General features: G+C 68.9%; 45 protein-coding genes, 1 tRNA gene and 1 rRNA gene (2 of these 47 only partly in view). 26 read left to right on the top strand and 21 right to left on the bottom strand.

Annotated elements, in window-relative coordinates; all coding sequences use genetic code 11:
* Positions 1-1,826, top strand: a 23S ribosomal RNA gene (locus tag D3869_RS19195) (it extends 921 nt beyond the left edge of the window).
* Between the two features lie 136 nt (positions 1,827-1,962).
* Here D3869_RS19195 and D3869_RS19190 read toward each other — a convergent pair.
* The 11 genes from D3869_RS19190 to D3869_RS19135 all read right to left on the bottom strand — a co-directional run bounded on the left by D3869_RS19190 (position 1,963) and on the right by D3869_RS19135 (position 16,168).
* Positions 1,963-3,027, bottom strand: coding sequence for a GNAT family N-acetyltransferase (locus D3869_RS19190; RefSeq protein ID WP_247895786.1), 1,065 nt, complete (start codon positions 3,025-3,027; stop codon positions 1,963-1,965).
* Positions 3,028-3,065: 38 nt separating this feature from the next.
* Entirely contained in the window at positions 3,066-4,073 is a 1,008-nt protein-coding gene (gene nadE, locus D3869_RS19185; RefSeq protein WP_137141467.1) for an NAD(+) synthase, read from the bottom strand.
* Between the two features lie 93 nt (positions 4,074-4,166).
* Positions 4,167-6,185 (bottom strand): asparagine synthase (glutamine-hydrolyzing), encoded by a 2,019-nt coding sequence (gene asnB, locus D3869_RS19180; RefSeq protein WP_137141466.1) that lies wholly within the window; start codon positions 6,183-6,185, stop codon positions 4,167-4,169.
* Positions 6,186-6,239: 54 nt separating this feature from the next.
* On the bottom strand, positions 6,240-7,799 hold the full coding sequence (locus D3869_RS19175) for a class I adenylate-forming enzyme family protein (protein WP_137141465.1): 1,560 nt from the start codon (positions 7,797-7,799) through the stop codon (positions 6,240-6,242).
* A gap of 64 nt (positions 7,800-7,863) precedes the next feature.
* Positions 7,864-8,160 carry an acyl carrier protein gene (locus D3869_RS19170; RefSeq protein ID WP_094306874.1) on the bottom strand — a complete coding sequence of 99 codons (297 nt, stop codon included), beginning with the start codon at positions 8,158-8,160 and terminating at the stop codon, positions 7,864-7,866.
* Positions 8,161-8,655: 495 nt separating this feature from the next.
* Positions 8,656-9,567, bottom strand: coding sequence for a polysaccharide deacetylase family protein (locus D3869_RS19160; RefSeq protein WP_137141463.1), 912 nt, complete (start codon positions 9,565-9,567; stop codon positions 8,656-8,658).
* A 117-nt stretch (positions 9,568-9,684) separates the two neighbouring features.
* Positions 9,685-10,812: a glycosyltransferase family 4 protein gene (locus D3869_RS19155; protein WP_137141462.1), complete on the bottom strand. Its 1,128-nt coding sequence runs from the start codon at positions 10,810-10,812 to the stop codon at positions 9,685-9,687.
* A gap of 80 nt (positions 10,813-10,892) precedes the next feature.
* Complete coding sequence (locus D3869_RS19150; protein ID WP_137141461.1) at positions 10,893-12,101, bottom strand: glycosyltransferase family 4 protein; 1,209 nt, start codon at positions 12,099-12,101, stop codon at positions 10,893-10,895.
* A 7-nt stretch (positions 12,102-12,108) separates the two neighbouring features.
* On the bottom strand, positions 12,109-13,041 hold the full coding sequence (locus D3869_RS19145; RefSeq protein ID WP_137141460.1) for a glycosyltransferase family 2 protein: 933 nt from the start codon (positions 13,039-13,041) through the stop codon (positions 12,109-12,111).
* Between the two features lie 61 nt (positions 13,042-13,102).
* Positions 13,103-14,440 carry an O-antigen ligase family protein gene (locus D3869_RS19140; RefSeq protein WP_137141459.1) on the bottom strand — a complete coding sequence of 446 codons (1,338 nt, stop codon included), beginning with the start codon at positions 14,438-14,440 and terminating at the stop codon, positions 13,103-13,105.
* 282 nt (positions 14,441-14,722) lie between these two features.
* Positions 14,723-16,168: an exopolysaccharide biosynthesis polyprenyl glycosylphosphotransferase gene (locus D3869_RS19135; RefSeq protein WP_137141458.1), complete on the bottom strand. Its 1,446-nt coding sequence runs from the start codon at positions 16,166-16,168 to the stop codon at positions 14,723-14,725.
* A gap of 857 nt (positions 16,169-17,025) precedes the next feature.
* On the opposite strand from D3869_RS19135, the gene D3869_RS19125 reads away from it, so the two are divergent.
* Positions 17,026-18,507 (top strand): lipopolysaccharide biosynthesis protein, encoded by a 1,482-nt coding sequence (locus tag D3869_RS19125; RefSeq protein ID WP_137141457.1) that lies wholly within the window; start codon positions 17,026-17,028, stop codon positions 18,505-18,507.
* 76 nt (positions 18,508-18,583) lie between these two features.
* On the opposite strand, the gene D3869_RS19120 is transcribed toward D3869_RS19125, so the two are convergent.
* From D3869_RS19120 to D3869_RS19100, 5 genes are all read right to left on the bottom strand, one after another.
* Entirely contained in the window at positions 18,584-21,061 is a 2,478-nt protein-coding gene (locus D3869_RS19120) for a cellulase family glycosylhydrolase (protein WP_137141456.1), read from the bottom strand.
* A 229-nt stretch (positions 21,062-21,290) separates the two neighbouring features.
* Positions 21,291-22,217, bottom strand: coding sequence for a class I SAM-dependent methyltransferase (locus tag D3869_RS19115; protein WP_137141455.1), 927 nt, complete (start codon positions 22,215-22,217; stop codon positions 21,291-21,293).
* A gap of 146 nt (positions 22,218-22,363) precedes the next feature.
* On the bottom strand, positions 22,364-23,620 hold the full coding sequence (locus D3869_RS19110; protein WP_137141454.1) for an endo-1,4-beta-xylanase: 1,257 nt from the start codon (positions 23,618-23,620) through the stop codon (positions 22,364-22,366).
* A gap of 191 nt (positions 23,621-23,811) precedes the next feature.
* A complete protein-coding gene (locus D3869_RS19105; RefSeq protein ID WP_247895785.1) occupies positions 23,812-26,178 on the bottom strand; it encodes a GumC family protein in 2,367 nt (788 codons plus the stop codon).
* A 3-nt stretch (positions 26,179-26,181) separates the two neighbouring features.
* Positions 26,182-26,874 carry a WecB/TagA/CpsF family glycosyltransferase gene (locus D3869_RS19100; RefSeq protein ID WP_137141453.1) on the bottom strand — a complete coding sequence of 231 codons (693 nt, stop codon included), beginning with the start codon at positions 26,872-26,874 and terminating at the stop codon, positions 26,182-26,184.
* 676 nt (positions 26,875-27,550) lie between these two features.
* Here D3869_RS19100 and D3869_RS19090 point away from each other — a divergent pair.
* Positions 27,551-29,845 carry a helicase-related protein gene (locus D3869_RS19090; protein ID WP_247895784.1) on the top strand — a complete coding sequence of 765 codons (2,295 nt, stop codon included), beginning with the start codon at positions 27,551-27,553 and terminating at the stop codon, positions 29,843-29,845.
* Here the strand turns inward: D3869_RS19090 and gpmA are convergent.
* The gene (gene gpmA, locus D3869_RS19085) at positions 29,758-30,519 is read right to left on the bottom strand and encodes a 2,3-diphosphoglycerate-dependent phosphoglycerate mutase (RefSeq protein ID WP_137141451.1); all 762 of its coding nucleotides are present in this window, start codon (positions 30,517-30,519) and stop codon (positions 29,758-29,760) included. The two genes, D3869_RS19090 and gpmA, sit on opposite strands and share 88 nt — an antisense overlap.
* A gap of 224 nt (positions 30,520-30,743) precedes the next feature.
* On the opposite strand from gpmA, the gene D3869_RS19080 reads away from it, so the two are divergent.
* Positions 30,744-31,022, top strand: coding sequence for a helix-turn-helix domain-containing protein (locus D3869_RS19080; RefSeq protein WP_236778250.1), 279 nt, complete (start codon positions 30,744-30,746; stop codon positions 31,020-31,022).
* 12 nt (positions 31,023-31,034) lie between these two features.
* Complete coding sequence (locus D3869_RS19075) at positions 31,035-31,376, top strand: hypothetical protein (protein WP_040134552.1); 342 nt, start codon at positions 31,035-31,037, stop codon at positions 31,374-31,376.
* Positions 31,377-31,391: 15 nt separating this feature from the next.
* Here D3869_RS19075 and D3869_RS19070 read toward each other — a convergent pair whose 3' ends face one another.
* Together D3869_RS19070 and glgX are read right to left on the bottom strand one after the other, a co-directional pair.
* The gene (locus tag D3869_RS19070) at positions 31,392-31,589 is read right to left on the bottom strand and encodes a Nif11-like leader peptide family natural product precursor (RefSeq protein ID WP_137141450.1); all 198 of its coding nucleotides are present in this window, start codon (positions 31,587-31,589) and stop codon (positions 31,392-31,394) included.
* A 209-nt stretch (positions 31,590-31,798) separates the two neighbouring features.
* On the bottom strand, positions 31,799-34,084 hold the full coding sequence (glgX, locus tag D3869_RS19065) for a glycogen debranching protein GlgX (RefSeq protein WP_137141449.1): 2,286 nt from the start codon (positions 34,082-34,084) through the stop codon (positions 31,799-31,801).
* Positions 34,085-34,653: 569 nt separating this feature from the next.
* Here glgX and D3869_RS34490 point away from each other — a divergent pair.
* From D3869_RS34490 to D3869_RS19050, 3 genes are all read left to right on the top strand, one after another.
* Positions 34,654-36,792 carry a hybrid sensor histidine kinase/response regulator gene (locus D3869_RS34490; protein ID WP_137141448.1) on the top strand — a complete coding sequence of 713 codons (2,139 nt, stop codon included), beginning with the start codon at positions 34,654-34,656 and terminating at the stop codon, positions 36,790-36,792.
* Positions 36,793-36,905: 113 nt separating this feature from the next.
* Positions 36,906-38,198: a pentapeptide repeat-containing protein gene (locus tag D3869_RS19055; protein WP_137141447.1), complete on the top strand. Its 1,293-nt coding sequence runs from the start codon at positions 36,906-36,908 to the stop codon at positions 38,196-38,198.
* 40 nt (positions 38,199-38,238) lie between these two features.
* Positions 38,239-38,703 carry a hypothetical protein gene (locus tag D3869_RS19050; RefSeq protein ID WP_137141446.1) on the top strand — a complete coding sequence of 155 codons (465 nt, stop codon included), beginning with the start codon at positions 38,239-38,241 and terminating at the stop codon, positions 38,701-38,703.
* Positions 38,704-38,731: 28 nt separating this feature from the next.
* Here the strand turns inward: D3869_RS19050 and D3869_RS19045 are convergent, their stop codons facing one another.
* On the bottom strand, positions 38,732-39,001 hold the full coding sequence (locus D3869_RS19045; protein WP_137141445.1) for a hypothetical protein: 270 nt from the start codon (positions 38,999-39,001) through the stop codon (positions 38,732-38,734).
* Between the two features lie 125 nt (positions 39,002-39,126).
* Between D3869_RS19045 and hisG the strand changes: the two genes are divergently transcribed.
* The 16 genes from hisG (at position 39,127) to D3869_RS18965 (ending at position 54,838) form a co-directional block, all read left to right on the top strand.
* Positions 39,127-39,903, top strand: coding sequence for an ATP phosphoribosyltransferase (gene hisG, locus D3869_RS19040; protein ID WP_432613415.1), 777 nt, complete (start codon positions 39,127-39,129; stop codon positions 39,901-39,903).
* The gene (hisD, locus tag D3869_RS19035) at positions 39,887-41,206 is read left to right on the top strand and encodes a histidinol dehydrogenase (RefSeq protein ID WP_137141444.1); all 1,320 of its coding nucleotides are present in this window, start codon (positions 39,887-39,889) and stop codon (positions 41,204-41,206) included. Before hisG ends, hisD begins: the two co-directional genes overlap by 17 nt.
* Positions 41,203-41,685 carry a UPF0262 family protein gene (locus D3869_RS19030; protein WP_109070988.1) on the top strand — a complete coding sequence of 161 codons (483 nt, stop codon included), beginning with the start codon at positions 41,203-41,205 and terminating at the stop codon, positions 41,683-41,685. Before hisD ends, D3869_RS19030 begins: the two co-directional genes overlap by 4 nt.
* Before the next feature lie 16 nt (positions 41,686-41,701).
* Positions 41,702-42,163, top strand: coding sequence for a low molecular weight phosphatase family protein (locus D3869_RS19025; RefSeq protein WP_094306899.1), 462 nt, complete (start codon positions 41,702-41,704; stop codon positions 42,161-42,163).
* A 135-nt stretch (positions 42,164-42,298) separates the two neighbouring features.
* Positions 42,299-44,602 carry a hybrid sensor histidine kinase/response regulator gene (locus D3869_RS19020; RefSeq protein ID WP_137141443.1) on the top strand — a complete coding sequence of 768 codons (2,304 nt, stop codon included), beginning with the start codon at positions 42,299-42,301 and terminating at the stop codon, positions 44,600-44,602.
* Positions 44,603-44,711: 109 nt separating this feature from the next.
* Positions 44,712-45,803 (top strand): lytic transglycosylase domain-containing protein, encoded by a 1,092-nt coding sequence (locus D3869_RS19015; protein WP_137141442.1) that lies wholly within the window; start codon positions 44,712-44,714, stop codon positions 45,801-45,803.
* Between the two features lie 142 nt (positions 45,804-45,945).
* Positions 45,946-46,164, top strand: coding sequence for a translation initiation factor IF-1 (gene infA, locus D3869_RS19010; protein WP_014198195.1), 219 nt, complete (start codon positions 45,946-45,948; stop codon positions 46,162-46,164).
* A gap of 56 nt (positions 46,165-46,220) precedes the next feature.
* Complete coding sequence (locus tag D3869_RS19005) at positions 46,221-46,826, top strand: Maf family protein (RefSeq protein ID WP_137141441.1); 606 nt, start codon at positions 46,221-46,223, stop codon at positions 46,824-46,826.
* The gene (locus tag D3869_RS19000; protein WP_137141440.1) at positions 46,823-48,082 is read left to right on the top strand and encodes a ribonuclease E/G; all 1,260 of its coding nucleotides are present in this window, start codon (positions 46,823-46,825) and stop codon (positions 48,080-48,082) included. Before D3869_RS19005 ends, D3869_RS19000 begins: the two co-directional genes overlap by 4 nt.
* Before the next feature lie 3 nt (positions 48,083-48,085).
* Complete coding sequence (yacG, locus tag D3869_RS18995) at positions 48,086-48,286, top strand: DNA gyrase inhibitor YacG (protein WP_137141439.1); 201 nt, start codon at positions 48,086-48,088, stop codon at positions 48,284-48,286.
* 98 nt (positions 48,287-48,384) lie between these two features.
* Positions 48,385-48,460, top strand: a tRNA-Phe gene (locus D3869_RS18990).
* A 166-nt stretch (positions 48,461-48,626) separates the two neighbouring features.
* Positions 48,627-49,604, top strand: a complete 978-nt coding sequence (locus D3869_RS18985; RefSeq protein WP_137141438.1) for a glycosyltransferase family 10 domain-containing protein — start codon at positions 48,627-48,629, stop codon at positions 49,602-49,604.
* A 22-nt stretch (positions 49,605-49,626) separates the two neighbouring features.
* Positions 49,627-50,349, top strand: a complete 723-nt coding sequence (locus D3869_RS18980) for a hypothetical protein (RefSeq protein WP_137141437.1) — start codon at positions 49,627-49,629, stop codon at positions 50,347-50,349.
* A gap of 9 nt (positions 50,350-50,358) precedes the next feature.
* Positions 50,359-52,845, top strand: coding sequence for a tetratricopeptide repeat protein (locus D3869_RS18975; protein WP_137141436.1), 2,487 nt, complete (start codon positions 50,359-50,361; stop codon positions 52,843-52,845).
* Entirely contained in the window at positions 52,842-53,627 is a 786-nt protein-coding gene (locus tag D3869_RS18970) for a galactosyltransferase-related protein (RefSeq protein ID WP_137141435.1), read from the top strand. The genes D3869_RS18975 and D3869_RS18970 overlap by 4 nt, the downstream gene beginning before the upstream one ends.
* Before the next feature lie 131 nt (positions 53,628-53,758).
* Entirely contained in the window at positions 53,759-54,838 is a 1,080-nt protein-coding gene (locus tag D3869_RS18965) for a ParA family protein (protein ID WP_236778249.1), read from the top strand.
* 205 nt (positions 54,839-55,043) lie between these two features.
* On the opposite strand, the gene D3869_RS18960 is transcribed toward D3869_RS18965, so the two are convergent.
* Positions 55,044-55,472 carry an Lrp/AsnC family transcriptional regulator gene (locus tag D3869_RS18960; protein ID WP_014198205.1) on the bottom strand — a complete coding sequence of 143 codons (429 nt, stop codon included), beginning with the start codon at positions 55,470-55,472 and terminating at the stop codon, positions 55,044-55,046.
* A 130-nt stretch (positions 55,473-55,602) separates the two neighbouring features.
* On the opposite strand from D3869_RS18960, the gene rocF reads away from it, so the two are divergent.
* Both rocF and rocD read left to right on the top strand, forming a co-directional pair.
* Complete coding sequence (gene rocF / locus D3869_RS18955) at positions 55,603-56,568, top strand: arginase (protein ID WP_137141434.1); 966 nt, start codon at positions 55,603-55,605, stop codon at positions 56,566-56,568.
* Between the two features lie 35 nt (positions 56,569-56,603).
* Positions 56,604-56,940, top strand: partial view of an ornithine--oxo-acid transaminase gene (gene rocD / locus D3869_RS18950; RefSeq protein ID WP_137141433.1) — the 5' end (the start) only. It continues 881 nt past the right edge of the window; 337 of the gene's 1,218 nt are visible here — the first part of the coding sequence; its start codon is at positions 56,604-56,606; its stop codon lies off the right edge, out of view.

Genomic DNA, 56,940 nt, shown 5'->3' with positions numbered 1-56,940 from the left:
GCAGACAGACGGTGGGTGCTAAGGTCCATCGTCGAGAGGGAAACAGCCCAGACCGCCAGCTAAGGTCCCCAAATCACGGCTAAGTGGGAAAGGATGTGGGAAGGCCATGACAACCAGGAGGTTGGCTTAGAAGCAGCCATCCTTTAAAGAAAGCGTAATAGCTCACTGGTCTAGTTAAGCCGGCCTGCGCCGAAAATGTATCGGGGCTCAAGCCGTGTACCGAAGCTGCGGATGTGATCTCTGATCACGTGGTAGCGGAGCGTTCCGTAAGCCTGCGAAGGGTCCCCGCGAGGGTGCCTGGAGGTATCGGAAGTGAGAATGCTGACATGAGTAGCGACAAACAGTGTGAGAAACACTGTCGCCGAAAGTCCAAGGGTTCCTGCGCAAGGTTAATCCACGCAGGGTGAGCCGGCCCCTAAGGCGAGGCCGAAAGGCGTAGTCGATGGGAACCACGTTAATATTCGTGGGCCAGCGGGTGTGTGACGAATGGGAAAGCGTGTCGGGCCTTATCGGATTGGCCCGGCTGGGGACCCGTTCCAGGAAACAGCCCCCGCATCAGACCGTACCCCAAACCGACACAGGTGGACTGGTAGAGTATACCCAGGCGCTTGAGAGAATGGTGTTGAAGGAACTCGGCAAATTGCCCTCGTAACTTCGGAAGAAGAGGGCCCCGTTGTGGCGCAAGCCATGGCGGGGGGCACAGACCAGGGGGTGGCGACTGTTTACTAAAAACACAGGGCTCTGCGAAGCCGTACAAGGCGACGTATAGGGTCTGACGCCTGCCCGGTGCCGGAAGGTTAAGAGGAGGGGTTCACGCTCCGAATTGAAGCCCCGGTAAACGGCGGCCGTAACTATAACGGTCCTAAGGTAGCGAAATTCCTTGTCGGGTAAGTTCCGACCTGCACGAATGGCGTAACGACTTCCCCGCTGTCTCCAACACCAACTCAGCGAAATTGAACTCTCCGTGAAGATGCGGAGTACCCGCGGTCAGACGGAAAGACCCCGTGCACCTTTACTACAGCTTTGCAGTGGTGCTAGGGATCTCATGTGTAGGATAGGTGGGAGGCTAGGAAGCCCGGGCGCCAGCTCGGGTGGAGCCATCCTTGAAATACCACCCTTGAGGTCTCTGGCATCTAACCGCGCTCCGTCGATCCGGAGCCGGGACCCTGCATGGCGGGTAGTTTGACTGGGGCGGTCGCCTCCCAAAGTGTAACGGAGGCGCGCGATGGTGGGCTCAGAGCGGTCGGAAATCGCTCGTCGAGTGCAATGGCATAAGCCCGCCTGACTGCAAGACAGACAAGTCGAGCAGAGACGAAAGTCGGCCATAGTGATCCGGTGGTTCCATGTGGACGGGCCATCGCTCAACGGATAAAAGGTACGCCGGGGATAACAGGCTGATGACTCCCAAGAGTCCATATCGACGGAGTCGTTTGGCACCTCGATGTCGGCTCATCACATCCTGGGGCTGGAGCAGGTCCCAAGGGTTCGGCTGTTCGCCGATTAAAGTGGTACGTGAGCTGGGTTTAGAACGTCGTGAGACAGTTCGGTCCCTATCTGCCGTGGGTGTCGGAGTTTTGCGAGGATCTGTCCCTAGTACGAGAGGACCGGGATGGACATACCTCTGGTGCACCGGTTGTCACGCCAGTGGCATGGCCGGGTAGCTAAGTATGGACGGGATAACCGCTGAAAGCATCTAAGCGGGAAACCCACCTCTAAACCAGAACTCCCTTGAGAGCCGTGACAGACCATCACGTCGATAGGAGGCATGTGGACGGGCGGCAACGCCTGAAGCTGAGCCTTACTAATCGCTCGATCGGCTTGATCCTTCATGAACGTCGCGTGCAGCGGCAAACCGCTCATGCGCTCAGAAGATGCATCCTCATAGTCTCGACTTTATGCACGACCCGTACGAAAAGGGCGCCCGCAACGATGCGGGCGCCCTTTTCGTTTTTGGAAAACGGCCTATTCGCCGAGATCCTTGAAGCCCATGTCGCTGTCGGCGGCGGTAACGAACCAGTTCTTCGGGTCGCCGATCAGCGGGGTCAGCTCCGGACGGTCGGCCGCGGGGCGGGCCATCATCCGGGTCGGCTGGCGCAGACCGTTCTTCAGGCACAGGAAACCCATCATCGACAGGGGACGGGCGGCCTGGGCGTTCAGCGTGCGGCAGACCAGGGCGGCCAGCCGGTCCCGCCGGGCGCGCTCGACCAGCAGGGCGAAGGCGGGCATCAGCCAGCCCGGACGGGCCAGATAATCGCAGACCACCCCGACGCTCTCGCCGCGCCAGCGGTCCACCCGCAGCACCACATAGGCCACCACCGTCTCGCCGCGCATGACGAGGAAGCGACGGTGCCGCGCCGCGTTCGGGATCTTGTCGAAGCGCCACTGGAGATAGGCGTGGTCGCGCCGGGCGGCGCACAGATGCTGCGGCGCCGCGGCTTCCCACAGCTCGTCCATCCGCTCGTCGAAGCGGTCGACCTCGACCAGCCGGGCGCCAAAGGTCCGGGCGGCCGCGTGGCCGACCAGCGACGCGGCGCTCATCGCCGGCTTGCCCAGCCGCGCCATCAGGCGGGCCAAGCCGCCGCCATAGGGGCTGACGCGCAGGCAGCGCGGCGGATCGATCACGCGCAGATAGGTCGGGATGTTTCCGAGATCGAGCCAGCCCGCCCGCTTGTAGGATTTGTAGGCGGCGTCGGTCATCGACAGCGAGACGCTCACCTCGCTGGCGGCGGCGTGGGTCTCCGACAGGCCCGGCCCGACGCCGCGCAGACGCCATTCCGGGGCGACCATCAGGTCGATTGCCCAGGAGGCGCGGCGCACCCGCTGCCCCACCTTCAACGCGAAGGGAATGCCCGCCTGCTGGCCGACGATCCCCCCGTTCCGCTTGCAGACCCAGAGCTGCATCCCCTCCGGATCGGGAGTGGGCGGCTCCTCGAACAGCCAATTGAAATGGGTGTCGTCCAGCAGCGGGGAGTCCGCGCCGAAGTGGTCGCGCTGGAAGGACTCCAGCGCGACGCGATCCTCGGACATGAACCGTTCCACACCCCGCTGAAGCCAGGGCATTGCGGTCATGCGTCGCTCCCATCCACCTCGACCGGCTGCACCAGCGCGGCGTTGCGCAGGATGCGGCCCGACGTGCGACGCTTCAGGACGATGTCCTTGTAGACGCGGCGGACCTGCTCGACCGACAGGTTGAGGGCGCGGGCCGCCTCGTCCTCCGGCACGCCACGGCCGTAGGCGCAGAGCGCCAGGTCCAGCTTGTCGTAGGGGATGGCGTAGTAGAACTCCTCCTGCGACTGCGGCAGGGTGTAGGTGTCGGTGCTCGGCGACTGGCTCTGGATGTCGTCGGGCAGGCCGAGATAGGCGGCCATCTGGTAGACCTGGGTCTTGAACAGGTGGGCGATCGGCTTCAGGTCGGCCAGACCGTCGCCGCCGCGCACGAAGAAGCCCAGCTCATACTCCAGCCGGTTCGGGGTGCCGAGGACCGCGTAGTTCAGCCGGTCGGCGTGGGTGTATTCCATGGTCTTGCGGACGCGCTGCTTCAGGTTGGTGGCGGCAACCACCGACAGATAGACGTCCACCGGCATGCGGCTGGTCTGGCGGTCGCCCTCCGGCGACTCCACCGTCATGGTGAAGTAGTTGACGCGGTCGGCGTCGAGCAGGCCGGCGGCCAGACCGATCTTCTGCTTCCAGCCCGGCCCGTATTCCGGGAAGAGGCGGCGGATGGCGCTGTCGCGGCGGTCGTAGCAGCCGAGCGCGGTCAGCGGAGCGGTAAGGTTCTCCATGATCGGCTCGATGCCCAGGCTCTCACAGAGCAACCGGCCGCGGCGGGTGCTGTCCGGCGAGGATTCCTTCTCCGGCATCAGGATGGCCAGGACGCGCTCCGGCCCGAGCGCGCGAACGGCCAACGCCGCGCAGACCGAGCTGTCGATGCCGCCGGACACGCCGAGCACGATGCCCTGGCGCTTCAGGTCGTGGGCGACGGTGCGCTGGATGAACTGTTCGATCTCCCGGGCAGCCGCCGCGCAGTCGAGCGAGAGGGCGTTGGCGTCGAAGGGATGCAGGGCGTTCAGCATGGTGTCGGTTTTCCCGGTTGGCGTTGTTGCATCGACTGTGAGAAGGGGACTGTGAGAAGGACTGTGCCTTGGGGACCGCGCCGGTCCGCCGGATCAGGCGGCGGCGGCGCTGTCCAAATGCTCTTCGAGAATGTGGATGGGTGCGGCGTCCAAGCGGGCGCGGAGCGTCGAGGCCCGGCCCGGAAGCTCGTCCAGCACGTTCCGGGCGAGCATCTGGAGGGTGAGCACGCCGACCAGGGCCATCTCCTCACGCTCGCCGGCCATGCGGCCGTCGGTGCGGTGGGCCTTGGCGGCGAGTGCGGCGACGCCGGCGGCGTCGACCAGCCCGTAGCGGTTCAGCGACTCCTCCGACAGCAGGTCCTGGACATAGGCCGGGGCCTGGGCGCCGAAGAGGGCGGTGGTCATCGGGGCGCGGTAAGGGCGCTTCGGGCGGTGGAAGATCTCCGCCGGCAACAGGCGCGAGGCGACGCGGCGCAGCGCCAGCTTGTCGCGCAGCCCCAGCATCTTGACCCGGTCGGGCAGGGCGGCGCAGAGGTCGTCCACCTCCGGGTCGAGGAAGGGATAGCGGACCTCGATGCTGTTGGCCATCGCCACCCGGTCGCCCTGGCTGGTCAGCAGGTAGGGCGACATGAAGGCGGCGATCTCCGTCCACTGGGTGCGGGCGAGCGGGCTCCAGCGCGACCAGCCGGCGGGCAGATGGGCGGCGACGACCTCGTCGAAGGCCTGCGCGTTGGCGGCCGAGCGCACGTCCGGCGCCAGCAGGCGCTGGGTCCAGGCGGTGTTCTGCCAGCGGATGCGGTGGGCGTAGAAGGGATCGTCCGTCTCCGTCATGCCGCGCTTCCAGAAGGCCTGCCAGAGCGGGCTGTCCTTCTGGCCGCTGGTGGCGGCGTAGGGATGGATGCGGCTGAGCAGCTTCGGGCGCGCCGTGGAGTGCGGCTGCCGCGCCCAGAAGCGGCGGACCTTGTCCTCCTTGAAGATGTCGTAGCCGGCCAGCCATTCGTCGGCGCCCTCGCCGGACAGCACGACGCGGATGCCGCTGTCGCGGACGAGGCGGGAGAGCAGAAAGAGCGGCGCCGGGGCGGTGCGGACCAGCGGCGATTCGCCGTGCCAGATCACGTCGGGCAGGGCCGCCTGGATGTCCTCCGCCGTGCAGAGGATGTCGTGATGCTCCGTCCCGACATGGCCGGCGACCAGCCGCTGCTGCGGCGTCTCGTCGAAGGCGTTGTCGGCGAAGCGCACGCCGAAGCTGTGCATCTGCGTGGTGTCGAGCTTGCGGGCCAGCGCCGCGATGACCGAGCTGTCCAGCCCGCCGCTGATGTAGACACCCACCGGCACGTCGGCGCGCAGCCGCAGGCGGATGGCGTCGAGCAGCTTCTCCTCCAGCCGGTCCGCCGCCTCGTCCAGCGTGATGCCGGACAGGGCGGGATCGCCGGCCATGTCCGGCTCCCAATAGCGGGCCTCGTGCAGGCGCAGGTCGGCGTCGATGCGGATGGCGGTGGCCGGCGGCACGCTCTGCACCCCGGCGAAGACGCTGCCCTGGGGGGCGACGCTCCAGTGGGTGAAGACCTGGGCGAGGCGGGCGGCGTCGAAGCGCGGCTCGATCCGGCCGCCGCCGAACAGGGCCTTGGCCTCCGACGCGAAGGCGAGATGGTCGCCGCTGCGGGCGTAGAACAGCGGCAGGATGCCCAGCCGGTCGCGGACCAGCCACAGCTCGCGCTTCACCGCGTCCCACAGGCCGATGGCGAACTGGCCGTTCAGCTTGGCCCAGGCGGCGGGGCCGTACTCCTCGAAGGCGTGGACGATCACCTCGGTGTCGGTGCGGGTGTAGAAGCGGTGCCCGCGCGCCTCCAGGTCACGCCGCAGCTCGACGTGGTTGAAGATCTCGCCGTTGAAGGTGATCCACAGAGTCCGTTCCTCGTTGTGGATCGGCTGGAAGCCGCCGGCCAGACCGACGATGCTGAGGCGCGCGTGGGCAAGCCCGATCCGCCCGTCGCGGTAGAAGCCGTAGCCGTCCGGGCCACGGTGCCCGATCATGGCGATCATGCGCTTCAGTTCGTCGAGTCCGGCGGGCTCGGCACGCGGCCCGGCGAGAACTCCGGCGACACCACACATCGCACGTTCTCCTGTGTGTTGAAGGCCAGCGGGAGGAAGTCAGGCGGAAAAGGGTCAGGCGGTTTCGGCGAGCGTCGCGCGCCTGATCTTGCCGGACTCGGTCTTCGGCAACTCGTCGCGGATCTCGATGAATTTGGGCACCAGATGGCTTTCCAGGCGGCCCCGGCAGTGCTGGCGGATCGCCATCTCGGTCAGGGTGGCGCCGGGGCGGACGACCAGATAGGCCTTCACCGCCATGCCGTCGGCGGGATCGGGCACGCCGAGCACGGCGGCCTCGACCACGGCTTCCAGCTCGTAGAGGGCGTTCTCGACCTCCTTGGGGCTGACCTTCTCGCCGCGGCACTTGAACACGTCGTCCTTGCGGCTGACGAAGTAGAGGCAGCCGTCGGCGTCCATGGTGAAGAGGTCGCCGGTGTAGAGGAGAGTCTCGCCCTGCGGCCCGCTGCGCAGGCGCTTGGCGGTGTCCTCCGGGCGGTTCCAGTAGCCGCGCATCACGTTGGCGCCGCGGACCACCAACTCGCCAACCTCGCCGGGGGCGGCGCGGTTGCCCAACTCGTCCACCACGTAGGCTTCGCAGTTGGGGATGGCCCGGCCCACCGAGGCGGTCTTGGTGCCGAGGTCGCGCGGGTCGAGGTAGCAGATGCGGGTGCAGCATTCCGTCATGCCGTACATCGAATAGAAGGCAGCATCCGGGAAGCGCTCGCGCAGGCGGTCGATGTGGGCGGTCGGCAGCGGGGCCGCCGCGTTGGTCAGGTAGCGCAGGGAGGACAGGTCGGCGGTCTTCAGCGCCTCCATCCCCAGCAGCGTGGAGAAGAAGGTCGGCACGCCGGGCAAGCCGGTGATGCGGTGCTTCACCATGCGCGCCAGCGTTTCCGCCGGGAAGGCGAAGGAGCGTTCCAGGACCACCGTGAAGCCGACGCGCGCGCCCGTCAGGATCTGCGACAGGCCGTACCCGAAGGTCAGCGGCAGGACGCACATCACGACGTCGTCGGGCGTGTTCTCCAGATAGGTGGAGATCGACCAGGTGGTGTTCACCAGCGCGGCGTGGCTGAGCATCACGCCCTTGGGCCGCCCGGTGGTTCCCGAGGTGTAGAGGATGGCGGCCAGATCCTGGTCGATCAGGCCGCGGTTCTGCGGCTTGGAGCCTCCGGACTGAGGGTCCGGGTGGGTGGCCACGATGTCTGTGAAGGAGAGCCCGCCGGCCCCGGCCGGCACGGCGGGCCCGACCCACAGCGTGGTGGCGAGGTGGGATGCCTCACCAGCCGCCGGCACAACTTGCCGGGCGAGCGCGGAGGGCGCGATGAGCGCCCGCACGCCGGCGTCGGTCAGGATGTAGGCCAGCTTGTCCGCCTTGGTGGACGGGTTGACGGGGACATAGACGGCCCCGGCCTTGAGCGCGCCGAACAGGCCCGCGACATACTCGATCGAGTTCTCCAGCATGACCGCCACACGGTCGCCGCGCACCACCCCGGCGGACTGGAGCGCGCAGGCGACGGCGTCGCTCTGGCGGTCCAGTTCGGCGAAGGTGACGGCGTTCTCCCCCGCGATCAGCGCGGTGTGGTGCGGCCGCCTTGCGGCGGTTTCGCTGAGGAACTGATGAAGCAGGTGCGCCATGACGCTGTTCCCTTGCCTGGCTTCGGTGACTGTTCCGATGACCCGTTCCGTCCTGGCGGAAGGATCAGGCCGCGTCCTTCAGGGCCCGCTTGCGCTCGACATAGGCGGCGATGCGGCTGACCGATTCGAGGTTGTCGGCCACCATGTCCTCGTCCTCGACGATGATGCCGAAGTGCTCCTCGAGGAAGGCCACGACGTGCATGATGCCGGTGGAGTCGATGATGCCGGTTTCCAGCAGGGATTCGGCGTTGTCGAAGCCGGAGTCGCTGCCGAGCAGGAAGTTCTCCACGATGAAGGCGCGGATTTCCTGGGTGGCGGGTGCGCTCAGGGTCGTCGTCTCGGTGGTGATGGCGGTCCGCATGTCGCTGGCAACTCCTGTGGGTTTGGTCGTCGATCCTTGGCCGGCAGTTCGGGACGGTGGTCAGCCTCGTTGGGAGTTACTCCAAAGGGGCTGGTCCGTTCCTTTCGGTGTTACCGCCTCGTTGCGTGGGATTGGGAAAGGCATTTCCCGTTCTTTGCAGTGAGGTTCCGGCAACGCCGCCGAGTACGTCATTCTTTATTGCATTCGAATGCGGTGTTTTCGAGAGTGCAAAGGATGACCGGGCGGTGAAGACAGTGGCTAACCACTCAGGGTCATTGCAATTGAGCAGGGAATACCTTCTCGTACTCTTGGGGAACCCTCTCTGACTTGCGGCGTAGGAGGGCCTATCGCTCTCGTCATGGTTGCTGAGGGGCGGGCGTACGAGCCCCCACCCCGACCCTCCCCCGCTCCGCAGGGGAGGGAGAATCACGTCCCCTCCCCTGCGGAGCGGGGGAGGGTTCGGGAGGGGGCAAGGAGGAACGCGCGTCGCTGGGATCACGCCGCCGGCAGCGGATCGCCGTGCGTCGGGGTCGGGGCCGGCGCGACGCCGCCGTTCTTGCGCTTGCGCAGCCAGGCCGGAATGCCGGTCACCTGCACCGACAGCCAGTCGACCGAGGCGTCGTCGGAAATCGGCACGGCGTGCAGCCGCAGCGGGTCGGCCTTCGGGCCGTTCCAGCCCGGATCGATGGTGCGGGCGGTGCGGTAGCCGGCCTGCCGGATGATCGCCACCTCGCGGTCGCTGAAATCGCCGTTGGGGAAAGCGAAATGACGGCAGGGCAGGCCGGTGGCCTCCTCCAGCTCGGTCTTGCACAGCGCGATCTCGTCGGCGCAGCGCTGGTCGTCGCACTGCAGGAGGATCGGGTGGGTGCGGGTGTGGGCGCCGTAATCGGTGACGGCGGCCAGATGCCGGACCTCGTCCCAGGTCAGCGACTGGCGGTCGGCGCCGTCCCGGTCGGGGTCGTCACCGGCCTCGGCGAGCCGGCGGCGGCGTTCCGGGTCGGGCAGGCGTTTCAGCGTCTCGGCGCCGATTCGTCCGGCGGCGGCGGTCTTCCACCAGTAGGGGCGGGCGGTGCCGACCACGCGGCTGCACAGGTAGATGGTCGGGCGCACCCCGAACTCCTTGAACAGGGGTTCCAGGCGGGCGTTGTTGCGGTGGCCGTCGTCGAAGGTGACGACAAGCGGATAGGGCGGCAGGTCACCCCACCGCCCGCTTTCCAGCGCATCGGCCACCGCGTCCAGCGTGGTGAAGCTGTAGCGTTCGGCGTACCAGGCGAGATGCGCGCGCATCACCTCCGGGTCCGGATCGTGATACACGACGATGGTCACGTTCCGGCGCGCGAACAGATTTCGGAACAGGGCACCGACTCCCGTCCAGCGCACGATTCCAGCCGCGATGGCTTGCTTCATGGGGATTGGACCTCTGCTGTGGTTCCGGTCCTTTGTTCAAGGCTGGCGAGGCGGTTGCGGACCGGTTGAAAGGCAGGACGGGCCCGGTTCGGAACCGGGCCCGGATCGGCGGGATCGTCAGCCGGAGCGCGCCCGGCGCGGCCCGATGGAGGCCGTTGGCGCCGGCTCGGACATCCAGCCACGGGCGTTGCGGCGGTAGATCTCCACGATGCGCTCCCGGTAGACGGCGATGTCGAACTGGCGTTCGAAGCGGCGGCGGGCACCCTGGCCCAGCCGGCGGCGCAGCTCCGCGTCGTCGATCACGCGGGCCAGCGCGTCGGCCAGGGCCGCCCGGTCGCCCGGCGGCACCAGCAGGCCGGTCTCCTCGTCGGCGATGGCGTCGCCCACGCTGCCGACCGGGGTGGCGACGATGGTCAGGCCGTTGGCCATGGCCTCCAGCACCGACATCGGCAGCCCCTCGAACATCGAAGGCTGGACCAGCACATGGGCCTGCACCAGCTCCTTGCGGCAGCCGGTCTGGTCGAGCCAGCCGGTGAAGCGCACGCGCTCCTCCAGCCCCAGCGCCCTGGCCTGGGCGCGGTAGGTCTCCAGGTCGCCGTCGCCGGCGATGGTCAGCTGCCAGGAGCGACCGCGGCAGGCCTCCGACGCCAACGCGTCGAGCAGCACGTCGATGCCCTTCAGCTTGATCAGGCGGCCGAGGAACAGCAGGCGCACCGGCCCGTCCTCCGCGCGCTCCGGGATCGTCTCCGGCCCCGGCACGGCGTTGTGCAGCAGGGTCGTGCGGCGCACCGCCGGGAAGGTGGTGACCACCCAGTTGCGCCAGTATTCACCCAGCACCACCACCTCGCTGGTCATCTCCATCATGTGGCGGATGGCCCAGCGGGACAGCGGCTTGGCGTCCTCGTAATGCTTCGGGAAGCGGCCGCCGTGCAGATGCAGGACGACCGGCACCCGGAACAGCGAGGCCATGGCGACGATCAGCCCCTTGCGCAGCACGCTGCCGTACTCGGCCATGTGGATGTGCACGAGCTGGGCCTTGCCGGTGACGAAGCAGCCGAACAGGCGCAGCAGCGCGGCGGCGAAGTAGAAGGGCATCAGGTGGAATTTCGCGTTCGGTCCGTAACTGTCGATCACCTCGAACTTCACGTCGGGGCGGTTCTCCCGCAGGTCCGTCGTGAAGTTGTCGACGATTCGCCCCATGCCGCCCTTTTCGAGCGTGCCGCCGGGTGAAACGATGTAGATCATATCCGCTCCTGACTGTCGCGCTCCCCTCGCGAAGCTTCAGGGAGGAAGGAATTAAAGGACCCCGCGGAGAAAATGGGTTCTTACTGTCGGCCCGCGCGGGTCAGCGATGGCTTGGCCGCCGCGGCGTCGGGCAGCGCCCCCAGAGAGGGGCGCCGAACGGCGTCGGGACGGTTCAGCTCCGCATAGATGTCCTGAAGGCTGCGGCCATAGGACTCGATGACGAATTTCTCCAGGAACAGCCGCCGCCCCTCCGCCGACAGACGCGCGTAGAGCGCCGGCCGGGCGGAGAGGTCGCGGACCGCGTGGGCCAGCGCCTCCGGGTCGTTGACCGGGACGATGCGCGCCGTCTCTCCGTCGGTCAGCACCTCCGGGATCGAGCCGACCGGGGTGGTGACGACCGGCATGCCGGTGGACAGCGCCTCCAGGATCACCATGGGCAACCCCTCGTGGGTCGAGGGCAGCAGCAGCATGTCGTGGTCGCGCAGATGGGCGTGCGCCTGCTCGCGGGAGATCCAGCCCTCGAACCGGCATTCGCCGTCCACGCCCAGCTCCGCCGCCATGCGGCGGTAGCCCTCGACGTCGCCGCCGCCGCCGATGGTCACGCGGAAGCGGAACCCTCGGTCCTTCAGCAGCCGGCAGGAACGCAGCAGCGTGCCGATGCCCTTGCGCTCCGACAGGTTGGCGAGCACCAGGAGCGACACGATGGCCCCCTCCGGCGGCGCCGCGCGGACCGGCAGGTCGGCGCCGATGTCCGGCACGGCGTTGTAGAGCACGCGCACCTTGTGCGGGTCCGTCCCGACCGACTGCACCAGGAAGTTCCGCCAGCTCTCGCCCAGCACCAGCGCGACGCCGCAGCGGTCGAACAGCCAGCGGCTGATCGCGCGGGACACCGGCCCCTTGTCGAAATACTCCATGAAGGACGCGCCGTGCAGATGCACCACCGTGGGGCAGGAGAACAGCCCGGCGAAGAGCTGGACCACCGCCTTGCGCCAGACGCTGGCGTTCTCCGACACGTTGATGTGCACGATCGTCGGGCGGCGGCGCAGCATCAGGGCGCCCAGCCGCGCCAGCGTGCCGGCCAGATAGACCGGCGACAGCAGGGCGCTGCCGCTGCCACGGGTGTCGAGCACCACGGTGTCCGGGCCGGAGGGGCTGTTCCGGAAGGCGTCGACGATGTAGCCCGTCATCCGTCCGATCCCCCCGCCGCCGTCCAGGGCGCCGGGGGTGGCGAAGACAATGCAGGCGCGGGACGCCTTCCTGCGCCGGAAACCCCTGTCGATCAAACCCATTCTGACCTCACGCCGCGCCGGGAGCCGAGAAGATGGCCTGACGCAGCCGGCGCCGCAGCCCGACCGGCATCAGCGAGTGCATCAGGAAGGTGGTCAGCGCCATCGGGGTCGGCGCGCCGTCCCGCAGCGCCGATTTCAGGATGCGCTTGCGCACCGCCGGGGTTCGTGCCGCCTGCTCGCCGCCGGTGGCCTGGAGCAGCAGGCTGGCGTAGGCGCGGGGCGACAGCTTCGGCCGCACCGACTCCGCCCAGTTCAGGGCCATGTCGATGTTGTGGCAGGTGGACAGGGTGATGCGGTCCGATTCCGTGTAGTGGATCGCCAGCACCTCCGGCACCGTCACCAGGGCGCAGCTTTCGATCTGCCCGCAGGAGATCAGCCACTCCCAGTCGTCGAAGGCCGACTTGGGGATCGGCTGGCGCTGGAGCAGCGCCTTCGGCGCCAGCAGGGTGGTGGTGGGGGCGAAGGTCTCGCCCTTGAACAGCCCGTGCCGGACGAACAGGTAGTCGCCGATCCGGTCCCGCGGGGTGCACAGGCGCCGCGGCCATTCGAAGTCGCCGCGGGCGGTGACCACCTTGCAGCGGCAGCTCATGATCGGGTAGCGCACGCCGGGCGGGCGGGCGGCCATCTGCAGGGCGATCTTGCCCGGCATCCATTCGTCGTCGTCGTCGAGGAAGGCGATCCAGGCGCCCTTCGCGCGCTCCACGCCCAGATTGCGGGCGCCGGCGGCGCCGCGGTTCTGTTCCAGCGCGATCACGGTCAGCCGCGGATCGCCGAACGCCCTCAGACGCTCCTCGGTGGCGGGGTCGGGGCCGTCGATGACGACGACGACTTCGAGCGGGGCGTAGGTCTGGGCCAGGGCGCTTTCCACCGCCCGCGCGACCATGTCCGGCCGGTTGCGGGTGGGGATGACGACGGTGACCATCTCTTGCGGGGGCGTCATGACACTACCTTCTGTCGCGACGGAGATTTCGGGGGATGGAACATGCGGGGGCCTCCGTCCGTCAGCCGGGCCGGGCCGGACCGCTCCAGCCGGCGGCCGGCGGCCCGCCGTAGGAGGTTCCGTAGGGGGAGGAGCTGGCGAAGCCGGCGTTGTACGCCTGCTGCTGGTCCTGCATGCGGGCCTGCATCTTCGCCCAGCGGCGGCGCTGCACGAGGCGGGTCACCGCGATCACCAGCACGATCCAGTTCAGGGAATGGCGTTCCAGGAACACGCTCTCCGACACCGAGATCAGCAGCAGGGCGCAGCCGACGGTGAAGATCCAGGCGGGCTCGGCGCGGTTCTCGCTGTAGCGGATGGCGCCGAAGCCCTGGATCAGCAGGCGGCCCATCAGCATCGCCGTCAGGATCACGCCGGGCAGGCCGAGGTCGAGCCACGCCTCCATCCACCCGTTGTGGGCGGAGTTGATGCCCCAGCCCTGGGTGAAGGTGCTGCCCGGACCGTAGGCCCCGTACCAGTAGGCGCCGTAGCCCCAGCCGAGCAGGAAGCGGTCCTGGATCGACATCAGCGTGTGTTCCCACAGCACCGTGCGCCCGGTCAGCGTCGGATCGCGGCCCAGCATGTAGAGGATGTCGTGCCAGAAGGTCGTGCCGCTGGTGATGCCGACCACCGCGACCAGCAGGACGAAGGCCATGGCCGGCGCGAAGCTGCGGATGCCGCCGCGCACGAAGCCGCTGACCAGCAGCAGGCCGGCGACCAGGATCGAGGTCACCAGGCCGGTGCCCGACCGGCTCATCACGATCAGCAGCAGGGCCATCAGCAGCAGCGGGCGGACCACCCAGCGCTTGCCCTCGCGCGTCCAGTCGAGCCAGAGCAGGCAGAGCACCAGCCAGACCATCATGCGGCCCGTCACGTTCTTCTGCCAGAAGATGCCCTTCCAGGCGCCGACATGCTGCTCGTGGTCGAGCCCGACCGCCGGCATGGCGAAGACCGAGGCGTAGGACAGCACCATCAGGATCGACAGGCCCGTCGCCAGCATCCGGACGATCTCCGGAAAGGTGTAGCGCAGGGCGAGATAGACGGCGAAGGCGGTGGTGAACAGGAAGGCCACCGCGCGGCGCAGCGTCACGTCCGGGTAGATCGACCACAGGGCCGACAGGAAGGCCAGCGCCACGATCAGCGACACCGCCGGGCTTCCCGTCGGGATGCGGAAGGCCAGGCTGGGCCGCAGCGCGATCAGGCCCAGGATCATGACGTAGACGGCCATGAAGTAGATCACCGCGCCCGGCGCGTCCGGATCGGTCGCGCCGCCTCCGGTCAGCAGCGCCGGAAGCACCGACCCGCCGAACGAGACGATGCAGAAGACGGTGATGCTCTTTTCCAGAACTTCGAGGACTTTCATGGGGCCGCTGTTCCGGTGAAAAGGGCTGCTATGGCAGTGAACGCCCATGACGGGCGCACCGCATCGTTTTCTGAAGATGCCAACCCGATGCCCGGACCTGTAGCCGGGCGGAGGCATTAGGCCTAAGGAGGCCGTCGCCGTCGGGGCTACCTCCGGTTGGGCCACCCACCCCGATCTTGCGGGTCCCGCAGGGCATATGCGGCCCGGGTCCGGACGGAACCCCAGAAAAGGGAAGGCCCCTCTCCCGGGTGGGAAGAGGGGCCTGGATGGGGCGCCGCAGGGTCACGACCCGTCGCCTTTGAGGACGATCACCGCGGTCTTGCACAGGATGTAGAAGTCGAACAGCAGGCCGCAGTTGCGGACGTAGAAGACGTCCATGGCGACGCGTTCCTGGAAGGTGGTGCGGTGGCGCCCCGACACCTGCCAGTAGCCGGTCAGGCCCGGACGGACGGAGCCGATGACGTCCGCGGAGGCGCCGACCTCCGGCAGTTCCTTCGGCATGTAGGCGCGCGGGCCGATCAGGCTCATGTCGCCCATCAGGATGTTCACCAGCTGCGGCAGCTCGTCGAGCGAGGTCTTGCGCAGGAAGCGGCCGACCGGGGTGATGCGCGGGTCGTAGGTCAGCTTGTGGTAGGTCATGTACTCTTCGCGCATCTTCGGATCGTTCTCCAGCAGGCGCTGGAGATGCTCCTCCGCGTTGATGTGCATCGAGCGGAACTTCAGCACGTCGAAGGTCTTGTCGCCGCCGGCCCAGCGCTTCTGGCGGAACATGACCGGGCCGGGGCTGTCCAGCCGGATCGCCGCGGCGATGCCCAGCATCAGCGGCGCCACCGCCACCAGCAGGATGCCCGACAGCAGGATGTCCAGCGCGCGGCGGATGCGCAGGTAGCTGGTCGGCGGCCGCACCGAGACGCGCAGGGCCAGCGAGCCGTGCAGGTTGTGGTAGGTGGCGTCCACCGCGCTGACGTTGCCCTCGCCCAGCAGGCAGTAGACCTGCTTGAAGGGCAGCCGTTCGACCAGGGTCGTCAGCTCGTTCTTGTGGCGCCCGATGTCGGCGACGATGGCGGCCTGGGCCTGCTGGGCGTAGGCCGGGGACTTGGCGAGCAGGTCGGTCGAGCCGACCACCGGCAGGTTGGCGACGCGGGTCTGCCACAGCGTGTCGTCGTCGTCGAAGAAGCAGACCGGGCGCATCCCCAGCCAGGGCAGGCGCTGCAGCTTCTCGGCAATGGCCGCACCCTGCGGGCCGGCGCCGACGATGACCACCGGGGTGCGCCAGTTCAGCGCGCTGGCCATCAGGCCGTGCACCAGCAGCAGGTCGGCGGCGTAGGTGATCGCGAAGCCGATGAGAGCGACCGACAGCGCCTCGACGAAGAAGGAGCGGAAGCCGTCCATCACGATGAAGGGCACGGCCAGAACGGCGACCGAGAGCAGGGCGGCCTGGAAGGTGCGGCGGGTGCGCTCCAGATAGTCGAAGCGGCCCAGCGAATAAATGCCGAAGACCGATTTCACCAGCGGCACCAGCATCAGGCCGGTGACCAGGGCGCGCTGCGACAGGTCCGCCTCGGCGGACAGGGTGTCGCTCCCGAACAGTTGGATGAGCGTCCAGCCGAGCAGGGCGAGCATGAAGCCGTCGGACAGCGCCAACAGCAGCCCGGGTCCCACCGTCGGCATGGCCGTCTTCTTAACCGGGGCCAGGTTGATGACCGCTTCTGGGTCGAGTTTGCTCATCGCAGGTCCCATTTATGTGTGAAACGGAATGTCATCCGTCTCGCGCCTGACCTAACGCGCCGCAGCGTAAGACGGTCTCTCATCAGCTTTTTCTTTGAGTCTTTCTGTGTTCAGAAAGACACACAAATATCAGCGCATGCCTCGCCTCTGTGCAGACAGATCAGAAGGTTGCGCTGTTCTCCACGAATTAGGATAAAGGCTGCCGTCAATCAACAAATCACAAGAGGCCTCCTCGGCCAGCGGCGATACCCCTTACATCCAGAGTGGATTCCCCTGGGTGAGTTTGAAGAGATTAAGGAAAGCGGGTGACTTCGTCCGGATCATCCGGATCGGTGGCGGCGCTGCCACCGCCGCTCCCCGGCTACTCCTTTCCTCCCCGCAAATTGGGGGTATTCGGGGGATGTTCCCGGTCCCCTATGGTTGGGTGCGGCGCCGGCTGGCGGTGGATTTCCCCGGGTTGGTCTGCCCGTCCCGCCGAGGCGGAGGCGCGGACGTATCCCATAAGAAACCGTCGGGCGATTCCGGATGAGACGGTGTCTCGAACGCCCCGTTGATCGCTGTGGAGCACCCTCGCAGGCTGGGTCGGTTGTCTGCCGGGTGGTTCGGCCGATTGCCCCCTCCCTGACCCTCCCCCGCTTTCGCAGGGGAGGGGACCGCCGCCGCTCCGCGATCATCTCCCTCCCCTGCGCAGCGGGGGAGGGCCGGGGTGGGGGCACAGGTTGCCATCGGGATAAGTCCGAAGAGGACGACGACGGCACCAACGCGAAATTGAAACGTCCCGGTCCGGTTCCAATCATCGGAATTGCGTTCGCGGGTGCGGCAGAGCCGCCCCACCGGAGTTCTAGGCGGAGTTCCTGATGGCGTCCGAAGCAGCGACGATCTTGAAACACGGTTGGCTGTTCATGCTGGCCAACGTGGTGAACCGGGCTGCCGGGCTTCTGCTCCTGCCGCTCTACACCCGGCTTCTCAGCCCTTCCGAGTTCGGCGTCTACGCGCTGGTGGTGGTGGTCGCCGACCTGCTGGCGGTCATGCTGATGATCGGCATGAACAACGCCTTCACCGCCGTCTATTTCGAACACACGGAGGAGGGCGACCGGCGCCGCGTCGCCAGCACCTGCCTGCTGGCGGTGGTCGGCACGTCGGTGGCGATGGTCGGGCTGGCCTGGCCGCTGGGCATGGCGGGAAGCTGGGCGATGTTCGGCGACACCGGCCACGCGGCGGTGATGGCGATCGCGCTCGCCGGCGTCGCCCTGACCACCCTGTTCGAGCTGGCGCTGGCCTATTACCGGGCGCGCAAGCGGTCGGGCCTGTGCCTGCTGGTGTCGCTGGCCAAGGTGGTCGCCCTGCTCGCCTTCAACCTGCTGTTCCTGTGGGCGCTCGGCCTCGGGGTGGAGGGCATCTTCCTGGCGAACGGCGCGTCCTTCCTGGCGCTCGGCCTCCTGCTGGTGGTGGCGATCCTGAAGGACACCGGCTTCTCCTTCTCCCTGCCGATCCTGAAGCGGGTGGCGGCGCTGGGGCTGCCCTACGCGCCGCAGTCGCTGCTCGACATCGCCAACAACTTCGTCTCGCGCTGGCTGCTGAACATCCTGCTGTCCACGGCGGCGGTGGGGCTGTTCGCCTTCGGGATGCGGCTGTCGCAGATCCTTTTCATGTTCCTGACCGCCTCCTTCCTGCAGATCTGGTCGGTCAGCCGGCTGGAGTCCCAGCATGGCGCCGCGGACCACGCCCAGGCGGATTTCGTCTTCCACCTGTTCGTCGTCCTGCTGACCGGGGCCGGGTTGGGGTTGGCGCTGACCGCGCCGGAAATCCTCTGGCTGATCGCGTCCGCCGACTACACGCCGGTGCTGACCAGCATGCCCTTCCTGGTGCTGGCCTATGTGCTGCACGGGGTGCGGATGAACCCGGAGGTGGCGATCCTGAAGGCCAAGCGCGTCGGCGTGCTGCCCTGGATCTCCGCGGCCAGCCTCGCGGTGGGCTCGGCCCTGGCCCTGGCGTTGGTCTGGCAGTGGGGCCTGCTCGGCGCCGCTCTGGCCAACCTCGGGCGCGAGGTCTTCCAGATCGTCCTGACCGAGACGGTGCGCCGCCGCATCTGCCGCGACGAGGTCCCGCTGAACGCCGTGCGCATCGGCTGGATCCTGGTGCCGGCGGCCTTCGCCTACGCGGCGGGATGGTACCTGTTCGGCATCGCGGTCGACCCGGCCTTCACCGCCGAGAAGGTGCTGCTGGTGCTGATGTTCCTGGCGGCGGCGGTGTTCGGTCCGGGCATGGGATCGGCGGGCCGGGCGATGCTGGGCAAGCTGCTGCTGGGCCGCGTCCGCCGCCTGCAATCGGCGTCCTGAAGGCGCATCCCCCGAAAACGGAAAGGGCCGGCGGATCGCTCCGCCGGCCCTTCCTCATGGTCCGCTTCGGCGATCGTTACGCGGCCTGATGCTCAAGCATCAGGTTCACGGCGTCCACCGTCATCATGTGCGAGAAGTCGACCGAGGACAGGTCGAGCGCGGACTGCACGCCCACCGACTGCACCGTCGCCGTGTCCTGGGCCAGGCTGTGGGCCAGCAGGTCCGCCGACAGGGCCTGGGCGGTGCCCGGCGGGTTGATGGTGCCCACGCCGGTTCCGTCGGCGATGGTCGCCTGCGTCGGGTTGGAGAGCTTCAGGGAGAAGTTCTCGATCCCCTCGGTCACGTCGTCGCTCAGCACCTTGACGGCGACCGTCTTGGTGGTCTCGCCGGCGGCGAAGGTCAGCTTGCCGCTGGTCGCCAGATAGTCCGACCCGGCCTTGGCCGTGCCGTCCGCCGTGGCGTAGTCCACCGTCACCGTCTGGCTGTAGGCCTGGGACAGCTTCACCGTGAACACCGCGTCGGTGGTGACCGGGCTGGCGGCGGTGCTGCTGTACAGGCCGGACTTGATGGCGTTGTACTTGTTGTAGTCCACCTGCCAGCTGTCGTTCATGATGCCGCCGGTGTCGCCCGAACCGGGGCTCCAGGCCCAGTAGGTCCAGCTCGCCCCCTGGTCGCCCGCGGCGAGGTCGATCTTGCCGTCGCCGTTCCAGTCGCCGTTCATGTACTGGATCAGCTTGGGCATCCAGGCCTTGTCGATGGCGGTCTCCATGCGGCTGCCGAACTCGCCGACCAGGATCGGGGTCTCGTCGTTCTGGATGAAGTGGCCCCACATCTGGTTCCACTTCGCCGGCATGTTGTTCGGGAAGTTGGCGTCCTTGAACCAGTCCATCATGTAGAGCGACGGGCCGTAATCGTGGACCGAATAGACCAGCTTGTCCGGCGTGTTGAACTTGACCTCGTAGTTCTTCTCGCCCAGCAGGTTGCCGCCCCACCAGTACCACTGGTTCTGATAGGTCTCGATGCCTTCGACGATCAGCAGCCAGTCCTTGTTGACCGACTGGATGGCGTTGCCGATGCGCTCCGCGGCGCGGGCCCAGTCGTTGGGACCGCCGTCGCCCCAAGTCGCCGGGTTGTGCGGCTCGTTGTGCAGGTCGGCGCCGATGACGGCGTCGTTGCCCTTGTAACGGGTCGCCAGCATCTTCCAGTTTTCGATCATCTTCGATTCCGGGTACTGGCTGGTGTACCAGAGCCCGTTCTCGTTGGCCGACGCGCCATCGCCGGAGCGGTGGTGGTCGAGGATGATCTTCATGCCGATCTTGTCGGCGTAGTCGATGATCTTGTCGAAGACCTCCAGCGAGGTCTTGCCGCGCAGGTCGGGGTTCTTCGAATAGTCGATGCCGGTCGGCATACGGCCGTTGTCGAGCATCGCGTCGGAGTAGGGCAGGCGGATGGTGTTGAAGCCCAGATCCTTCATCTGGTTCATGTGGCTCTGGTAGCTGTCCATCCACAGCCCCTGCGGCGCGAAGGCGTAGCCCTCGGCCCCGAACCAGTTCACGCCGGTCAGCTTCACGGCCTTGCCGCTGCTGTCCATGATCTGGCCGCCTTCGGTGTGAAGGAAGCCCGGCGCGATGCCGGTGGTCTTGCCGGTCGGCTCGGTCACCGAGACGTCGCTGACCGACAGGGTCGGCTTCGTCGGGGTGGGGGCCGGCGGGTTGGTCGGCGTGGTGGGGTTGGAGGAGCCGGGGAAGAAGCTCTTGTCCGCGTCCACCACCAGCGTGCCGTTCCACCACATGCCGGACTGGCCCTTGACCACGTCCTTGCCGTCCAAGGCCCCCTTGTCATAGGTGACGTTGCTGTCGGTGGGCATGACCGACTTGCCGTTGATGGTGATCTTGTTGACCAGCAGGTTGCGGTCCTGGCCGTTCACCGTGGCGTCGTTGTCGTACTGGATCTGGACCTTGTGCGCCTGATCCGCCGTGGCGTTGATCGAGAAGGCGTAGTCCTTGGCCGAGGTGCCGGCCACGCCCTCGCCGACCTTCTTGCCGTCGATCAGCAGGTTGAAATGCGCGTTGACTCCGCCCGCCGCGTTGCCCTGCAGGTTCAGGATGACCTGGGTGTTGCCGGCGGGGGCCGGCGGCGTCGGAACCGGGAAATAGTCCTTGGTCAGCGCGAAATCGAGCGAACCGTCCCACCACATGCCTTCCTGGCCGGGGATCACGTCCTTGCCGTCGGAGGCGCCGCGGTCGTAGCTGACCAGCGAGCTGGTGGAGGCGACGGACTTGCCGTTCACTTCCAGCGACTTGACGAGCAGGTTGCGGTCCTGCCCGTTCACATAGCCGTCGTTGAAGTAGACGATCTGCAGCTTGTGAGCCTGGTCCGGAGCGACCTGGGCCTTGAAGGTGTAACGGCCGTCGCTGGTCGAGCTGACCGTCGCCTGGCCAAGGTTGACACCATCCAGGAGCAGCCGGAACTGCGGCCAGATCCCGCCGGCAGCCTGCCCCGAGGCGTTGACGACGAAGGTCGTGTCGACGAGACCCGTGGTGGTCGTTGCCATTGGAAGTAACCTCTCTCCATTTTCGGTGGAGCAAAGGTGAGGCCCAATTGGTTAACGAGGTATTTCGGATTTTAGGGAAATGCGACTCAAAAGCCACGATAGGCTGTGAAAAGAATGAGGCGCGAAAAACCGCCTTTGCTGCGGTTTCCGCGCCACAGTGGGGCCTTGCGGCCACGGGGAGGGGAAAGTGTAAAGTCTTGTTACAGAAAGGTTTCCGGAGTCGGTGGCATCAACCCTCGTGACTTTTGTGAGCCACCATGAAGACCTCCGGCCGGAACAGGTAGAGCTGGCCGAGCTTGCCGAGCTTGCGCCGCAGGGTTAACGGCATAGCCCCCATGAAGGATTCCACGGCTTTCACATAGGCGAGGTACCCGCGCCCGGACCCATGGATGTGCATGCGCCGACGCACGGCCATCGGGGCGATGTAGACGGCCTCCATCCGGGTGAAGCCGGCCTCGCGCAGCGCGCGCTCGGTCTCGCTCCAGGTGTATTCGCGCAGGTGCATGCAGATCGGCTCGTCCAGCCCGAAGACCTCCGACAGATCCATCGGCCCGGCGTGCTTGTGCGGCATGCTGAGCACGTAGCGCCCGCCCGGCTTGAGGATGGCGTGCACGTTGGACAGGTGCACGGACACGTCCTCCGGGTGGAGATGCTCGATGACGTGGGTGGAGACGACGGCGTCGTAATGGGCGCGCGGCTCGAACTCGGCGAGATTGACGCCGTCGCAGCAGCGCCACGTCACGTTGGAGCGCTCGTCGGTCCAGCGTTCTCCGCGCTCGCGGGTGATCTCGGTGGCGACGCAGCGGTGGCCGTGGCGGGCCAGATAGCTGAGCAGCCGGCCCTTGCCCGACCCGACCTCGTAGACGTCCCGCGCGCCCTTGAGCAGCGTCAGGAAGTGGCGGAAGTCCAGTTCGTCGTTCTGCGCCGCGGTGTCCACCGCGTCGTTCAGCCAGGGGCACTCGCTGTAGAGGGTGGTGTAGTTGCGTTCGAACACCGTCCAGCGCTCTTCGCGGCGGGAGTCCAGCAGCTCGCGGGCGAGCTGGCGTTCCAGGTCCCAATGCTGGCGGACCATGGTTTCGCTGAGGGGGTAGTTCGGGGCCAGACCGAACTTCCGCTTGTAGCGGGCGACCAGCTCATCCGACGTCAACGTGTCCACAGATCACCTCGTTGGGAGAAACGCCGCTGTTCCGATAATCTAAGGGCGCTGTCGGAAATCCTTACAGGCGCGGACGGCGGACCGGACCGCGCGATCGGGCGGGGTAGCGGGGACGGAAGGGGTAACGCTCCGCGTCCCGGCCGGAGTCACCCCGACCGGTTGCGCCCGCGCAGAGCCTGCACCGACGCCTCGTACAGCGGCAGCGGGCGCGACGCCGCGTCGTAGGGCGAGGGGTGGGGCTTCAGCTCCGGCATCTCCCGTGCGATGTAGTTGAGGTCCGAGCGCAGGTGCCACCAGCACAGCTCGGCCAGCCGGGCGTTGCCGGCGATGTCGCCCAGATACTGCCCGGCCAGGAAGGCCATGGCGCGGTCCTTCTCCGCCCGCGACCAGGAGCGCGGCAGGTGCTTCTCGTTCACGTCGAATTCGGTGACGTGGATGGGCAGGCCCAGCCGGTCCATGGCGCGCAGGAAGCCCTTCATGCCCTCGCGGTCGTAGGGCTTGCCGGCCATCAGGTGGCTTTGCAGCCCCACCCCGTCGATCGGCACGCCGCGCTTGACCGCGTCGGTCAGCCAGGTCTGGAAATAGGCGCGCTTGCGCTGCTGCCAGCCCTCGTCGATCTCGATGCCGAACTCGTTGATGACCAGCTTGGCGGAGGGGAATTCCTTGCGGATGTGGTGGAAGAAGGGGTCGAGCCACTCCGGTCCCTTGGCGCCGCCGGCCACCACCCACCACATGCCCTTGCGGAAGCCGTAGCGGTCCTGCTCCTGGGGGTGGCTGCGCTCGGTCTCCCAGAAGAAGGCCTCGTTCATCACGTCGATGCGGTAGAAGCTGTCGCCGTAGCGCCGCTTGACCGCCGCGACCATGGCGGTGAAGCGCGGCCAGTAATTGTCCTCGGACAGCGTGCCGTCGGCCGAGAAATAGGCGCTCTCGCCGATGCCCAGCGCGCGCTGGCGGCTGGCCGGCAGCGTCATGTAGTCGGGCATGCCCATGTGCTGCCACAGCGCGCAGTGCCAGTTGGGCTTGGCGCCGATGCGGCGGGCCAACTCCACCCCGGCGTCGAAGCGGCCCCAGTCGAAATTGCCCTCCTGCGGCTGGAAGACGGCCCATTTGCCGCCGTTCTCGGGCGTCACCACGTCGCATTCCCGCGCCATCAGCGTGTCGAGCATGGGGTCTTCCGGCTCGATCAGATGGTCGCGGGCGGCGCCGTGGAGGATGCCGGCGGCCCGGCAGGCGTCGCGCAGGGTGGGGTTGGGCACCGCCGCGGACGCTGCCTCGGCGACGGCGGGACCGGCGGCGGCCTTGCAACTCGCCAGCACCGCGGCCGCGGCGGCGGCGCGCAGCGCATCCCGGCGCGTGAAGGAGATGAGTTTCGGCGAGGTGGTTTTTGGCGAGGTCTGGGCCATGGGCGTCGGGCCTCGTGTGGTTTGATGGGAAATGAAAATTCCCTCTCCCGTCCCGGGAGAGGGAAGGGGCCCGCGCGATGCGCGGGAAGGGTGAGGGTACCACGAGGATAAGGCTGTGATCCTCGCGGTACCCTCACCCGCCCGCTTCGCGGGCCCCCTCTCCCGGGACGGGAGAGGGAAGGAGGCGTCGCTTACGGCGCGGCGCGCAGGGTCTGGTCGCCGTAGTACTTCCGCGTGGCGACGTAGCTGTTGTACGGACCCTGGTAGCCCTTGCTGGCGGCCTTCTTCAGGTTCACGTCGGTCATCACGCAGACGAACTTGCTGTGGTCGATCGGACCCAGGTCGGCCACCGCGTCGAGGTCGCTCGCTGTGGTGTGACCCCAGCGGGTGACGAACAGAACCTTCGAGGCGGCACCGCAGACGATGCGGGCATCCGACACGGCCAGCGCCGGGGCGGTGTCGAACACCACCAGATCGAAGCTGGGCGACAGGCCGGCCATCAGCTGCACCAGGCTGTCGACGTTGAAGCGGTCCAGCGTCATCGGGTTCAGCTTGCCCGCCGGAACCATGGCGAAGGGCACGTCGTCGGAGGTGTGGACGATCTCGTCGAGCGTGGCGTCACCGGCGATCCAGTCCGACAGGCCCTTCTTGGTGGACAGGTCGAACAGCCCTTCCATGCGGGACCGGCGGAAGTCGGTGTCCACCACCACCACGCGGCGGCCGGCCTGGCTGGCGACCTGGGCGACGGCGAGCGTCAGAGAGGTCTTGCCGTCCTGCGGGCGGGCCGAGGTCACCGCCAGCGCGCCGACCGGGCCGAGATCCGACAGATGGTTGCGGAACAGGGCGCGCAGGGATTCGCTGAACAGCGAGAAGGGGTGGCGCTGGAAGATCTTGTAGAGCCGACCCTTGGCCCCGCGGTCGCTGTGGTGCGGCACGATGTGGACGGTGCCGACGCCCAGGATGCGGCGCACGGCGTCCGGGGTGTGGATGCGGCGCTGGAGAAGCTCCAGACCGAAGACGCTGAAGACGGCCAGCGCGAGGGCGGCGACGAAGCCGGCCAGCAGCAGGAGGACGCGGAAGGGACCCGACGGCTCGTGCGGCACCTGCGGCGCGGAGACCAGCTTGACGGCGGCCGGGAAGGCGCGGCTGTCCTTCTGGGCTTCGACCTCTTCCAGACGGCCCAGCAAGCTGTCGAGAAGCTGGCGCTTGGCGGTCGCCTCCGATTCCAGGGTGCGCAGCGGGATGGCCTGCTCCTGCATGGTGGCGTAGCTGCCCTCCATGCGGGTGATCATGGAGCGGAGCGCGGTCTCCTGCTCCACCGCGACCTGGGCGGCCTCGCGGACGCCGTTGATCTCGCGGCGGATTTCCTGCTGGAGCGAGGAATTGGCCTCGTTCAGGCGGCCCTGGAGCTCGACGATGCGCGGGTGCTTCGGCCCGTACTGGCGGGAGAGCTGGGCCATTTCCGTGGAGATGGCGGCGACCGTGGCGCGGAGCTGGGCGACGACCGGGGAGGCGATGCTGCCGCCGATGGCGTTCCAGTTGCCGGCCTTCAGGTTGCGCTCCAGCGTGTCGGCCTGGGCGACCGAGCGGGCGCGGATGGCCGAGGCCTCGCTCAGGCGCAGACGGGTCTGCTCAAGCTCGTTCTGGGCCATCAGGCCGGTGCCGCCCTTCAGCAGGCCGCCCTTGACGCGCGCCTCCTCGACCTTGGCGTCGGCCTCGGCCACCTCCTTGCGCAGCAGGACGATGCGGTCCTGCAGCCAGGAGATCGCGCTGGTCGACAGGTCGCGGTCCATCTGCTGGCGGGTTTCCATGTAGCGGCGGACGATGCCGTCCACCACGTCGCGGCTCAGCTGCGGCTCCTTGGAGGTGAAGCGCACCTGGATCACGCGCGACCGGCCGACGATGGCGACGTCCAGCTTGCGGTGGATGCGCGCGATGATCTGGTCGTTGCCCAGCGCCGCGTGCGCCTCGCGCGCCCGGATGTCCTGCGCCACCTCGTCACCATGGCTCAGCAGCCAGGCGACCGGGGCCGGCGGGGCGCCGTCCCAGAAGCGCGAGGCGAGGTCGCGGCCGTAGGCCACCGCGCGCTCGACGAGCGGGAGCGTCTCGTCCTCCTGCGCCGGCGGGTTGAATTCCGGATGCTGGGCGAGCTGGAGATCGTTCACCACCTGGTTCAGCACCTGCGGCGACTTCAGGATCTCGATCTCGCTCAGGATCGCCGCGTCCTCGGTGGGGATCGCGCCCACCACCTGCTCGACCTCGCGGACGACGCGGACCTGCCGGTTGTCGACCAGCAGAAGGGCTTCGGAGGTGTACTGGTCCTTGAGCGTGGAGACGCCCAGGGCCGACAGGCCGGTCAGCACCACCACGATGGCCATGATCAGCCACTTGTGGCTGCCCAGCACGCGCAGGATGAAGCGGAAGTCGGGACCCATGGACGGGGTCTGGGATTCGAACTCGCTGCGCCGGGACGGGCCGGGGGCGGCGGGCCATGCCGGAACCGGAGCCGGCGGACCGCCGTGATGGCCGCCATGATTGACTTGGGGCAGGTTTTCCACGTCTCAAAGCTCCTTATGCATGGGCGCTGGTGCTGGGGCGCTGGACGAACGCATGGCGGCACGGCGCATAAGCATGACGGTGTGGGCGAAGCCGAAAGCGCCGACGCAATAGCGGCGAAACAGGCGGCGGGGCTCCTGGACCAGCCGGAACGCCCATTCCAGCCCGATGCGCTGGACGGCGGCGGGGGCCCGGGTGAAGCGCCCGGCGAGGAAATCGATGATGGCGCCGCCGTTGATGATCAGCACCTTATGGTCCAGCGCGCGCTTGAGCTGGGCCGCGACCTCTTCCTGGCGGGGCATGCCCATGGCCAGGATGATGACGTCGGGCTCAATCTCCCGCGCACGGGCGATGTAATGCTCCACGGAATGGAACCCGTGCTGGGCATCGACATAATCGTGCGGGGTCCGCTCCTTCAGCCGCTCGATCCCCTCGTCCAGCCAAGGCGCCGCGGTGCCGTAGACGGCGACCCGACGGGGCGACAGCTGGCGGAGGAGGAGCGGGATGAAGTCGGTCCCGTTCATGTTCAGCCCGACCGGCTGGTCGAGCCACGGCAGGGCCGTCTCCAGCGCCACCCCGTCCCGCAGCAGGACGTCGGAGGCGCGGAAGGCCGACCACGCGGCGGAGGACCCCGCGCAGAGGTTCACGCCGTGAGCGTTGAGGAACGACAGGATGGTCGGTCGCTCGACGGCTGACAATGTCTTTATCAATGCATGGCGCTCGTCCTCGCAAGAAATACACCGTATTCTCTCGATCAGTGCCAGGACGTCACGAGGGGTCGGCATGCACATCTCCTAACCAAATCTGCGAAGCGACGACGGTTACGTTGTCTGTGCAACGATGATGCCCGACGGTTTGCGGTGCAGTAAGACGATATTGCTTGCTAACACTTTCGATTGGTGGCATCCGGCAAGACCGTTACCGGGTACCCCTTTCGACGCGACCGCCGGACAACAGGGAATGATGTGGCCGGCACCGCCCCTTTTTCGCAGCGGTGGGATGGGAGAGGGGCAAGTTCAGGCGAATTAGCCCGGCCACGCCGGGAGAACCCCTGAATCGGCTTGCCCTATCCTATGGCTCCGACCATATAGGTACGCCCGTGGGGCGCCGGTGTGCAGAATAGGGGGTGGGCGTCCGCCCCGCGGCGCGTCACTGTTCGAGACCCGGCGAAGCCCCCTCAAGACCGCCAGACCCCGACCAGCCCCGACCAGTCCCTTGAATTCTTAGGCCGATCTCTCCGGGGCCGGCGATGGAAGAAGACCAGTTCATGAGCAACGACGAGACCACCCCCGCCAAGCCGGCACCGCCGACGAGTTCGACCGCCGCGACGCGCTGCGCGCCATCGCCGCGGTGGTGCGCGGCGACGGGATTGAAGTGGACGCCGACAGCACCCCGGCTCGCTGGTCGGTCGCCGTCGTCCACGAGGTGGTCGTTCCCGGAACCGACCGGAAGCTGAAGCTACGGTTCCGCGTGGCGCTCGGCCCGCTGCCCGACATCGAGGCGGAGCTGTGGGGCCTGATGACCGCGGAGGAGGGCTTCGGCCGTCCCCAGGCGAAGGCGCTGGGCAAGCGGGTCAAGGCGGCCTGCCTGTCCTCCGCCGCCATCGAGAAGGCGCGCGGGCGGGTGGACGGCTGGTTCGCCTCCATGGCGCAGCGGGCCAACGGCTTCGGCGAGGCGTGGCGGCCCAAGGGCTTCGCCGACGAGCTGGGCCGGGTGATCGGCTTCGGCGGGCGCATCCCGCGCCTGCAGACCCTGCTGGACGCGCTGGAGGAGGCCTTCTCCACCGCCGCCGCCCGCGCCGGCCTGAAGGTCCGGCGGGAGCGGCTGGAGAACGCCTCCGGCCTCGGCGTCTATCTCGACAGCTTCGCCACGGCCCGCGCCATGGTGCGCAAGCTGCGGCTGTTCGTCGGCCCGACCAACTCCGGCAAGACCCACGCCGCCATGGACCGGCTGGCCGAGGCGCAGAGCGGCTGCTACCTCGCCCCGCTGCGCCTGCTGGCGCTGGAGGGGCAGGAGGCGCTGGAGACGCGCGGGCGGGCCTGCAGCCTCGTCACCGGCGAGGAGCGCGACGTCCGGCCCGGCGCGTCCTTCACCTCTTCGACCATCGAGATGGTCAACACGTCCAAGGTCTGGGGCGCCTGCGTCATCGACGAGATCCAGATGATCGGCGATCCCGACCGCGGCTGGGCCTGGACCCAGGCGGTGGCCGGCGTGGCCGCTCCGGAAATCCTGATGACCGGCTCCGCCGACGCCATCCCCTACGTGCAGCGCCTCGCCACCGCGCTGGGGGAGGAGCTGGAGGTCGTGGAGTTCACCCGCAAGTCGCCGCTGCGCGTGCAGGAGGAGCGGGTGCCGCTGGAGAATGTCCGCCGCGGCGACGCGGTGATCGCCTTCTCGCGCAAGGACGTGATGGGGCTGCGGCGCGAGCTGCTGGCCCGCGACCACACGGTGGCGGTCATCTACGGCGCCCTGTCGCCGGAGGTGCGGCGGGCCGAGGCGCGGCGCTTCCGCGACGGCACGGCGGACGTGCTGGTGGCGACCGACGCCATCGGCATGGGGCTGAACCTGCCGGTCGCCCGCGTCGTCCTGTCGACCACCCGCAAGTATGACGGGCGGGAGGAGCGTGACCTGAATTCCTCCGAAATCCGCCAGATCGGCGGGCGGGCCGGGCGCTTCGGCATGCACGAGGAAGGCCGCGTTGCGGTGCTGGAGGGTGAGAACATCAACCCGGTGCGCCGGGCGCTGACCACCCCGCCGGTGCCGCCGGAGGACCCGCGGGCCTGGATCAGCCCCAACCTGACCCACGTCGAGGCCATCGCGCGCGAGCTGGACACCGACAGCCTCGCCAAGGTGCTGCGCACGGCGGGGCAGGAGCTGCTGCGCGCCAACCAGACCTTCCGCATGACCGACCTGGAGCAGCGCATCCAGGCCGCCGCCGCGGTCGATCGGGCGAAGTTGCCGCTGGCGGTGCGCGACATGCTGGCGCGCTGCCCCATCGACGTGCGCGACCAGAACAATTTGCGCCTGCTGGCGCTGTGGGCGACCAACCAGGGCAAGGGAATCCGCAACTCCGCCCCCGACGCCGCCGAACGCTTCCACCACCGCGTCGGCACCGACGTGGAGTTGGAGAAGGCCGAGCGCGCGGTGAAGGAGCTGACCGCCTACGCGTGGCTGGCCTACCGCTTCCCCGACGCCTATCCGGACATGGACCTGTGCCAGGAGCGCCGGGCCATGCTGAACGCCTTCATCGAGCGCACCCTGGCCGAACGCTCGCTGGCCCGCGCCTGCCCGGTCTGCGGCACGCGTCTGAAGGCGAACCACCGTTTCCGGGTCTGCGACAGCTGTTACGCCGGGCGGGTCGAGGAGCGCCAGGGCGAGCGGCAGGGTGAGCGGCGCGGGCGCCGTCCGGACGGGGCGCGCGGTCCGGACAGGGGGGCGGCCCCGGCGGAGGGCGGCCACCCGCAGTTCCACCACCCGCTGCCCGGCCGCAAGCGCGGCAAGGGCGGGGCGGGGCACCGCGGCCGACGGCCCGCGGGGGGTGAGTTCGTTCCCTCTCCCGGGGCGGGAGAGGGATTGTTCAGTCACGCTGCCGCGACGCCGCTCGGACCGGCGTCGTCCCGGCGGGGCCAGGTGATTTCCTCGGTGCCGCCGCCCTCGGTCAGGAAATAGCGGCGCAGCGGCACCAGATCGGCGCCCAGCTCATAGACCAGCGGGCGGCTGGTCGGGATCTCGAACAGCGGAATGTCCTGGTCGGGCACCTTGTCGAGATGCTTGACGAGGCCGCGCAGGCTGTTGCCGTGGGCCGACACCAGCACCCGCGCGCCCAGCCGCAGGGCCGGGCAGATGCCCTCCTCCCAGAAGGGGATCACCCGCTCCGTGGTGTCCTTCAGGCTTTCGCCGCGCGGCAGGTTCGCCCGGCCGAGCCCGGCGTAGCGCCGGTCCGACACCGCGGAGCAGGGGTCTTCGGGCTCGACCGGCGGGGGCGGGACGTCCCAGCTCCGCCGCCACAGGAAGACCTGATCGGCGCCGTGGCGGGCCGCCGTCTCCGTCTTGTTCAATCCCTGGAGCGCGCCGTAATGGCGCTCGTTCAGGCGCCAGTGCTTGTGCACCGGCAGCCACATGCGGTCCATCTCCTCCAGCACGATGTCGAGCGTCTTGATCGCCCGCTTCAGGACGGAGGTGAAGGCCACATCGAAATCGAATCCGGCCTGCTTCAGCAGTCCGGCGGCGTGGCGGGTTTCGTCAATCCCCTGTTCGGTCAGATCGACGTCGGTCCAGCCGGTGAACAGGTCCGAGCGGTTCCAGACGCTCTGACCGTGCCGCAGCAGCACGAGCCGATGCATGGGTCCCCTCCTCACGTGACGGTTGCTCCTTCCGGGAACGAGGGGGCGGGGGCGGGGGTTCCGGCCGGGGCGTCACAAATGGCGCGGCTTTGTGTCAATTTCGAAACGCGCGAGACACATTCGGACAACAAATGCGGGGTAATCTGCGGAGCAGGCGAAATTATCCGCCCGGCGCGTGCGCAGCCGCACTGCGACGCCGAGCCAACTTGCGTTCCGAGGCCGCCATGCAGCATCATGACCTCCTCTCCAGGACCGTTTCGACCGATCGGGACATCACCCTGGAAGCGCTTCGTGTGTTCACCTACCTGAGCCGGCGGCTCCATTTCGACCGTCCCGTGCCGGTGCTCCAGTCCGAACTGGCTGACGCGCTCGGCATGCAGCGGCCCAACGTCAACCGGGCCATCAAGCTGCTGGAAACCAAGCAGATCCTTCTGCGGGATTCCAAACTGGGGCGTGCGATCACGTTCCGGTTGAACCCGGAACTGGAGGGCGGCCGGGCCTGAAACTGGTCCGGAATGATTTTCGAAACGCGTCACCTTGTCTTCACGAACTCGGCCCTCAAGAAAGCCTTCGGCTGGTACCAGAAGGTGCCGAATCAGACCGATCTCCCGTTGGGCCTGATCGCCTCCGTCGTTCCGAAATCGGACGGGGGCGTGGTGGTCATGGTGCAGCAGGGGGCCGCGAAGGTGCGGGACGTCGCCTTCATGCCCAGCAAGACGCTCGGCATTCTCCTGCTGTTCTGCCGCCGTCAGAAAATCCCGATTCCACGCGACGCCGACAAGGACATCTTCCAGTCCGACGACGGGATCATGCTGACGATCCGCGGCAGTTGCAGCACGACGGCTCCGCCGCCGTGACCGTCCCCCGCCCGATCAGTCGGTTCCGCAGACGACGGGCTGGGCCACGGCCAGGGGAATGTCCGCCTCGGTGAAGCGGTAGCCATGCCCGGCGGCGAAATCCACCAGATCGCCCAGGGTCAGCAGGCCGCGCGACGCCCGCCGCAGCGCCGCGCGCAAGGCCGGGTCGGCCTCGGTCGCGACCAGGAATCGGATGTAGTCGCCATGACACATGCCCAGACCTCCCGGATTCCTGGCGGATGCCCTTCGCTTCGAAGCGCGGAAGCGCGGACAATGCTGCGTTGCCAACACAAGCAATGGTTCAATACGGATAGTCCGCCGCCTTGATATCACCTATTTGCCTAAAATTGTATATATAAGTGACGAAGAACGGTGCGGCGTCCTGCCGCACCGTTCCTTGACGGCCTATCGGGACCCGCCGATCACTCGCCCGGCTGCTGAACCGTCTCGGCCGGGCTGGCGCCCGACGCGATGCTGTCCGGCGTGATGGCGGCCACCGGCTCGCCCGGACCGGAGGCGGCGCGCAGAGCCCGCGCGGCGGCCTTCAGCCCCATGTCGGAGCGGCGGTCGGGCATCAGCTCGAACAGCAGCAGGGAACGCCCGTTGACCGGGATCTCGTCGCCGGTCTGGGCGGTGGCGACCTCCAGCCGGTCGGGCTCCGTGGTGTCCACCAGCGTCAGCCAGCGGCTGCCGCCCGCGACCTCCGGCAGCTTGAAGGGCACCACGTCGTGGTAGGCGTTGATGATCAGCAGCAGCGTGGCGTCCGACGCCACCTTCTTGATGCCGGTGGCCTGCGCCCGCCCGTCCAGCAGCATGCCCAGGCAGCGCGCCATCGGGTCCTGCCACTGCTCGGTCGTCTTCTCCTCGCCGGCGGGGGTGATCCAAGTGAGGTCCTTCACCTCCAGGTCGGGGTTGTAGGCGCCGGTGAAGAAGCGCCCGCGGCGCAGCAGCGGATGGCTCTGCCGCAGCCCGATCAGGTGGCGGACGAAGTCGGTCAGCGCCCAGCCCTCATCGCTGACGCCCTCCCAGTCGATCCAGCTGATCTCGTTGTCCTGGCAATAGGCGTTGTTGTTGCCGTTCTGGCTGCGCGCGAACTCGTCGCCGGCCAGGATCATCGGGGTGCCCTGGGACAGCAGCAGCGTGGCCAGCAGGTTGCGCATCTGGCGGAAGCGCAGGGCGTTGATCTCCGGATCGTCGGTCGGCCCCTCCGCCCCGTGGTTCCAGGAGATGTTGTGCGAATGGCCGTCGCGGTTGTCCTCGCCGTTCGCGTCGTTGTGCTTGTCGTTGTAGGAGACGAGGTCGTGCAGCGTGAAGCCGTCATGGGCGGTGACGAAGTTGACACTGGCCCAGGGCTTCCGGCCCCGCCGGTTGAACACGTCCGCCGAGGCGGCCATGCGGGTCGCCAGTTCGGGCAGCTTGCCCTCGTCGCCCTTCCAGTAGGAACGCACGGTGTCGCGGAACTTGTCGTTCCACTCCGCCCAGCCCGGCGGGAAGCCGCCGACCTGATAGCCGCCGGGGCCGCAGTCCCACGGCTCGGCGATCAGCTTGACGCGCGACAGCACCGGGTCCTGCCGGCAGGCGTCGAGGAAGCCGCCGCTGTGGTCGAAGCCGTAGGTCTCCCGCGCCAGGATGGTGGCGAGGTCGAAGCGGAAGCCGTCCACATGCATCTCGGTCACCCAGTAGCGCAGGCTGTCGGTGACCATCTGCAGGACGCGCGAATGCACGAGGTTCAGCGTGTTGCCCGTGCCGGTGTCGTTGATGTAGTAGCGCGGGTCCGGCGCCAGCCGGTAGTAGGAGGCGTTGTCGATGCCCTTGAAGGACAGCGTCGGCCCCATCTCGTTGCCTTCGGCGGTGTGGTTGTAGACGACGTCGAGGATGACCTCGATCCCGGCGTCGTGCAGGCGGGCGACCATCTCCTTGAACTCGTGGATCGCGCCGGTCGCCATGTAGCGCGGGTCGGGCGCGAAGAAGGAGATGCTGTTGTAGCCCCAGTAGTTGCGCAGCCCCTTTTCCAGCAGATAGCGGTCATCCACGAAGGCGTGGACCGGCAGAAGCTCCACCGCCGTGACGCCCAGCGAGCGGATGTACTCCACCACCTCCTGCTGGGCGAGGCCGGCGAAGGTGCCGCGGTACTGCGGCGGCACCGCCGGATGCCGCATGGTGTAGCCGCGCACGTGGGTCTCGTAGAAGATCGACTTCTCCCAGGGGATCGCCGGGTGGCGGTCGTGGCCCCAGGTGAAGGCCGGGTCGATCACCACGCATTTCGGCATGCCGGGGGCGCTGTCGCGCCGGTCGAAGGACAGGTCGCCGCGCGGCGAGCCGACGCGGTAGCCGAAATGCGCGTCCGACCAGCGCAGCGGACCGACCATGTGCTTGGCGTAGGGGTCGAGCAGCAGTTTGTTCGGGTTGAAGCGGTGGCCCGCCTTGGGCTCGTACGGCCCGTGCACGCGGTAGCCGTAGACGGTGCCCGGCCGGGCGTCCGGCAGATAGCCGTGCCACACCTCGTCGGTGTATTCGGGCAGCTCGATCCGTTCCAGCTCGCGGCGTCCGTCCTGGTCGAACAGGCACAGCTCCACCTTGGTGGCGTTGGCGGAAAACAGCGCGAAGTTGACGCCCAGCCCGTCCCATGTGGCGCCGAGAGGGTAGGGAAGACCTTCCCGGATGCGGGACTGGCGGAAAACTTTAGGAGCGAACGGCGGCTTCTTCACGGTTGAACCTCGTGTGGGCGCGTTGCGGCATGAAGCAGCACAGGAACGCGCAGGCCGCCCCGGTGATCCCGTCATCGGCACAATTTCCGATGACCGCCGCGGCCTCAACTCCTGGCCGAAGCATTTCGTGGCCCCTCACCCAAAGAGTGGGGTCGGTATGAGCATGGTCATAGTCGTCATGGCGAGTCGCGCCGATAACTATCGCATGCTATCATCGGTTCCAGACAATAAAGGCAAATAAACTTCTGGGGGATGTCCTGGAGCTTTCCGACGAGAGGCTGAGGAAGCGGGTGTAACGCAAATGACAACTTTCGCCTTTCCATGCCGTTGCCGGGTCTTCAAGTCCGGGTGCGCCGAAAGATCAATGAAGGGCGGGTTCGGCGGCCATTCCTCTGCGGCCTTTTCGATCCTTGCGCGCATTGCTGTCCGGCGATCCGCGAACCATTGAGTTCGATCCGAGAACATCGATCATCGCCCCGGGGGCAGGCTTCGCTTCCGTCCCGCGGCATCGTGCATCCGGCGGACCGGCGACGCCGTCCCCGCCCCGCCTCACCAAGACGTCCCCGCCCATGATCCGGTTCCCGGTCAACGCCCTGCTGAATTTCCACCCGAAGGCCATCCTCGCCGCCATCGTCCTGGTGATGACGCTGCTCGGCGGCGTGGCCTGGGGGGCTCTGTCGCTGGTCGATTACGTCAGCACGCTCGACCGCGCCGAGCGCAGCGCCCGGCAGGCCGCGGCCTTCCTCGAAGGGCACGCCGACGCGGTGCTGGACGGCGGGGCCGCCGCCCTGGCGCGGGTGGCCGACCGATTGGAGACGGGCGGGTTGGCGTCGCTCCCCGACAAAGCCCTGGGGGAGGCGCTGGCGGCGTCGCGGTTCGGCGCGCTGTCCATCCTGGACGCCGGCGGCCAAACGGTGTTCGGCCCCTCCATCCAACCCGACGGCGGCACCGCCAGCCTGTTCCGGGGGGCGGGGGGCGGTCTGGAGCTTCTGCACGGACAGGTGGACGGGCTGGATTCCATCCTGATGGCCCGCCGCATCCTCGGGCGCGAGGGCATCCCGGAGGGGGCGGTCCTGCTGGCGCTTCCCTCCTCCAGCCTGCACACCGTGCTCGACGTCTTCGGCGACGGGCGGCACAGCGTCGCCGGGCTGTTCCGCCTGGACGGCACGCGGCTCGCCGGCATCGGAGGCGCCGGGATCGGTCCGCTGCCGACGCTGGGGCCAGGGGAGGAGAGCGGCGAGAGCGATTGGACGGTCGGCGGAGAGGGCGTGGTCATCGGCCTGAAGCGGATGCGCGACTTCCCGGCGGTGGCGGCGGTCGCCCTGCCGCGTGGCGTCGTCCTGGAGCCGTGGAGCGGCCGCCTGCAGCACGGATTCATGATGGTCGGCGTCAGCGTCGTCGCGCTGTTCGGGCTGGCCGCGCTCGGCTGGGCCAGCCTGCGGCGCGAAGCGGCGGCCCGCGACGCCCTGCGCGACGCCAACGCCCGGCTGGAGCAGCGGGTGGAGGAGCGCACCGCCGACCTGCGTTCGCTCAACCAGAAGCTCGTCCGGGCCCTGGCCGAGAAGGAGCGCGCCAACCAGGCCAAGGCCCGATTCCTGTCGGCGGCCAACCACGATCTGCGCCAACCCTTCCAGGCGCTTCGCCTGTTCCACCATTTGCTGATGGAGCGGCTGAAGGAGTCGCGCGAGCGCTCCATCGCCGAGAAGATGGGCGAGGCGCTGGACAGCGGGGAGAAGCTGCTGCACGCGCTGCTGGAGGTCGCCACGCTGGACGCCGGGGTGGTCCGCCCGAACATCGCCGATGTGCCGGTCGCCACCGTCCTGGACGGCGTGGCCGCGGAATTCCGGGGGCTGGCGGCGGACAAGACGCTGGATCTGCGGGTGCGCGGCTGCCCCGCCATGGTGCGCACCGACGCCACCCTGCTGACGCGGATGCTGGGCGACCTGCTGCGCAACGCCATCGCCTACACGCCCACGGGCGGGGTCGTGGTCGGCTGCCGGCGGCGCGGCCAATGGCTGCGCATCGAGGTGTGGGACACCGGCCCCGGCATCGCGGCGGAGCATCTGGACGCCATCTTCGAGGACTTCGTGCAGTTGGGCAACCCGGAGCGCGACCGTCGCCGCGGCCTGGGTCTGGGGCTTCCCAAGGTGCGCCGCAAGGCCGCGCTGCTGGGGCACGCGGTGGAGGTCCGCTCGCGCCCCGGCCAGGGGTCCGTCTTCTCCATCATGGTCCCGCTGGCGGCCAGCGAATCACGGGCGGACGCGGTGGCTCCCGTCCCCGCCGGCCGGTCGGAGGACCGGGACACCCGCCTGATCCTGGTCGTGGAGGACGACCCGGTGCAGAGCGCCGGAATGCAACTGCTGTTGGAAAGCTGGGGGCACGACGTCCTGGTGGCGGCGGACGGGCCGGCGGCGCTGGCGGCGTTGCGCGCCGCGCCCCGCTGCCCGGACGTCATTCTGTCCGACTTCCGCCTGCCGGGACCGCTGACCGGCGCCGAGACGGTCACCCGCGCGGCCGAGCAGGAGGGACGGCCGATCCCCGGCATCATCCTGACCGGCGACACCGCCCCCGAACGCATCCGCGAGGCGGTGGCCGTGGGCTGCCGCCTGCTGCACAAGCCCGTCACCCCCGACGTGCTGCGCGACGCGCTGAACGCCCTGGGGACGGAGCGCCAACCGTTCCGCCACAACCAGCCGTCCGCGGCCTGAAAGGCGATCAACGCCGTCCGTCGGCAGGAAAAGTCTCCTATCATGCGCTGTATTAATCATTCGTGAAGGCCACAAAGGGTACTCTGAAACCGTGATCGGAGGCGAACACGGCAATGCAGCAGCGTCCTCTCACCCGTCTGGATCAGGTCCAACTCGACGCGGTGGTGCGTCGGCACGAGATGTTTCGGAATGCCCGCATCGGCGGGGCGCGGGCGACACTGTCCTTTTTCGACCTGAACGGGCTCGACCTCGCCGGGCGTGACCTCGCCCACGCCGACTTCGTCGGGGCCAGCCTGCGCGGCGCCAATCTGGCCGGGGCACGGCTGGACTGCGCGTCGATGTTCGCCACCGACCTGCGGCTCGCCAACCTGGAGAACGCCAGCCTGATCAAGGCGGACCTGCGCGGCGCCTGCCTGCGCGGCTCCATCCTGATCGGCGCCAACCTGTTCGAGGCCGATCTGCGCGACGGCTCGCTGGCGGAAAAGGACCGCGACGGCAGCCTGCGCATCATCAAGGTGGAGTCCCAGCCGACGGAGGCGTCGGGGGCCGACCTGTCCGGCGCCAACCTGACCAACGCCCGGCTGTCCGGGGCCATGGCCATCCACACCGACTTCACCGACGCGCTGATGCGCGGGTGCAAGCTGGTGCGCGCGACCATGCGCGGAGCCAACTTCACCGGATCGAACCTGGAGGGGGCGGACCTGTCGGGGGCGGACCTACGCGGCGCCTGCCTGCGCGGCGCGGTGCTGACCGGCGCCACCATGGTCATGACGGAGCTGGCCGACGCCGACATGGAGGACGCGCTGACCGACGATCCGGTGGGCCGTGTCGTCGCCGAACTTGGGCGTCCGCTCGACGAGCTTCTGCACGACCACATCCGCTGGGTCGGGTCGAGCGGGGCGGAGGGGGCGGCGCTCGATCTGTCGGGCTTCGACCTGCGCCACGCCCCGTCGCTGGCCCACACCTGCCTGACCATGCTGAGAGCGGTCGGGGCGACGCTGTACGGGCTGGACCTGACCAACGTGCAGCTCCAGGCCGCGGTCCTGGAGAAGGGCGACCTGCGGCTCGCCAAGCTGGTGGGAGGGGACCTGCGCGGCGTGAACCTGCGGCTGGCCAAGCTGAACAACGCCGACCTGCGCAAGGCCAACCTGCGCCCGCTCTATTTCGACGAGAGGCGGTCGATGCAGTCCGACCTGTCGGGCGCACGGCTGCGCTACGCCGACCTGCGCGGCGCCTGCCTGCGCGAGGTGAATTTCGCGGGCGCCGACCTGTCCTTCGCCAATCTGGCCGGCTGCGACCTGACGAAGACGGACCTGACCAACGCCCGCATGTTCGGGGCGAAGCTGGAGCGCCGCGCCCTGTCGGACGGCGCCATTCTCGACGGTGTGGCGGGGCTCAAGCTTTAGGACTATATCTGTTGCGGATTTCCTGCGGGAGTGCGGTCCCATGTCCGGGCGCGTCGGTTCGGTGTGCGGTGGCGTGATGTTCGGTCTGGTGCTGGCGGTCGGGCTGACGGCCCCGTCCGGTGCGGCGCAGGCGCGGTCGTCGGTGTTCCTGTCCTTCGGGGGGCCGGTCTATCCCGACTATCCGCCGCCCCACCGGCATTTCCACGGCTATCCGCCGGTGGTCTACGGGGCCCCGGCCTACGGGCCGCCGGTCTATGTGGTGCCGGCCCCGCCGCCGGTGGTGTACGTGCAACCGGCGCCGGTCCCGGCTCCGCCGCCCGCGGTGGTCTTCGCCGAACCCACGCCGGCCCCCATCGCCGCCACCCCGACCGGCCCGGCCTACACGGCCCGCAACGGCCAGCTCTGCCGGGAATACCAGACGACGGTGATGGTCGGCGGCCTGGCGCAGCCCGGCTTCGGCACCGCCTGCCGCCAGCCGGACGGAAGCTGGCGGGTGGTCAACTGACCGGCGGGCGCGGCCGTCGAAGGCGTCGTCAGACCGCGCCGCCCGGCGTGCCGATGGTGGCGCTGCCCTTCTCGTGCCCGTCGGGGTCCATCGTATCGGCGTAAGGCTTGCCATCCGGCGTCGTCGTCTTGGGGTGGCGGCCTTCCTTTTCGGCCTGAAGCCGTTCGGAGATGCCGGTCGGCGCGTCGTCGGAGCGGCGCGGGTCGGCGTTCGGCGCGGGGCCGCCCGTGCTGCTGGGGTCGCCCGGGATCTGCAGTCCTCGGGGATTGACCGGCTGGTTGGAACGGTCCTGTGCCATGGCGTCTGTCCTTTCCTGGAAAGGCGAATCCAACCGGTCCGGGTGGAGCGAGTTCCCCCTTTTATCGACGGGCAGGGCCGCTCTGCACCGCACTATGCCTCCTAAGACCGTGACGGCGGCGCGGAATGTGGTATATCCGGGCAGCGGTTCAGCCCGAGGAGAGTTCTTTGCCCGCCGATACCCGTGCTCTTGGCGCGCCGGCGCCCAGCGCGTTGGCCGATGACTCGTCGAATGCGCCGGCCGGTCAGCCGCTGGTTCTGGCCCTGCCCAAGGGGCGCATCCTGAAGGAGCTGCGCCCCTTGCTCGCCCACGCCGGCATCGAGCCGGAAGCGGCGTTCGACGACGCGGACAGCCGGCTCCTGCGCTTTGCGACCAACATCCCGAATCTCAGCATCATCCGCGTCCGGTCCTTCGACGTGGCGACCTTCGTCGCCTTCGGCGCCGCCCATCTGGGCGTGGCCGGCAACGACGTGCTGATGGAATTCGACTATCCGGAAATCTACGCGCCGCTCGATCTCGGCATCGGCGCGTGCCGCCTGTCGGTCGCCGAACCCGTCGCCCTGGGGGAGAGCGACGATCCGTCGCGTTGGAGCCACGTGCGCGTCGCGACCAAATACCCGGAGGTCACCAGGAAGCATTTCGCGGCGCGCGGGGTGCAGGCGGAGTGCGTGAAACTGAACGGCGCCATGGAACTTGCCCCGACCCTCGGCCTGTGCCGCCGCATCGTCGATCTGGTGTCCACCGGCTCGACGCTGAAGGCGAACGGGCTGGTGGAGATCGAGCACATCGCCGATGTTACCTCCCGCCTCATCGTCAACCGGGCCGCCTTCAAGACGCGGCCCGAGGAAATCTCCGGCTGGATCGACCGCTTCCGGGAGGCTGTGAATGCCCGTCAGGCTTGATGCCCAGGACCCCCGTTTCGCCGACGGCTTCGCCAAAGGTTTCGAGGGTCTGCTGCACGCCAAGCGCGAGACCAGCGAGGACGTCCAGGCCCTGGTCGCCGGCGTCATCGAGGAGGTCCGCAAGCGCGGCGACGCGGCGCTGATCGACTACACCGCCCGCTGGGACCGCCAGACGCTGACCCCCGCCACCCTGCGCATCTCCCAGGAGGAGGTGGACGCGGCGGTGGGCAAATGCAGCGCGGAGCTGCTGCGCGCGCTCGACACCGCGGCGGAGCGCATCGAGAGCTTCCACCGGCTCCAGGTGCCGGAGACGACCGATTACCGCGACGCCCAGGGCGTGCGGCTGGGCGCCCGCTGGACGGCGGTCGGCGCCGCCGGCCTCTATGTGCCGGGCGGCACGGCGTCCTACCCCAGCTCCGTCCTGATGAACGCCCTGCCGGCCAAGGTCGCCGGGGTGGAGCGCATCGTCATGGTGGTGCCGACTCCGGACGGGGCGATCAACCCGCTGGTCCTGGCAGCCGCCAAGCGCTGCGGCATCACCGAGATCTACCGCATCGGCGGCGCCCAGGCCGTGGCCGCCCTGGCCTACGGCACGGAAACCATCGCGCCGGTGGACAAGATCGTCGGCCCCGGCAACGCCTTCGTCGCCGCCGCCAAGCGGCTGGTCTACGGCACGGTCGGCATCGACAGCATCGCCGGCCCGTCGGAGATCCTGGTGGTCGCCGACAACCGGAACGATCCGGCCTGGATCGCCATGGACCTGCTGTCCCAGGCGGAGCACGACACGTCCGCCCAGTCGATCCTGATCACCGACGACGCAGCTTTCGCCGACGCGGTGGCGGCGGCGGTGGACAAGCACCTTGAGACGCTGCCGCGCGCGGCCATCGCCGGGGAAAGCTGGCGGGAGCACGGCGCCATCATCGTGGTGCGCGACCTGCTGGCCGAGTCGCCGGCCCTGATCGACCGTCTGGCGCCGGAGCATCTGGAACTGGCGGTGGAGGACCCCGACGCGCTGGCCGCCAAGGTGCGCAACGCCGGTGCCATCTTCCTCGGCCGCCACACGCCGGAGGCCATCGGCGATTACGTCGCCGGTCCGAACCACGTCCTGCCGACGGCGCGCTCCGCGCGCTTCTCGTCCGGTCTGAACGTGCTGGATTTCATGAAGCGGACGACCTTCGTCGCCTGCGACGCGGAGAGCGTGAAGGCGATCGGCCCGGCGGCGGTGACGCTGGCCCGGTCGGAAGGTCTGGACGCGCACGCGCTGTCGGTGGCGCTGCGCCTACCGGGGGGAGGTCAAGGGTGAGCACGAAGGGCAACCGGCGCATCGTCCATGTGACGCTCGACGAAAAGACCGTGATCCGGCGCAAGCCGGAGGTGGAGCACGAGCGCGCGGTTGCCATCTTCGACCTGCTCGAAGACAACGAGTTCTGCCCCTGCGACCACGCCGACTGCGGCCCCTACCACCTGCATCTGTCGATCGAGGACAACCGGCTGGTGTTCGACGTCCGGCGCGACGACGACAGCGCGCTGGACAAGATCACCCTGCCGGTGACCGGCTTCCGGTCGATCGTCCGGGACTATTTCCTGATCTGCGAAAGCTACTATCAGGCGATCAAGCGCTCCACGCCGTCGCAGATCGAGGCGATCGACATGGGGCGCCGCGGCCTGCACAACGAAGGATCGGAGATGCTGCGCGAACGGCTGGCCGGAAAGGTCGAGATGGATCTCCAGACGGCGCGGCGGCTGTTCACGCTGATCTGCGTCCTCCACATCCGCGGCTGACGGGGTCGGGCGGCGCATGGCTCCGGTGCTGCAACCGCTCCCCGTGACGAGCGTGTTGTTCGCCTGCACCTACAACATGATCCGCTCCCCGATGGCGGCGGCGATCATGCGGCATTTCCACGGCACGCGCGTCTATGTCGATTCGGTCGGCGTGCGCGAGGGGGACGAGGTCGATCCCTTCGCCGTGGCCGTGATGGAGGAGTTGGGCATCGACCTGTCGCGCCATCGCTGCCGCAGCTTCGAGGATCTGGAGGACACGAACTTCGACCTGATCGTGTCGCTGTCGCCGGAGGCGCAGCACCGCGCCATCGAGATGACCCGCACGATGGCCTGCGAGGTGGAGTTCTGGAACACCTTCGACCCGACGCTGGTGGACGGCAACCGCGAGGCCATGCTGGACGCCTACCGCAAGGTGCGCGACGGGTTGCTGGGCAAGATCAAGGAGCGCTTCCCGCTGTCCCGCGGCCCCACGGTGTGATCATCCGCGGGCGCGGCGGCCTCCTTCGGGGAAGTCCTTTTTCAAGGCTGGGTTGAGGTGCTATTGAGATGAATCATCGAATGACGTGCGTTCCCCCCCCTAGACTCTAGCGGTCCCTGAGAGGTTCTCCGCCTGATGCCCGCCGGTTTGCCGTCCCGCCTGATTCGTGCCACCGGCCTGCGGAGTCTCCGGCTGCGTCTGATGGTCGTCGTTCTGACGTCGCTGGCCCTGCCGCTGGCCGGGGCGCTGTACTTCTTCAACCAGCAGCTCGACCAGCGCCTGAGCAGCGCCCGGGAGCTGGCGCGGCACCTGACCGAGGACGGGGTGGAGCGCCAGCGCGACCTGATCGGCGAAGCGCGGAACCTGTTGAGCGTCCTCGCCCTGGTGCCGGCGGTCCGCGACGCCGCCCACGGCAACACCGACGCCTGCGTCGCCACGCTGGCGCCGATGCCGCGGCAGCACCGCTGGACGACCGGCGTGTGGGTGGCCGACCCGAACGGCCTCCTCATCTGCGACACGACCGGCCCCGGCTCCGGGATCAGCCTGCGCGAGCGCGAGTATTTCCAGCGGGCGCTGGACACCCGATCCTTCGTGCTGAGCGAGGTGGTGATCGGCAAACGGTCGGGGAAGCCGCTGATCCTGGCGGTGCAGCCGGTGCTGGTGCAGGGCGAGGTCGAGCGGTTGCTGGGCGTCGCCATTGATTTGGCCTGGCTGACCGATCTCGTGAAGGTGACGAAGCAGGACGACGCGCGCATTCTTGTGCTGGACCGCCACGGGGTGGTGATCGCCCGTCACCCCGATCCGGAAGGGTGGGTCGGGCGCAGCATGGCGGATTTCCCGCACATCCGGCGCATGCTGGCCGAGGGCAACGGCGCGTTCGAGGGCGAAAGCGCCGACGGGCTGAACCGCATCTGGGCCTTCCGCCACTCCCCGGAAACCAGCACGGTCTTCGCCGTGGGCATGCCGACCGGGCCGATCGTGGCGGACGCCCAGCGCGACCTGCTGCGCGGGCTGGTCCTGCTCGGCATCGCCGGGCTGCTCAGCGTGGCCGCGCTGTGGTCGCTGCTCCACGCCTCGGTCCTGCGCTGGATGCGCGTTCTCAGCCAGGCGGCGACGCGGATCGGCGCCGGCGACGTCGGGACCGTGGTGGAGTCCCGCGGCGCGCCCGACGAGATCCGGCTGGTCGCCAACGCCTTCAACGACATGTCGGGCCGGCTGAAGCGGCGCGAGCAGGAACTGCGCGCCGCCATGGAGGAGGCCCGCGCCGGCAGCCGCGCCAAGGAGGACTTCCTGGCGACCATGAGCCACGAGATCCGCACGCCGATGAACGGCGTGATCGGCTTCGCCGACATGCTCCTGGAAACGCCCCTGACGGCGGAGCAGCGGCGCTACGCCTCCCAGGTGCGCGAGGCCGGGCGGTCCCTGCTGACCGTCATCAACGACGTGCTGGACCTGTCGAAGCTGGAGGCGGGCAAGCTCGATCTGGTCTGCGTGCCGTTCCGGCTGGACGATCTGGCCGACCGCTGCCAGGCCATCGTGCGGCTGACCGCCGAGCAGAAGGGGCTGGAGATGCACACCTCCGTCTCCGCGGCGGCGCGCGGCTATGTGATGGGCGATCCCGACCGGGTGCGCCAGATCCTGCTCAACCTGCTGGGCAACGCGGTGAAATTCACCGACACCGGCAGCGTCCGCCTGACCGTGAAAGCGATGGGCGACGGGGCCGGCCCGCGCCGCTACACCTTCACCGTGAGCGACACCGGCATCGGCGTGCCCGAGGACCGCCAGCGCGAGCTGTTCCAGCGCTTCAGCCAACTCGACCGCGGGCGCGGCGGCACCGGGCTGGGGCTGGCCATCTGCCGCCGCCTGGTGGAGCTGATGGGCGGCGAGATCGGTGTGGAAAGCCAGCCCGGAGTCGGCAGCACCTTCTGGTTCAGCCTGCCGCTGCAGCCCGCCAGCGCCCCGGAACGGGACGACCAGGACGGCGGCGCGCTGAGCCACCAGCCGTCGAGCCGCGGCGCGCGCATCCTGCTGGCCGAGGATCTGGCGATGAACCGCGATCTGGTGATCGCCATGCTGACCCGGGCCGGGCACCATGTGGACGCGGTGCCCGACGGCGCCGCCGCCGTGACCGCGGTGCAGGAGCGCGTGTACGACCTCGTCCTCATGGATGTGCAGATGCCGGTGATGGACGGGCTGGAGGCGACGCGGCGCATCCGGGCGCTGCCCGGCGCGCCGGGCCGCATCCCGATCCTGGCGCTGTCGGCGGGCGTGCTGGCCGTCGAGGTGGAGCGCTGCCGTCAGGCGGGGATGGACGATCATCTCGCCAAGCCTTTGGAGAAAAACAAGCTTCTGGCCGCTGTCGATCATTGGAACGGCGACGGCCGGCGGACCGGCATCAACGCCGGCCCCACCCGTCTGGCCGACACGCCTGTCGAGTGAGTCCCCGCGGCGATCCTGAGCAATGATTAAGAAAAATTAAGGCCTTTGTGCTAAAGCTGGGCCGAAAGGTTCCGCGATGGCGGTTCCGGTTTGACGGTTCCGGTGTTCCATGAAGGTCGCGCTGCCTCCACTCGCCCCGATTCCCGAGCGCAAGCCGGATGTTCCCGCGTCGCCACCCGCCACCGGCGCCGTGCCAGGCGGGTCGTTTCAAAGCGCGCTGGCCGAAGCCCAGCCGGTTCCCCGCGGACGGTTGGCCAACGGGCAGAAGGCGCCGCCCCTGCCGACGATGAAACCGGAGGCGCCGATCCAGCTCGCCGACGGGACGCGCGTGCCCTTTCCCCTCCGCAAGCCAGACGCCGCCCCGGGCGGCGCCGCGACGACGGTTGCCGCGGCGGGGACCCAATCGACGGTGATCGGCGCCGCCCTGGCGAACAGCCCCGCGGCCGGGCAGGTGGTTCTGGCGGCCCAGCAGGTCGCCGGCCTGTCGGGGCACAGCTTCACCGCCATCCTGGCCCAGGCGACCCAGGAAAGCGGGCTGGACCCGGCGGCCCGCAACCGCTCCAGTTCGGCCGCCGGCCCGTTCCAGTTCCTGGAGCGCACCTGGCTCGACCTGTTCCGCCGCCACGGCTCCGCCTATGGCCAGGGCGAGCTGGCGAGCGCGATCCAGAGCCGCAACGGCATTCCCTCGGTCAAGGACCCGGCGGTGCGCCGCCAGATCCTGGCGCTGCGCCACGACGTCGACCTCTCCGCCGGCATGGCCGCGCGCTACCTGTCCGAAGGACGCGACCGGCTGGAGGAGCGGCTGAAGCGCCCGGTGTCGGAGACCGAGAGCCGCATCGCCTATGTGCTGGGTGTCGGCGGGGCGGCCAAGCTGATCCGCGCCGCCGAGTCGTCGCCCAGGGCGGCCGCCGCGGAGCTTCTGCCCACCGCGGCACGGAGCAACCGCGGCCTGTTCTACGACCGCGCCTCGGGCCGGGCGCTGACGGCGTCGGAGACCGTCGCGCGGCTGACGCGGCGCATGGACACCGACCAGAAAGAGATGTTCGAGCGTATCGCGCAGGCCGCGGAACCCCGCGTCCGGCTCGATGGCGGCCCGTCGCCGCTCAGTTCTTTCCAGTCGGCGGCGCTCGGCGGCACCGCGGGCATGGACGCGGACGGCGCGGCGGAGTATGAAAACGGCGACGGAAACCCGCTCGGCTGAACCGGCGGATGTTTCCGTCCCATCTGGAAGGCTTTGGCCAACCCCCACGCCGGAGGCTCACCGCCCCCGGTGGAATCCCCCTTGACCGGGCGGCTTCGGGAGGTCAGTTATTGCCTCGAAACTGTTACGGACTTAAGGGGCTATGGCTAAGGAAGATCTGATCGAGTTCTCCGGGACCGTCGTCGAGCTGCTGCCGAACGCGATGTTCCGGGTGAAGCTCGACAACGAGCATGAAGTGCTGGCGCACACCTCCGGCAAGATGCGCAAGAACCGCATCCGCGTGCTGGCCGGTGACCGCGTCAACGTCGAGATGACGCCCTACGACCTGACCAAGGGCCGGATCACGTTCCGGTTCAAGTGATTGAACCGGTTTCCCGCGTTGAACCGGTTTCCACCGTCGGCCATCCTCCCCGCGTTATGAGCACCGAAACCACCCACCGGCTCGTGCTGGCGTCCGCCTCGCCCCGCCGGCTCGACCTGTTGCGCCAGATCGGCGTGGTGCCCGACGCGGTCGACCCCGCAGACATCGACGAATCGCCCCTGCCGCGGGAGCTTCCGCCCCAGCATGCGCTGCGTCTGGCCGGCGAGAAGGCTGCCGCCGTGGCCGCGCGCCATCCCGGCGCCTTCGTGCTGGCCGCCGACACGGTGGTCGCCTGCGGCCGCCGCATCCTGCCCAAGGCGGAGGAGGAGAAACAGGCGCGCGCCTGCCTCGGCCTGCTGTCCGGGCGGCGGCACCGGGTGTTCGGCGGGGTCGTGCTGCTGTCGCCCGCGGGTGAAGGGGAAACGTTGCGCCGGTCGGATCGGCTGGTGCGCACCGACGTGACCTTCAAGTCGCTGTCCCACGAGGAGACCGAGTCCTACATCGCCTCCGGCGAATGGCAGGGCAAGGCCGGCGGCTATGCGATCCAGGGCCGGGCGGCGGCCCATGTCCGCTGGATCGGCGGCTCCTACAGCAACGTGGTCGGGCTGCCCCTGTTCGAAGTGGCGGCGCTGCTGCGCGGCGTGGGATTCCCGCTGCCGTGAGCGGCCCGGCGGGCGGTACCGGATCGGACATCCTCATCGATCGCGACGGTCCGCTGACGCGGGCCGCCGTGCTGACCGGCGGGCGGCTGACCGACCTCTACATCGACCATGCCGAGCGCCCGTCCCTGCTGGGCCATGTCTTCCTCGGCCGGGTGGAGCGCATCGCGACAGGGCTGGACGGCGCTTTCGTCGATCTCGGCACCGGCAAGTCGGGCCTGCTCTCCGCCTTGGACGCCCGTGGGCCGAAGGGGCGTCCGAAGGCCAAGGGCGAGCGGATCGGCAACCTGCTGCGCACCGGCCAGACCGTGCTGGTGCAGGTGAAGGCCGACGCCACCGGGTCCAAGGGGCCGTCCCTGACCATGGACATCACCCTGCCGGGCCGCTTTCTGGTGCACGCGCCGCTGGGACGCGACGTGGCGGTGTCGAAGCGGCTGGGCAGCGGGCCGGAGCGCGCGGAACTGGCCCGCCGCATCCAGGACATCGCCCCCGGCACCGGCTGGATCGTCCGGGCGGGCGCCGCCACCGCGACCGACGGGCTGCTGGCCGCGGAGTCGGACGCGCTGCATCTGGCGTGGCGGTCCATCCGCGACGCGGCGGAGCGGGGCGGCGGTCCCGCGCTGCTGCTGCCCGGCCCCGACGCGCCGCGCCGTGCCCTGATCGAGCATGGGGCGAGTGTTCCGTCGCGAATCATCGTGGACGACGCGGCTCTGGCCCGCGACCTCGCCGACTGGTGCGCCGACCGCGCGCCGGACCTGGAGGAGCGGGTGGAGCCGTTCGACGCCCGCCTCCTTGCCGTGCCCTCCGCCGATCGGACAGGAGGGGGCCGGCAACGGCTGTTCGACCTGCGCGACCTCGACGCTGAAATCGAAACGCTGCTCGGCACGCGGGTGCCGCTGTCCGGCGGCGGGTCGCTGGTCATCGAGCGGACCGAGGCGATGACCGTCGTGGACGTCAACGCGGGGGAACGCGGCAACCCGCTGGACGTCAATCTGGCGGCGGCGGCGGAGATCGCCCGGCAACTGCGCCTGCGCAACGCCGGGGGGATCGTCGTCGTCGATTTCGTCAACATGCGCAACCGGGGCGACGCCGAACGGCTGCTGAACGCCCTGTCCCGCGCGGTGGAGGATGACCCGGCGCAGACCCAGGTCTATGGCCTGTCCAAGCTGGGTCTGGTGGAGATGACCCGCGCCCGGCGCGGCACGGCCCTGGCCGATCTGCTGGGAACCGTCCGCAGCACGGCCGCGGCGGAGGATTGAGCGATGAACGACAATCAGAAACCTGTGGGTCAAAAGCCCACCGAGAAGGCCTGCCCGATCTGCGGCCGTCCGGCGGTGGAGGAGACCAAGCCCTTCTGCTCCAAGCGCTGCGCCGACGTGGATTTGTCGCGCTGGCTGGGGGGCGTCTACCGCATCGAAAGCCCCGACCGCCCGGACGCCGAGGAGGCCGACGAGCGGGAGTGACGGGGCGGCGGATTTCTGCATTTTAGGGCTGGACAGGCCCGGCGAATTTGCCTACAAAGCGCGCCTCGACGCGCCGCGGTCTCCACCGCGGCCTCGGTGCCCAGGTAGCTCAGTTGGTAGAGCAGGGGACTGAAAATCCCCGTGTCGGCGGTTCGACTCCGTCCCTGGGCACCACTTCTTCCCTTCGTGGGGCTGTGGTGTTGCGAACGCTCCGTCATCCGCGGGGCGTTTTTTGTTGTCCGCACCGCGTCACCCGACCCGGCGAGCGCGCGGAAGGGGTGGCGTTCCCGCCGCGGCGACCGTATCGTGCGTCCCGCAACGATCCGGCACGGATGGCGGGATGCTCGATCAGCGGACAAGCGTGTTTCTTGAGGAATTCCTGGCGAAGCCCGGCGGCGACCCGGAGCGGCTCGACCGCTTCCTGCTGCATGGCCCGTACCGCGGACGGCGCGGCGGCCGGCCCCGGCTGAAGCTGGCCTTCCACGACTTCTGGCCGGAGTTCGACAAGGGCACGAACTTCTTCATCGAGATCCTGTCCAGCCGCTTCGACCTGTCGGTGGTCGAGGACGACAGCGACCTCGCCATCGTGTCGGTCTTCGGCGGGCGCCACCGCGCGGCGCGCAGCCGCCGCACCCTGTTCTTCACCGGGGAAAACGTCCGTCCACCGCTGGACGGCTTCGACATGGCGGTGTCCTTCGACCGCGTCGACGACCCGCGCCATTACCGCCTGCCGCTCTATGTCATGCACGCCTACGAGCACATGCGGGAGGGGGCGGTGCCGCATTTCTGCTCGCCGGTGCTGCCGCCGGCCCCGCCGACGCGGGCGGCCTTCGCGGAGCGCGGCTTCTGCGCCTTCCTTTACAAGAATCCGAACGGGGAGCGCCGCAACCGCTTCTTTCCGGCGCTGGACGGGCGGCGGCGCGTCGATTCGGTGGGCTGGCACCTGAACAACACCGGCAGCGTCGTCAAGATGGGCTGGCTGGCCAAGATCCGCGTCTTCGAACGCTACCGCTTCGCCTTCGCCTTCGAGAACGCCAGCCATCCCGGCTATCTGACGGAGAAGATCCTCGACGTCTTCCAGGCCGGGGCGGTGCCGCTCTATTGGGGCGATCCCGACCTGGAGCGCGAGGTGGCGACGGGCAGCTTCATCGACGTGTCGCGCTTCGCCACGGACGAGGAGGCGGTGGACCACATCCTGGCGGTGGATGACGATTACGACGCCTATTGCGCCCACCGCGCCGTGGCGCCCTTCCTGGGGACGGAGGAGTTCCATTTCGACGCCTATCGCCTCGCCGACTGGATCGAGAGCCGGCTGTAGGGGCCGGAGGGGAGGGAGAACGATGGCGCGGGTGCTGCTGAGTTACGCGGACGGGGCCTTTCTGGCGGCGCAGAAGCGCAACGCGCGGAGCGGGCTGGAGGTCGGCGGCTTCGACTCCGTGGCCATGCTGGGCCGAAGCCACATCGACCCGGCCTTCGTCGAGCGCAACCGCTTCATCCTCGACCAGCCGCGCGGCGCGGGCTATTGGCTGTGGAAGCCCTGGGCCATCTGGACCCTGCTGCGCGACCATCTCAAGGACGGCGACGTGCTGTTCTACTGCGACAGCGGCGCCCATTTCGTGCACCGCGCCGACCCGGTGATCGACCTGTGCCGGGAACGGCGCGAACTGCCCATCCTGCTGTTCACGCTGCAGGACGAGTTCAAGAACCGCGGCTGGACCAAGCGCGACTGCTTCCATTTCATGCGGCTGGACCGGCCCGAATACACCGACGCCACCCAGATCCTGGCGAGTTTCATCGTCTGCGAACGGACGCCGGAAACCATCGCCTTCGTCTCCGAATGGCTGCGCTTCGCCCAGGACGAGCGCATCCTCACCGACGCGCCGAACGAGTGCGGCAAGCCCAACTACCCGGAGTTCCGCGACCACCGGCACGACCAGAGCGTCCTCAGCCTGCTGGCCCGCCGCCGCGGGGTGAGCACGATCCCCGACATCTCGCAATGGGGCGACGACCGCCGCCCGCCGGAGATCCCGCGCATCCTGCTGCACACCCGGCAGCGGGACTGAGGAGGGCGCATGGACCGTCCCGACACCGCCGAACGGGCCGCCGCGCTGCACCGGCAGGCTGTCGCCGCCCAGCGCGAAGGCCGCGTCCGCGAGGCCGTGGCGTTGTTCCAGCAGGCGCTGGCGCTGCGCAAGGACGTGGACATCTATCTGGATTTCGGCGGGCTGCTGGCGGGTCTGTCGCAATGGGGGCCGGCGGGGTCGGTCTACGGCGCGGCGCTGAAGCTGGCGCCCGACTCCCCCGACGCCCATTACGGGGTGGCGCTGTCCCTCCACGCCCAGGGACGTCCGGCGGAGGCCGAGCCGCATTACCGCGCCGTCCTGGCGGCCTGCCCCGGCCTGGGCGAGGTGTGGAACAATCTCGGCGTGGCGCTTCAGGATCAGGGCCGCCCCGAAGCGGCGGAGGCGGCCTACCGCGAGGCCCTGCGCGACCGGCCGGAGGACGCCGGCACCTGGAAGAATCTGGCGGTCGCGCTGGACGCTCTGGGCCGGACCGGCGAGGCCGAAACCGCCTATCGGGAGGCGCTGTCGCGCAACCCGGAACACGCGGTGTCGCTCAACAATCTCGGCGTTCTCGCCCTGGCCGCCGGGCGCCGGGACGAGGCGGGGCGGATCGGCCGCCGGATGGCGGCGCTGAACCCGGCGGACCGGCACGGCTGGATGCTGCTGGGCAACGCCGCCCACGCGGCCGGCCGTTGGGACGAGGCGGTGTGGGCGAGTGCGGTGGCGGTGCGGCTGGTGCCCGACGATGCCGCCCTGCGCCACAACCTCGCCAACGCGCTGGCCGCAGCCGGCCGGCGGGAGGAGGCGGTGGCGGAGTACGGCGAAGTCCTCAGGCTTCGGCCCGACTCCCCTGCGGCGGCCGTCGATCTGGCGATGGAACGGCTTGCCTTGCATGACCTGTCCGGCGCCCTGACGCTGCTGCGCGGCGCGATCGGGCGGCATCCGGAGCATGGCGCGGCGTGGCGGATTCTCGGGCAGACGCTGACCGGCGCCTTGCGGCCGGACGCTGCGCTTGACGCGCTGCGCCGGGCGGTGGCTCTCGATCCCGACGATCCGGCGGGCTGGGAGGATCTGGCCGCCGCCGCGACGCTGGCGGACCGGATCGCGCTGTCCATTGAGGCCCTCCGCCGCGTCCGCCAGCTCTCCCCCGCCTACAACCCGGCGCTGGCGCAACTGGTGCAGCAGCAGCGGCACGCCTGCGACTGGCGCGACCTGCCGGCGCTGGAAAGCGACCTGATCGGGCGGCTGCGCGCCGGAGCGCTGGGCGTGCCGCCCTTCGGCCTGCTGGCGGTGGACACGACCCTGGCGGACCAGCGGGCGGCGGCGGAGCGCTGGGCGCGGCAGAAGGCGCATGGCGTGCCGGCCGTGGCGCGGCCCACGGTTTCGGGTGATGGGCGCCTGCGCGTCGGCTACCTCTCCGCCGACTTCCACGAGCACGCCACGGCCTATCTGATGGCGGAACTTCTGGAGCGGCACGACCGGACGCGCTTCGCCGTCACCGCCTATTCCACCGGCATCGACGACGGCAGCCCGATGCGCCGGCGACTGACCGCGGCGGTCGAGCGTTTCGTGGACCTGCGCTACCGTTCCGACCGCGACGCCGCGCAAGCCATCGCCGCCGATGGCATCGACATCCTGGTCGACCTGAAGGGCTACACGGCCTTCGCCCGCACGGCGATCCTGGCGGCGCGGCCCGCCCCGGTGCAGGTGAACTGGCTGGGCTATCCCGGCACCATGGGGGCGGACTTCATCGACGTGATCCTGGCCGACGCGGCGACCATCCCGCCGGGCGAGGAGGCGTTCTACAGCGAGGCGGTGGTGCGGCTCCCCCACTGCTACCAGCCCAACGACCGCCACCGCGCCATCGCCGAGCGCACCCCGTCGCGCGCCGAGTGCGGGCTGCCGGAGGACGGCTTCGTCTTCTGCTGCTTCAACAGCCCCTACAAGCTGACGCCCGCTGTGTTCGACGTCTGGGCGCGGTTGCTGCGCGCCGTGCCGGGGAGCGTGCTGTGGCTCTACGCCGGCAACCCGCTGGTCGCCGGCAACCTGCGGCGCGAGGCGGCGGCCCGCGGGGTGGCGCCGGAGCGCCTCGTCTTCGCGCCCCCGCGCCCCCTGGCGGAGCATCTGGCGCGCCACCGGCTGGCCGACCTGTTCCTCGACACGCTGCCCTACAACGCCCACACCACGGCCAGCGACGCGCTGTGGACCGGGCTTCCGGTGGTGACCTGCCGCGGCGGGACCTTCGCCGGGCGGGTGGCGGCCAGCCTGCTCGACACGGTGGGGCTGCCGGACCTGATCACCGACTCGCCGGCGGCCTACGAAGCGCTGGCCCTGGATCTCGCCCGCGATCCGCAGCGGCTGGCCGGGCTGAAGGCGCGGTTGGCGGCGGCGCGGACGGCCAGCCCGCTGTTCGACGGCGACCGGTTCGCCCGCGATCTGGAGGACGCCTATCGGGCGATCTGGAAACGATTCACAGCGGCGGGAGACGCGCGATGACGACCACGGACCGGCGGCTTCACATCGTCGTGCCCTACCGCGACCGCGCGGCGCATCTGCGGGAGTTCGTTCCGCGGGTCGGCGCTTACTTCGCAACGCTCCCCGAACCGATCGACTACCGCGTCACCATCGTGGAGCAGGAGGCCGGGCTGCCCTTCAACCGGGGCGCCATCAAGAATGTCGGCTTCCTGCTGGGCGAGGCGGAGAGCGGCTACACCTGCCTGCACGACATCGACTATCTGCCCCTCGACGCCGATTACTCCTGGGTCGACCGGCCGACCCCCATCCTGTCCTTCGGGGCGGAGCAGCGGCCGGTGGCGCCGGGCCGCTCGGACCAGACGGTGAGCACCGACCTGGAGAGCACGATGGGCGGCGTCCTGCTGATGCCCAACGATGTGTTCCGGCGGATCGACGGCTATTCCAACGCCTATTGGGGCTGGGGCTACGAGGATTTCGACCTGTCGCTGCGCATCCGCTCCCGCCGCATTCCGACCGCGCGGCGGCCCGGCCGCTTCGAGCCGCTGGACCACGACAACGAGGGCTTCAACCCCGACGCCTCGGCCTCGCCCATCTCGCGGGTCAACAAGCGGGTGTTCCAGGCCAATTGGGCCGGTGGCACGATCCCGGAGGAGGACGGGCTGTCCAGCCTGACCTTCGATATCCTCGACCGCCGCCCCTGCGACGGCGCTCCTCCCGGTGCCGAGGGACGGTGGGAAATCGTGCGCGTCAGCCTGACCATGGCGCCGCTGCCCGGCCAGCTGGCGGCCTTCAAGGCACGCTGAAGCTGTTACCTTTCGCGACACCGGCGCATCTGCGGGAAGACACCGGCGCGTTCCAACGCGTATAGTGCGCCGCTTTCGGCGGCTCTTGGCCCGCAGGACGAACACCCGCGAAACGACGAAGCGGAATGGACATGACCAGCCACGAAGACGTCTTCGACGCGCCGGAGACGCGGCAGCCGACCATCCTGGCGGTGTACAATCAGAAGGGCGGCGTCGGCAAGACGACCACCTCCGTCAACCTCGCCCTGGCGCTGGCAGCGCTGGGCAAGAGCGTCGTCCTGATCGACTTCGACCCGCAGAGCAGCGCCACCAGCAACTTCCTGCTGCGGGAGAAGGCGCGCGTCGGCATCAACGACCTGCTGAGCCAGGACACCTTCGTCGAGGACGCCATCACCCCGACCAGCTTCGACGGGCTGTCGATGATCGTCGGGGCGCGGAAGCTCTATTCGCTGGAGCACGCGCTGGACGCCCGCGGCGGGTCGCAGCGCGGCCTGCGCAAGGCGCTGCACTTCTCGCGCAACCCGCCGGACTATGTGGTGATCGACTGCCCGCCGGCGCTCGGCCATCTGGCGGCGGGCGCGCTGGCCGCATCGGACCGGTTGGTGCTTCCGGTCTTTCCGGGACGCTACGCGCTGGACGGGCTGAAGCGCACCCTGTCGGTGGTCGAGCACATCCAGAAGGGCATGAACCCCAACCTGTCGGTGGCCGGCATCCTGATGCTGTCGATCACCAACGACGAGGTCGGGCGCGAATCGCTGACCCTGCTGCGCTCCGAATTCCCGGAACTGATGTTCCGCACGGCGATCCCCTACGACGTGGACGTGGTGAAGGCGACCTACCGCCGGATGCCCGCCGCGATCTTCAGCCCGGAGGGGCGGACGACGACCCGCTTCCTGGCGCTGGGGTGGGAGATCGTCCATGGCCGCGGCTCCTCCCCGACCGACGAGCAGTTGAAGCCGGCGCAGGACCGCATCCGCGCGTGGCACGCCGACACCGACTCCTCCTACACCGCACGGCGCGCGGCGGCGCCGGACGAGGGCGATGATTCCACGGGCGGCGGCAACGGACGCAGCGCTGGGGCTGAGGCGTCCAAGGGTGGTGGCGGCCGGGCACTGGTCGCCGCGGCGGTCGGGCTGATCGTCGGATTCGCGCTGGGCGCGCTGTTCGGCCAGCCGCTTCTGGGCGGCGTCCTGGCCGGCCTGGGGGGCTGACCAAGTTCATCGTCTGTGCGCGACGCCCAGGACAAGCAAGATTCGACACGGATTTCACGGATTCAGACACGGATTACGCGGATTTTTTCAATCCGAGGCCACGCTCCGCAAATTGCACCGAGCCGAAGGACTCCGTGAAATCCGGTTCAATCCGTGAAATCCGTGTCAAATCTTGTCTGCCAACGGAGCGACGCGGCTCCAACGCCTACAGCACCGCCTTGCGGGCGGAGAGCAGGATGCTGGTTTCGGTGGAGGCGATGCCGGCGATCTGCCGGACGCGGCGCAGCGTGTCGTCGAAGGCCTCCAGCGACTCCGTTTCGATTTCAGCGACGACGTCCCAGCGCCCGTTGGTGGTGTAGACCGTCCGCACCTCCGGAAAGCCGTGCAGGCGGGCGATGACCGTCTCGGCGGCGCGGCCCTCCACCTCGATCATCGTGATGGCCCGGACCATGGCGGGCCGCAGATCCTTGCGCAGCAGCACCGTGAAGCCGGCGATGACCCCGCTCTCGACCAGACGGTCGATGCGCGCACGCACGGTCGCGCGCGACACCTTCAGCGCGGCGGCGAGGCCGGCGACGGGCTGGCGCGCGTCGGCGCGCAGCAGGCCCAGCAGGCGGTGGTCCAGGTCGTCCATGCCAGAATGATAAGCCTAGCTTGCCAAACTGTCAAAAACGCCGCCGTTCGTTGGCACTTTTCCGTCTTTCTGCCGCCTGCTCCGCCCCCGATAGTCATGGGAGGCACGATCGCACACAGAGAGGGACGGCATGGCGTCGGGGGATCGGGACGATCAGCGCTTCGTGGAGATCATCGGCGTTCCCATCGAGGCGGGGGCCGGCCATCCGGGCGCCCTGATGGGGCCGGCAGCGTTGCGCACGGCGGGTCTGGTCCGCGCCCTGCGCGAGCTGGGGCACGAGGTCCGCGACCTTGGTGACTTGACCCCCGCCCCCTGGAGCGAGGGCGACGCCGCGACGGCCCGTCTGGCGGAGATCACCGCCTGGTCGCGGGCGCTGGCCGACCGCTCCTATTCCATGATGCAGGGCGGCGGCGTGCCGGTGTTCCTGGGCGGCGACCACAGCCTGTCCATGGGTTCGGTCACCGGGGTAGCCCGCCATTGCCGGGAGGCCGGCATGCCGCTGTTCGTTCTGTGGCTGGACGCCCACGGCGACTTCAACACCCCCCACACCTCGCCATCCGGCAACATGCACGGGATGCCGGTGGCCCTGCTGTGCGGGGAGGACGGCTTCGACGACGTCTTCCCGCCGGAGCAGCGGGCCACCGTGAACCCGGCGCACGTCCATCTGTTCGGCATCCGCTCCCTCGATCCCGGCGAGCGGCGCCTGCTGCGCGCCCGCGGGGTGGACGTGGTGGACATGCGGCTGATCGACGAGCATGGCGTCGGCGTCCACATGCGCCGCATCATCGAGCGGGTGCGGCAGGCCGGCGGCCATCTGCACGTCAGCCTGGACGTGGACTTCCTCGACCCCGCCATCGCGCCGGCGGTGGGCACGGCGGTGCTGGGCGGCGCGACCTACCGCGAGGCGCACCTGATCATGGAGATGCTGCACGACGCGGGCGTCGTCGGCTCGCTGGACGTGGTGGAACTGAACCCCTTCCTCGACGAGCGGGGCAAGAGCGCGCTCCTGCTGGTCGATCTGGTGGCGAGCCTGTTCGGGCGTCGCATCATCGACCCCGCCGTCACCCAGTCGCAGATCGGCGGCCAAGCCGTCTGACACTCGGCCAAGAAACAACCCCCGGAGAGAACGCCATGCTTCAGCACGCCGCCGACCTGATCGGGACCGAACACCGCCTGGGCGCCCACAATTACAAGCCGCTGGACGTCGTGCTGGCGCGCGGCGAGGGCGTGTATGTCTGGGACACCGAGGGCAACCGCTATCTCGACTGCCTGTCGGCCTACTCCGCCGTCAACCAGGGCCATTGCCACCCGAAGATTCTGGAGGCGATGGTGCAACAGGCGTCGAAGCTGACCCTGACCTCCCGCGCCTTCCGCAACGACCAGCTCGCGCTGTTCTACGAGGAGCTGGCGGCGCTGACCGGCTCGCACAAGATCCTGCCGATGAACAGCGGGGCGGAGGCGGTGGAAT

Source organism: Azospirillum brasilense (genome assembly GCF_005222205.1).
In the GTDB taxonomy this organism is placed as follows: Bacteria; Pseudomonadota; Alphaproteobacteria; order Azospirillales; family Azospirillaceae; genus Azospirillum; species Azospirillum brasilense_G.
Note: the sequence above shows the minus strand (reverse complement) of the source record. Positions and strands in the feature narration are given on the sequence as shown.

Bases quoted from the DNA above. Each gene is read 5' to 3' on its own strand.
- D3869_RS19190 (WP_247895786.1), bottom strand. From the start codon at position 3,027: ATGTCCGAGGATCGCGTCGCGCTGGAGTCCTTCCAGCGCGACCACTTC.
- D3869_RS19170 (WP_094306874.1), bottom strand. From the start codon at position 8,160: ATGCGGACCGCCATCACCACCGAGACGACGACCCTGAGCGCACCCGCC.
- D3869_RS19155 (WP_137141462.1), bottom strand. From the start codon at position 10,812: ATGATCTACATCGTTTCACCCGGCGGCACGCTCGAAAAGGGCGGCATG.
- D3869_RS18970 (WP_137141435.1), top strand. From the start codon at position 52,842: ATGACGACCACGGACCGGCGGCTTCACATCGTCGTGCCCTACCGCGAC.
- D3869_RS19150 (WP_137141461.1), bottom strand. From the start codon at position 12,101: ATGGGTTTGATCGACAGGGGTTTCCGGCGCAGGAAGGCGTCCCGCGCC.
- D3869_RS19160 (WP_137141463.1), bottom strand. From the start codon at position 9,567: ATGAAGCAAGCCATCGCGGCTGGAATCGTGCGCTGGACGGGAGTCGGT.
- D3869_RS19075 (WP_040134552.1), top strand. From the start codon at position 31,035: ATGATTTTCGAAACGCGTCACCTTGTCTTCACGAACTCGGCCCTCAAG.
- D3869_RS19050 (WP_137141446.1), top strand. From the start codon at position 38,239: ATGTCCGGGCGCGTCGGTTCGGTGTGCGGTGGCGTGATGTTCGGTCTG.
- D3869_RS18960 (WP_014198205.1), bottom strand. From the start codon at position 55,472: ATGGACGACCTGGACCACCGCCTGCTGGGCCTGCTGCGCGCCGACGCG.
- D3869_RS19140 (WP_137141459.1), bottom strand. From the start codon at position 14,440: ATGAAAGTCCTCGAAGTTCTGGAAAAGAGCATCACCGTCTTCTGCATC.
- D3869_RS19005 (WP_137141441.1), top strand. From the start codon at position 46,221: ATGAGCACCGAAACCACCCACCGGCTCGTGCTGGCGTCCGCCTCGCCC.
- D3869_RS19120 (WP_137141456.1), bottom strand. From the start codon at position 21,061: ATGGCAACGACCACCACGGGTCTCGTCGACACGACCTTCGTCGTCAAC.
- infA (WP_014198195.1), top strand. From the start codon at position 45,946: ATGGCTAAGGAAGATCTGATCGAGTTCTCCGGGACCGTCGTCGAGCTG.
- asnB (WP_137141466.1), bottom strand. From the start codon at position 6,185: ATGTGTGGTGTCGCCGGAGTTCTCGCCGGGCCGCGTGCCGAGCCCGCC.
- D3869_RS19055 (WP_137141447.1), top strand. From the start codon at position 36,906: ATGCAGCAGCGTCCTCTCACCCGTCTGGATCAGGTCCAACTCGACGCG.
- hisG (WP_432613415.1), top strand. From the start codon at position 39,127: ATGTGGTATATCCGGGCAGCGGTTCAGCCCGAGGAGAGTTCTTTGCCC.
- D3869_RS19145 (WP_137141460.1), bottom strand. From the start codon at position 13,041: ATGACGCCCCCGCAAGAGATGGTCACCGTCGTCATCCCCACCCGCAAC.
- D3869_RS19175 (WP_137141465.1), bottom strand. From the start codon at position 7,799: ATGGCGCACCTGCTTCATCAGTTCCTCAGCGAAACCGCCGCAAGGCGG.
- D3869_RS19045 (WP_137141445.1), bottom strand. From the start codon at position 39,001: ATGGCACAGGACCGTTCCAACCAGCCGGTCAATCCCCGAGGACTGCAG.
- yacG (WP_137141439.1), top strand. From the start codon at position 48,086: ATGAACGACAATCAGAAACCTGTGGGTCAAAAGCCCACCGAGAAGGCC.
- D3869_RS18975 (WP_137141436.1), top strand. From the start codon at position 50,359: ATGGACCGTCCCGACACCGCCGAACGGGCCGCCGCGCTGCACCGGCAG.
- D3869_RS19080 (WP_236778250.1), top strand. From the start codon at position 30,744: ATGCAGCATCATGACCTCCTCTCCAGGACCGTTTCGACCGATCGGGAC.
- nadE (WP_137141467.1), bottom strand. From the start codon at position 4,073: ATGCTGAACGCCCTGCATCCCTTCGACGCCAACGCCCTCTCGCTCGAC.
- gpmA (WP_137141451.1), bottom strand. From the start codon at position 30,519: ATGCATCGGCTCGTGCTGCTGCGGCACGGTCAGAGCGTCTGGAACCGC.
- D3869_RS19110 (WP_137141454.1), bottom strand. From the start codon at position 23,620: ATGGCCCAGACCTCGCCAAAAACCACCTCGCCGAAACTCATCTCCTTC.
- D3869_RS34490 (WP_137141448.1), top strand. From the start codon at position 34,654: ATGATCCGGTTCCCGGTCAACGCCCTGCTGAATTTCCACCCGAAGGCC.
- D3869_RS19015 (WP_137141442.1), top strand. From the start codon at position 44,712: ATGAAGGTCGCGCTGCCTCCACTCGCCCCGATTCCCGAGCGCAAGCCG.
- hisD (WP_137141444.1), top strand. From the start codon at position 39,887: ATGCCCGTCAGGCTTGATGCCCAGGACCCCCGTTTCGCCGACGGCTTC.
- D3869_RS19135 (WP_137141458.1), bottom strand. From the start codon at position 16,168: ATGAGCAAACTCGACCCAGAAGCGGTCATCAACCTGGCCCCGGTTAAG.
- D3869_RS18980 (WP_137141437.1), top strand. From the start codon at position 49,627: ATGGCGCGGGTGCTGCTGAGTTACGCGGACGGGGCCTTTCTGGCGGCG.
- D3869_RS19125 (WP_137141457.1), top strand. From the start codon at position 17,026: ATGGCGTCCGAAGCAGCGACGATCTTGAAACACGGTTGGCTGTTCATG.
- D3869_RS18965 (WP_236778249.1), top strand. From the start codon at position 53,759: ATGACCAGCCACGAAGACGTCTTCGACGCGCCGGAGACGCGGCAGCCG.
- D3869_RS18985 (WP_137141438.1), top strand. From the start codon at position 48,627: ATGCTCGATCAGCGGACAAGCGTGTTTCTTGAGGAATTCCTGGCGAAG.
- D3869_RS19025 (WP_094306899.1), top strand. From the start codon at position 41,702: ATGGCTCCGGTGCTGCAACCGCTCCCCGTGACGAGCGTGTTGTTCGCC.
- D3869_RS19070 (WP_137141450.1), bottom strand. From the start codon at position 31,589: ATGTGTCATGGCGACTACATCCGATTCCTGGTCGCGACCGAGGCCGAC.
- D3869_RS19020 (WP_137141443.1), top strand. From the start codon at position 42,299: ATGCCCGCCGGTTTGCCGTCCCGCCTGATTCGTGCCACCGGCCTGCGG.
- rocF (WP_137141434.1), top strand. From the start codon at position 55,603: ATGGCGTCGGGGGATCGGGACGATCAGCGCTTCGTGGAGATCATCGGC.